Origin of the sequence: Actinomadura sp. 3N508, assembly GCF_044326375.1 — a bacterium.
Taxonomy (GTDB): Bacteria; Actinomycetota; Actinomycetes; order Streptosporangiales; family Streptosporangiaceae; genus Spirillospora.
Genome location: NZ_JBIRAX010000008.1, coordinates 1 through 57671, shown reverse-complemented (window position 1 = coordinate 57671; position 57671 = coordinate 1). Strand labels below are relative to the sequence as shown.

Here is a 57671-nt window from a genome sequence, read left to right as displayed (position 1 = left end):
GAGCAGCATCGTCACGACGACCTGGACCCATGGCATGCGGAACGGCCCGAGCGGTTCGCCGTCCACGGCCTCCAGGATCGGCAGGGCGGTCGCCGCCGCGAGGGTCCCGAGGACCGCCCCGCCCACCGCGGCGATCCCGCCGAGGAGCAGGCCGGACGCGAGGACGACGGCGCGCAGGTGCCGGTCCGACCCGCCCGACGCGGCGACGAGCGCGAGGTCGCGGCGCCGCCTGCGGGCGTCCACCACTAGCGCCGGGCCCGCGAGGAGGACGACCTGCAGCAGGATCATCGTGATCGCCATGGCGGTGATGGCGCTCTCGGCGGCGGACGGTCCCGTGACCTCCCCGGTGCCCTCCACGGAGGCCTGGCCCGTCCGCCACAGGACGGCGAGCGCGACGATCGCCGCGACCGGGAGCCCGATCATCGCGAGGATCAGCGCCGTGCGGCCCTTGGCGCGCAGCGCGTCCTGCCTGGCCATGCGCAACGCGAATCGGTAGCGGTTCACGGCGCCTCCTGGAGGAGGGTCTCGGGGCCGGTGCGTGCGGGCGTCGCGTCGACGACCCGGCCGTCGCGCAGGAACACGACCCGGTCCGCCCAGGCGGCGTGCCTGGACTCGTGCGTGACCATTAAGCAGGACGCGCCCGCGTCGCAGCGGCCGCGCAGGACGCGCATGACGTCCTCGCCGGTGTGGCTGTCGAGCGCGCCGGTCGGCTCGTCGGCGAGGACGAGCCGGCGGTCGCCGACCAGCGCGCGGGCGATGGCGACGCGCTGCTGCTGGCCGCCGGACATCTCGTCCGGGAACCGGTCGGCCAGCTCCTCGACGCCGACCTCCGCGAGCGCCTCCCGCGCCTGGAGCCGGGCCCGGCGGGCGCGGACGCCGTCGAGCTCGCGGGGCAGCATGACGTTCTCGGCGGCGGTCAGGCTCGGGATGAGGTTGAGGTCCTGGAACACGTATCCGACGCTGCGGCGGCGCAGCGCCGACCGTCCGGACGGGCCGAGCGCGCCGATGTCGGCGCCGTCCAGCACGACCTGCCCCGACGTGGGCGTGTCGAGGCCGCCGGCGAGGGTCAGCAGCGTGGACTTGCCGGACCCGGACGGCCCCATCACGGCCACGAACTCCCCCGCGGCGACGTCGAGCGTCACCTCGCGGAGTGCGTGGACGAGAGCGGGCCCGGTCCCGTGGTCGCGGGAGACGTCCCGCAGGGCGAGCAGGCTCATCGGCGTGCCTCCTCATCGGTCTCCACCGGGGCGTGCGCGGGCGGGGACGCCGGAGAAGGCGCCGGGGACGGTGCGCGGGCCACGTAGGTCTCGCAGTGGTCGAGCCAGCGCACCTCGGCCTCCGCCTGGAAGATCATGGATTCGAGGACGAGCCGCCACGCGCGGTCGCCCTGCTCGGCGGGGACGGCGGGCGCGTCGGCCTTCAGCCGGGTGAGGTCCTGCAGGGCGCGCAGGGTGGCGCCGCGCTGGGTCTGGACGACCTCGGCGACGTCCACGCCGGGCGTGGTGACGGCCATCGCCAGCTTGATCGCCAGCTCGTCGCGGGGCCGGTCGGCGCGGACGATCGGGGTGGCGAACCACCGCCGCACGTCCGCCTCGCCCGCCGGGGTGATCCGGTAGACGAAGCGGCCCTCGTCGTCGGCGCCGACGCGGGTGACGAGCTCGTCGCGTTCGAGGCGGGACAGCGTGGAGTAGACCTGGCCGATGTTGAGCGGCCAGGTGGCGCCGGTGGACGACTCGAACTCGGCGCGCAGTTGGTAGCCATAGCGGGGCCCCTGGGACAGGAGTGCCAGCAGCCCATGACGGATCGACATACCTACCAAGTATGCATACCGCGTATGCCCCCCGCAATACCGAGTATGTATCGGGGCGACACGCCAGGCGGATTTCACTGTGCGCAACCGTTCGGACCCTTAACGTGACCACTGATCCCCGGAAATCAGGAGAGACCGTGTCCTCGGACTGCACCATCAGCGTGTTGCGCGACGTCCTGCGCGTGTACGACCACCGCTACCTGAGCCTCGACCGCGTCCAGCGCGAGCGCCTCGTGGAGGGCACCCGCCGCGTCATCGGCGAGGAAGGGCTCAGCGACGCCGCCCGCGCCGCGCTGCCCGCGTCCGTCCGGCTCAGGGCGTTCTGCATCCAGCACGGCCTGAACGACGAGCTGGAACGGCTGATCAGCGACGAGATGGACGGCGTGCTGGCGGGCGCGGTCGTGGTCGGCGGGCGGATCTACGCCATGTACCCCTACCTGCGCGGCGTCCCCCGCCAGGACGCCGACATCACGACCGAGGTCGGCGTCGACCACCACCTGGACGCCGTCACCTGGCAGAACAGGAAGATCCGCATCCGCGGCTTCGCGGCGCTGCAGCGCGTCGAGACCGACCGGACCGCGGTGGACGTCATCCTGCGGGAACGGACGTCCGGGCGGGAGCACGGCTTCCTCGCCGAGCCGCGCCAGGAACGTCCCGGCGCGTTCGAGGCCGTCGCCGACCCCGCCGTCGTCGAGCCGGGACGCTGGGACGTGCACGTCACCGCGACGAGCCTCGGCGTGACGCGCGAGGCCCGCTTCGGGTCGGTCCGCGGCGAGGATCTGAAGACCGTCGAGCAGCGGCGCACCGCCGACGCCAAGGACGTCAGGGTCTACTTCACCAAGGGCGGCCACCTGGCGCTGGTCGTCGCCGAGACCGTCGGCCGGCCGCCGCTGCGCAGCAGGTTCCGCCGCTTCCGCCGCACCCGATGAACGCGGCGTGCCGCCCTGCACGGCTCGCGTGAGGACGGCACGCCGCGAGAGGGGCCGGCGGACGGACGGTTACTCGCTGAGCCAGCTCATCATCGGGCGGAGCTCGGCGCCCGTCTTCTCGATCGGGTGCTCGGCGAGCTCCTCGCGGTACTTGCCGAACTGCTTCTGGCCGCCCTCGAACTCGTCCACCAGCTCCTTGGCGTACTGGCCGGACTGGATCTCGCCGAGGATCTTCTTCATCGCGGCCTTGGTCTCCGGCGTGATCACGCGCGGGCCGCGGCTGTAGCCGCCGTACTCGGCGTTGTCGGACACCGACCAGTACATCTTCGACACGCCGCCCTCGTACATCAGGTCGACGATCAGCTTCATCTCGTGCAGGACCTCGAAGTAGGCGACCTCCGGCTGGTAGCCGGCCTCGGTCAGCACCTCGAAGCCCGTCTTGATCAGCTCGGAGACGCCGCCGCACAGCACGGTCTGCTCGCCGAACAGGTCGGTCTCGGTCTCCTCGGTGAACGTCGTCCTGATGCCGCCCGCGCGCAGGCCGCCGATCGCCTTGGCGTAGGACAGGGCAAGCGGCCAGGCGTTGCCGGACGGGTCCTTCTCCACGGCCACGATCACCGGCACGCCGCGCCCGGCGACGAACTGGCGGCGGACGAGGTGCCCCGGACCCTTCGGCGCGACCATCGCCACGTCCACCCCCTCCGGCGGCTGGACGAGGTCGTACCGGATGCTGAACCCGTGGCCGAAGAACAGCGCGTCGCCCTCGACCAGCGCCGGGCGGATGTCCTTCTCGAAGATCTCCCGGTGGTGGTGGTCCGGGGCCAGCAGCATGATCAGGTCGGCCTCCTCGGCCGCCTCCGCCGGGGTGACGACGCGCAGCCCCTCCGACTCCGCCTTCTCCCGGCTGGCCGACCCCTCGCGGAGCCCGACCCGCACGTCGACGCCGGAGTCGCGCAGGGAGAGCGCGTGCGCGTGCCCCTGGCTGCCGTAACCGATGATCGCCACGTGCCGGCCCTGGATCACGCTCAGGTCGGCGGCGTCGTCGTAGAACATCTCAGCCACAGTGCTGTTGCCTTTCGTTGATGTGTTTTCTTCGCGCGGTCAGCGCACGCGCAGGTCAGATGCCGGTCAGGCGCTGCGCTCGATGGCCCGCAGCGACCGGTCGGTGATCGATCGGGCGCCGCGGCCGATGGCCACCATGCCCGACTGCACCAGCTCCTTGATCCCGAACGGCTCCAGGACCTTGATGAACGCGTCCAGCTTGTCGCGGTTGCCGGTGGCCTCGATGGTGACGGCATCCGGTGCGACGTCGACCACCTTGGCGCGGAACAGCTGGACGGTCTCCAGCACCTGCGAGCGCGTCTCCGCGTCGGCGCGCACCTTGACCAGCACCAGCTCGCGCTGGACGGACGCCGAGGAGTCCAGTTCGACGATCTTGAGCACGTTGATCAGCTTGTTGAGCTGCTTGGTGACCTGCTCCAGGGGCAGGTCCTCGACGTTCACCACGATCGTCATCCGGGAGATCTCCGGGTGCTCGGTGGTGCCGACCGCGAGGGACTCGATGTTGAAGCCGCGCCGGGAGAACAGCGCCGCGACCCGGGCCAGGATGCCGGGCTTGTTCTCCACGAGCACCGACAGGGTGTGCAGGCTCATCGGGGTCAGTCTCCGTTCTCCCACTCGGGCGCCATGTCCCGCGCGATCTTGATGTCGTCGTTGGTGGTGCCGGCCGCGACCATCGGCCAGACCATGGCGTCCTTGTGCACCACGAAGTCGATCACGACGGGCGCGTCGTTGATCTCCATCGCCTTGGCGATGACCTCGTCCACGTCCTCGGCCTTCTCGCAGCGCAGGCCGACACAACCGTACGCCTCGGCGAGCTTCACGAAGTCGGGGATGCGCTTGGCGGCGAGCCCGGACTCCGACTGCAGGGTCGTGTTGGAGTAGCGGCCGTCGTAGAACAGCGTCTGCCACTGCCGGACCATGCCGAGGTTCCCGTTGTTGATCACCGCGATCTTGACGGGGATGCCCTCGATCGCGCAGGTCGCGAGCTCCTGGTTGGTCATCTGGAAGCAGCCGTCGCCGTCGATCGCCCACACCGTCGTGCCGGGCGCGCCGACCTTGGCGCCCATCGCGGCCGGGACGGCGTAGCCCATCGTCCCGGCGCCGCCGGAGTTCAGGAACGCGCCGGGCCGCTCGTACTTGATGAACTGCGCGGCCCACATCTGGTGCTGGCCGACGCCCGCGACGTAGTAGGAGTCCGGGCCGGCGATCTTGCCGATGCGCTCGATGACGTACTGCGGGGACAGCGATCCGTCGTCCGGCGTGTCGTAGCCGAGCGGGTACGTGGCCCGCCACGCTTCGAGCTGCCGCCACCAGTCGCCGTAGTCGCCCTTGCGGCCCGCCTCGTGCTCGTTCTGGACGGCGACGATCAGGTCGGCGATGACCTCGCGGGCGTCCCCGACGATCGGGACGTCCGCGTGCCGGTTCTTGGAGATCTCCGCCGGGTCGATGTCGGCGTGCACGATCTTGGCGCCGGGGGCGAACCCGTCCAGCTTGCCGGTGACCCGGTCGTCGAACCGGGCGCCGAGCGCGACCAGCAGGTCGGCGCGCTGCAGCGCGCCGACCGCGCCGACCGCGCCGTGCATGCCGGGCATGCCCATGTGCAGCGGGTGGCTGTCGGGCAGCGCGCCCTTGGCCATCAGCGTGGTGACGACGGGCGCGCCGGTCAGCTCGGCGAGCACCTTCAGCTCGGCGGACGCGCCGGCCTTCAGCACGCCGCCGCCGACGTACAGCACCGGCCGCTCCGCCTGGACGATCAGCCGCGCCGCCTCGCGGACCTGCTTGGAGTGCGGCCGCGTGACCGGCCGGTAGCCGGGAAGCTGCAGCGGGACCGGCCACTCGAAGCTCACCGTGGCCTGGAGCGCGTCCTTGGCGATGTCGACGAGGACCGGCCCGGGACGGCCGGTGCCCGCGATGTGGAACGCCTCCGCGATCGTCCGGGCGATGTCGCCGGCCTTGGTGACCAGGAAGTTGTGCTTGGTGATCGGCATCGTGATGCCGGCGATGTCGGCCTCCTGGAAGCCGTCCGTCCCGATCAGCGACGAGGCGACCTGGCCGGTGATCGCCACGATCGGCACCGAGTCCATGTAGGCGTCGGAGATCGCGGTCACGAGGTTGGTCGCGCCGGGCCCGCTGGTGGCCATGCACACGCCCACCTTGCCGGTGACCATCGCGTAGCCCTGCGCCGCGTGGCCGGCGCCCTGCTCGTGCCGGACGAGGATGTGGCGCAGCTTCGCGGAGTCGAACAGCGGGTCGTACGCCGGGAGGATCGCGCCGCCCGGAATGCCGAAGACGGTGTCGACGCCGACGTTCTCCAGTGCGCGGACCAGCGCCTGGGCTCCCGTCATCTGTTCGGTCGTCATGATTCTGCGTTCCTTGGGGAGTGATGATTTTTCATCCGGCCGGTCGCCAGAGACCGTGACTTGGTTCTGGTGACCGAGGATGAAAAATTTTCAGTTCGGTTCGGATCGGGCTCCGGGCAACAAAAAACCCTCGCCGCCGTGGGCGGTCGAGGGGAGGCGCGCAGGTCAGGGTGCTCGATCAGCCTGCGCGCCGACCAAGTACTACGAGAATGGCGAGGATGCTCTGCACGAGCCCCACTTTCGCCGATGACGGGCCAGCGGTCAAATCCTTGGACAGTTTGTCTCACATTCTGAGATATGAGGGCGGTTGCGGTCAGCCCGGAAGCGGGAGCGGCAGGTCGCCGGAAAGGGCCCGGCCTTCCAGGTTCGTCCGCACCAGCGACTCGACCCGCTCGGCCGCCATCGGGCGCGCCACGAGGAAGCCCTGCCCGCGCGGGCAGCCCATCTCGCGCAGCAGCTCCAGCTGCTCGGGACGCTCGATGCCCTCCGCCACCACGGTCAGGCCGAGGTCGCTGCCGAGCCGCACGATCGTCCGGGTGAGCAGCGTGAGGGTCTCGTCCGAGCCGAGGCCCGCCACGAACGACGGGTCGATCTTGATGATGTCGACGGGCAGCTGGCCGAGGTAGGCCAGCGAGGCGTATCCGGTGCCGAAGTCGTCGATCGCGAGCCGGACGCCGAGGTCGCGCAGCTCCACCAAGCGTTCCACATTCTGGCCCGCGTCCTCGACGAGGACCTCCTCGCGGACCTCCAGCGTCAGCGCGTGCGGCGGCAGGCCGGTCTCCTCCAGCGCCGCCGCGACCGACTCCACGAACCGCGGCGCGGCGATCTGCCGGGCGGTGAAGTTCACCGAAAGGCCCACGGCCCACGAGTCCCGGCGCCAGCGGGCGACCTCGCGGCACGCCTCCCGCAGCACCCAGCCGCCGAGCGGGACCATCAGGCCCGCCTCCTCGGCCGGTCCGATGAACTCCTCGGGCGGTACCGCCTCGCTCCCCCGCCTCCAGCGCAGCAGCGCCTCGACGCCCGTCACCCGGGACGTCGCGAGGTCCACCACCGGCTGGAACTCGACCGCGAACTGCTCCTCGGCCAGCGCCCGCTGCAGGTCGCTGCCCAGCTCGAGACGCCGGACGACGTCGGCGTGCATGTGCGGCGCGTACACTTCGACGCGCCCGCCGCCCGCCTCCTTCGCGCGGGCCATCGCCAGGTCGCCGTTGCGCATCAGGTCGGCGGCGGTGCGGCGGAGCCTGCGCCCGGCCGCCTCCGTGGCGCCGCCCGAAGGTCCTTCCTCGTCGCCCGCGAACGCGATCCCCACACTCGCCGTCAGCACGATCTGCTTGTCACCGACCTGATAAGGGTCGGCCGAAAGGACGCGGAGGAGGCGTCCGGCGAGTTCGACTGTGGCGCGCGTCTCACGGTCGTCCGGCGGGAGCTGGACGAGGACGGCGAACTCGTCGCCGCCCCAGCGCGCCACCGTGTCGTCGGCCTGGACGTTCGCGCGCAGCCGCCGCGCCGCCTGCGCCAGCACCTGGTCGCCCGCCGCGTGCCCGTCGGAGTCGTTGACCGCGGTGAAGCCGTCCAGGTCGACGAACACGACCGCGACCTCGCCGCCGGACGGCTGCCGCGACAGCACCTCCCTGACCCGCTCCTCGAAGTAGGACCGGTTCGGCAGGCCCGTCAGGCCGTCGTGGAAGGTCAGGTGCGCGACCTGGCGCTGCAGCGCCGCCTGCTCGCTGAGGTCGCGGGTCGTGACCAGCAGCCGCGCGGGCGCGCCGTCCGAGCCGCTGTAGCGGGAGATCGTGGACTCGGTGGGCAGCCAGGTGCCGTCGGCCGCGCGGACCCGGCACGAGACGCGCAGGGCGTCCTGGAAGCCGCCGTGGAACCCCTCCCCGGCCGCGGGGTCGTCGTCGAGGAACTCGGTGAACACCTCCTGGACGCGCGGCAGATCTTCGGGGTGGATGAGCTCGTTCAGCGGGCGTCCGAGCAGCTCGTCGGGCGTGTAGCGGTAGGTGCGCAGCGCTCCGGCGCTGGCGTACTGGACGGTGGCGTCCATGTCGCAGATGAGCACCGCGTCGTTGATGCTCTCCGACAGGGCACGGAAGTGTTCCTCGCCGGTCACCACGGCACGGCGCAGCGAGTCGTTCTCCCGGAGCAGGCTTGCGAGCCGCGCGAGCAGCACCAGCGCGGCCGAGCCCGCGACGATCGAGATGCCGGGTTCGAGGCCGTTCTCCCCGGTGACGGAGTGGCCCGCGATGAACAGCCCGGCCGCGGCGGCGACCGCGGCGGGCGCGAGCCCCGGGCCGATCATGCGGCCGCAGCGCTCCTCCCCGGGCACGGTCTCGCCCTCGGGGATGTCGTCGACCGGCAGCTCGGGCTCGGCGGCCGGGCCCGTCCACGGCACCAGCAGCAGGAGCAGCAGCCCGGCGAGCCGCAGGATGTCGGACGGGTCGCCCGCCTGGTCGCCGCCGTCCAGCCGGACGAACGTCGTCACGATGTCGGCGACCGCGATGGCCGTCAGCGCCCCGTACCCCATCCAGGCGAGCCGCCGGTGCCCGCGCGCCGCGCCGAGGACGAACGGCAGCGCGCCGCAGATGAACACGATGTCGATCAGCGGGTAGAGGAGCTCCAGCAGGAACTCCGGCGGCGACTCCCCCGACCGGTGGTAGAGCGTTCCGAAAACGGCGACCCAGCCGAGGACGAACAGCGCGCAGGCACAGACGTAGGTGTCTGCCGCGTACCGCAGCCAGACGCCCGCCTCGCGCGGCAGCCTGATCGGCGCGACGAGGCCGACGACCAGCGCCACCAGGGCGAACAGGTAGAAAAGATCGGGTACCGACAGCGAGAGGGCGCTGCGGACGTGCGCGTCCGACAGGGCGCTGCCGAGCGCCCCGAGGAACCAGGACGCGGCGGCGATGCCGTACCAGCGCCAGGAGGCGCGCCACAGCCCGCCGGGCCCGCCGTCCGCAGGGGCCCCGTCTGGGCGCCGGGATGACAGCAGCAGGGAGATGGCGGCGGCGCCCGCGGCGCCCACCTCCGCCCAGGCGATGAAGGCACGGCCGCCCCAGCCCGCCAGCGAGCCGGTGGCGTACAGCACGCCGACGACGGCGGCCATGGCGACCGGCAGCGCACGCGGCGGCACCCGCCTGGCGTAATCGCCGCTCATCGCGCCGTGTCCCTTCCTGCCCCCGGTGGAGCGTCCAGTCCCTGGGTGCGCTGAATCGCGCCAGGGGAATTGCCGGGTTCACGACCTTCACCGCACGGATAACGGCCGGAAGGTCCCGAATCGTGCCCCGCGTGGGATCGGCGCGGGGCGGTGGTGAACCGCGCCGCCTTCGCCCGCCGGGAGATCAGCGACATTGCTGCACTACGGGATCACCGTGTCGCTCAATGTACGTTCGGTAGGTCACGGAGCGATTGAGGCTGGGCGTCCTCCCGGCGACAAACACCCTTGTCGGATCACGGTTTGGGACACCCGAAAGGCGAACGTCCCTGATGTTCCGCCATGATCCGCATTACGCTGAGTGACCATATCCGGGACGGTCCCGGAGGCGTGCGGGAACGGCGGGTCGCTCGGATCCGTACTACCTACGGGAGGCGCTCATGCGACTGCACACGATCGTCCTGGCCACGGCCGCGGTGCTCCTGGCGGCCTGCTCGTCGGACTCCGAGCCGTCCGGGGAGGGCGGTGCGCGCACGCCGCCGCCGCTGACCACCACCGCGACGCCGGGAACGGGCGACCCGGGCCAGCCGCGGACGATCGCCACCGGGCTGAAGGTGCCGTGGGCGATCGCGTTCCTGCCCGGCGGCGACGCGCTGGTGACCGAACGCGACAGCGCGAACCTCGTGCGGGTCACCGCGTCCGGCGAGCGTGAGCAGGTCGGCAAGGTGCCCGGCGTGGAGCCGGGCGGCGAGGGCGGGCTGATGGGCGTCGCCGTCTCCCCCGCCTACGCCACCGACCACACGATCTACCTGTACTACACGTCGGCGTCCGACAACCGTGTCGTCCGCGCCACCTATGACGGGCGTCTCGGCACGCCGCAGCCGATCGTCACCGGTATCCCGAAGGGCTTCAACCACAACGGGGGCCGCCTGGAGTTCGGCCCCGACAAGATGCTCTACATCACCACCGGCGAGGTCGGCCGGGAAGCGCTCTCCCAGGACAAGGAATCGCTCGGCGGCAAGATCCTCCGCGTCGCCCCGGACGGGAAGGCCGCGCCGGGGAACCCGTTCGGCAACCGGGTCTGGACGTACGGGCACCGCAACGTCCAGGGCCTCGCGTGGGACGACAGGGGCCGCCTGTTCGCCACCGAGTTCGGCCAGAACCGCTTCGACGAGATCAACCTGATCGAGAAGGGCAAGAACTACGGCTGGCCCGACGTCGAAGGGGTCGGCGGCCGCGACGGGTTCACCGACCCCCTCCTCACCTGGTCGACGGGCGAGGCGTCCCCGTCCGGGCTCGCCTACGCCGGCGGGTCGCTGTGGGTCGCCGCGCTGCGCGGCGAGCGGGTCTGGCAGGTCCCGCTCGCCGGCGGCAGGACGGGGCGTCCGGCCGCTCGCCACAACTCCGAGTACGGCCGGATCCGCGCCGCCGTCCGGGCCCCGGACGGGTCGGTCTGGATCGCCACCAGCAACCACGACGGCCGCGGCGAGCCGAAGGACGGCGACGACAAGATCATCAGCATCCCGGGCCGCTGACCGGCAGGTCAGGACGCGCCGAGCTTCTCCAGGATCAGCTCACGGGCGCGCCCGGCGTCGGCCTGGCCCCGGGTCGCCTTCATGACGGCCCCGACCAGCGCCCCCGCCGCGGCGACCTTCCCCGCGCGGACCTTGTCGGCCACGCCGGCGTTGTCGGCGATCACCTGGTCGACCACGGACGCGAGCTCGCCCTCGTCGCTGACGACCTTGAGCCCGCGCGCGGCGACGACCTCGTCCGGCGTGCCCTCACCTGCGAGGACGCCCTCGAACACCTTGCGGGCCAGCTTGTCGTTCAGCTCCCCCGCGGTGATCATCGCCTGGACGCGGGCGACCTGCTCGGGCGTGACGGGCAGCTCGGCCAGCTCGACGCCCTGCTCGGTGGCGTGCCGGGACAGCTGGTTCATCCACCACTTCCGCGCGGACGTCGCGTCGCTGCCGTGCGCGATCGTCGCCTCGATCAGGTCGACGGCTCCGGCGTTGACGACGTCCCGCAGCTCCAGGTCGGACAGGCTCCACTCCTGCTGGATGCGGCGCCGGCGCGCGGCCGGAAGCTCGGGCAGCGACGCGCGAATCCCTTCCACCCAGTCGCGGGACGGCGCCATCGGCACCAGGTCGGGCTCGGGGAAGTAGCGGTAGTCCTGCGCCTCTTCCTTGCTGCGCCCGCTGGTGGTGCGGCCGGTGTCCTCGTGGAAGTGCCGGGTCTCCTGGACGATGCGCCCGCCGTCCGACAGCACCCCGCCCTGCCGCTCGATCTCCGACCGGACGGCCCGCTCCACCGAACGTAGCGAGTTCACGTTCTTGGTCTCGGTGCGCGTGCCCCATTCGGTCGCGCCGCGCGGCATGAGCGAGACGTTCACGTCGCAGCGCATGGAGCCCTGCTCCATACGGACGTCCGACACGCCCAGCGAGCGCACCAGCTCGCGCAGCTCCGTCGCGTAGGCGCGGGCCACGAGCGGTGCCTTGTCACCCGTCGCGACGATCGGCTTGGTCACGATCTCGACCAGCGGGATGCCCGCCCGGTTGTAGTCGACCAGCGAGTACTCCGCGCCGTGGATGCGCCCGGTCGAGCCGCCGACGTGCAGCGACTTGCCGGTGTCCTCCTCCATGTGGACGCGCTCGATCTCGATGCGGTAGGTGTCGCCGTCGACGTCCACGTCGAGGTGGCCGTCCACGCACAGCGGCTCGTCGTACTGCGAGATCTGGAAGTTCTTCGGCATGTCCGGATAGAAGTAGTTCTTCCGGGCGAACCGGCACCACTCCACGATGTCGCAGTTCAGCGCGAGACCGATCTTGATGATGCCCTCGATCGCGGCGTGGTTGGTGACGGGCAGCGCCCCGGGCAGCCCCAGGCACACCGGGCACACCTGCGTGTTCGGCTCGGCGCCGAACCCGGTCGGGCACCCGCAGAACATCTTCGACGCGGTCCCCAGCTCGATGTGCGTCTCGATGCCGAGCACCGGCTCGAACCGCGCGAGCGCCTCGTCGTAGGTCAGCAAGGTCGGGGCGCTCATCGGGCCTCCTCCAGTTCCGGGGCCTTGGCCAGGAGCGGGCCGCCCCAGCGGTCTTCGAGGGCGCGCTCGACGGCGGCGCCGACGCGGTAGACGCGGTCGTCGCCGAGCACGGGCGCCATGATCTGCAGGCCGACCGGAAGGCCGTCCGACAGCCCGCACGGGACGGAGATCGCCGCGTTGCCCGTGAGGTTGGCCGGGATCGTGCACAGGTCGGCCAGGTACATCGCGATCGGGTCGTCGGCGCGCTCGCCGATCGGGAACGCGGTGGTCGGCGTGGTCGGCGAGACGAGCACGTCCACCTGCTCGAACGCGGTCTCGAAGTCGCGCTTGATGAGCGTGCGGACCTGCTGCGCCTTGCCGTAGTAGGCGTCGTAGTAGCCCGACGACAGCGCGTACGTGCCGAGCATGATGCGGCGCTTCACCTCGGGCCCGAAGCCCTCCGCGCGGGTCAGCGCCATGACCTCCTCGGCGCTGCGGGTGCCGTCGTCGCCGACGCGCAGGCCGTAGCGCATCGCGTCGAAGCGGGCCAGGTTGGACGAGCACTCCGACGGCGCGATCAGGTAGTAGGCGGGCAGCGCGTAGGTGAAGTGCGGGCAGGACACCTCGACGACCTTCGCGCCCAGCGACTCCAGCAGCTCGACCGCCTCGGTGAAGCGGGCCGACACGCCCGGCTGGTAGCCGTCGCCCGCGAACTCCTTGACGACGCCGACGCGCAGCCCGTTCACGTCGCCGTGGCGGGCCGCCTCCACGACCGGCGGGACGGCCTCGGAGACCGACGTGGAGTCCATCCGGTCGTGGCCGCTGAACGCCTCGTGCAGCAGGGCCGCGTCGAGGACGTTGCGCGCGAACGGCCCCGGGGTGTCGAGCGACGACGCGAACGCGATCACGCCGTAGCGGGACGAGCCGCCGTAGGTGGGCTTCATGCCGACGATCCCGCTGACCGCGGCGGGCTGCCGGATCGAGCCGCCGGTGTCGGTGCCGGTCGACAGCGGCGCCTCGTACGCGGCGACCGCCGCGGACGACCCGCCGGACGACCCGCCCGGGACGCGCTCCAGATCCCACGGGTTGCGCGAGGTGAAGTAGGCGCTGTTCTCGGTGGACGAGCCCATCGCGAACTCGTCCATGTTCGTCTTGCCGAGGATGACCAGCCCGGCCTCGCGGAGCCGCGCCGTGACGGTGGCGTCGTACGGCGGCCGCCAGCCCTCAAGGATCTTGGATCCGGCGGTGGTCGGCATGTCCTTGGTGGTGAAGACGTCCTTGTGCGCGACGGGGACGCCGGCCAGCGGGCCGAGCTCCTCCCCGGCGGCGCGGCGCTCGTCCACCCGGCGGGCCTGCGCGAGCGTCGTCTCGCGGTCGACGTGCAGGAACGCGTTGACCTGGCCGTCCACGGCGGCGATGCGGTCCAGGTGGGCCTCGGCCACCTCGACGGCCGACACCTCACCGGCGGCGAGCAGCTCGCCGAGTTCGGCCGCGCTCTTCTTGACCAGCATCGTCACGCCTCCTCGTCCAGGATCCGCGGTACGCGGAAGCGCTGCCCCTCGGCGGCCGGCGCCCCGGCGAGGGCCTGCTCGGGCGGCAGGCACGGGCGGACCTCGTCCGTCCGGTAGACGTTGGTCAGCGGCAGCGCGTGCGAGGTGGGCGGGATGTCCTCCGCGGCGACCTCCTGCACCCGCGCGACCGCGGAGATGATCTGGTCGAGCTGGGCGGCGAGATGGTCGAGCTCGTCATCGCCGAGCGCCAGCCGGGACAGCCGGGCGAGATGCGACACCTCGTCACGGGTGATGGCGGACATGAGAGAAACCGTTCCTGCGAAGTAGTGGGTTCACCGGCCATCCTATGGGCCGCGCCCCCGTCCGCCCGACCGGTTTACGCGCCGCGCGCCGCCACCTGCGGCGGCCCGCGCTCAGTCCTGGCGGGGCTGCTGCGGCGCCTGCTGCTGGCCGTACTGCTGCTGCGGAGCGTGCTGCTGCGGAACCGCGGCCTGCTGCGGGTACGGCTGGCCTTGCTGCGGGTACTGCTGGGGGTACGGGTAGGCCGCCCTCGGCCGCGGCGGCGTCATCCCCACCAGCGCCGCGCCGGCGACGACCGCGCACGCGATCATGGCGAGCCCGAGGCCCAGCGCGTTGGCCAGGTCCTTGAGTTCGAACGTCTGCCCGGATGATCCGGCCTCCTCGATGGCGGTGAACATGATGAAGAACATCCCCACCATCCCCGCCAGGCCGCAGGCGAAGATCAATCCACGCGCGGTGTTGTTCATGGCGCCGGATCTTAGCGCCCGCCTTGGCCCGTCGTTAAGTGATCTGTAAAGCCCGGACTCGGCGCGCGCCGTTTCAGTTCCAAGGGGCGGGAACGATGGGAGGGACCACCCCGGACAACGAGAGGAGGGCGCCGTGACCATCGGCGGCAGCATCGCCCTGCTCATCATCGGCGCGATCCTGGCCTACGCGGTCAACTACGAGCTCAGCGGCGTCGACATCCGGCTGGTGGGAGTGATCCTGATGGTCGGCGGCCTGATCGGGCTCGTCATCGGCATCATCCGGATCGTCTCCGCCCGCCGCGCGGTCGAGCGCCGCCCCCCGCCGCACGTGCGCGAGGAGTACTACGACTACGACGAGACCCGCCGCCGCCCCTACTGAGTGAACTACGCCGCCGGTTCCGGGGCGCGTTGCATGTGGCGGCGGAGCCAGTCGGTGGCGGTCTCGGCGTCCATGGGGCGGCCGAAGTACCAGCCCTGGGCGGCGTCGCAGCCCATCTCGCGGAGCATCTGGGCGGTGACCGGGTCCTCGACGCCCTCGGCGACCGAGCGCAGGCCGAGGGTGCGGACGAGGTCGATGATCGAGCGGACGATGACGGCGTCCTCGGTGGACTCGGCGAGCCGCCCCACGAACGATGAGTCGATCTTGACCTCCTCGACCGGGAGGCGGTTGAGCCGGACGAGCGAGGAGTAGCCGGTGCCGAAGTCGTCCAGGCTGAGCGGGATGCCGAGCTCGGCGAGCGAGCCGACCGTGTCGGAGGCGTAGGCGGGCTCGTTCATCAGGATCCGCTCGGTGATCTCCAGCTGGAGGGCGGCGGCGGGCAGGCCGCGGGCGAGCAGGCCCTCCTCGATCGTCTCGGTGAGGCCGGTGTCGAACAGGTCGCGCCCGGAGGCGTTCACCGCGACCTGGACGGTGAGGTCCTCGCGCCACCAGGCGGCGGCCTGCGCGAGCGCGGCGCCGACGACATGGTGGGTGATCGAGCGCATCAGGTAGGTCTGCTCGGCGACCGACAGGAACGCCTCGGGTTCGAGGATGCCCTTGTCGGGGTGCCGCCAGCGCAGCAGCGCCTCCATGCCGACGAGATGGCCGTCCCGCAGTGACACCTTGGGCTGGTAGAACAGCTCCAGCTCGGCGCGGTCGACGGCGCGGCGCAGGTCGCCGAGCATGCCGAGCCGGGCCGGGGAGTTGCGGTCCTTGCGGGGCGAGTAGATCTCGACGCCGGAGCGGGCCTCCTTGGCGTTGTACATCGCGACGTCGGCGCGCTGCAGGAGCTGCTCGAAGTCGGTCGCGTGGTCGGGGAACAGCGCGATGCCGACGCTGCCCTCCAGGTCGAACGACATGCCGTCCAGCCGGACGGGCTGGCTGAGCGCGGTGCGCAGCCGGACGGCGACCTCGCGGGCGGCGGCCTCGTCCCGGACGGAGGGCAGCAGCACCGCGAACTCGTCGCCGCCGAGCCGGGCCACGAGGTCGCCCGGGCGGACGCTGTGCGTGAGGCGGTGCGCGACGAGCTGCAGGAGGCGGTCGCCGGTGGGGTGCCCGAGGGTGTCGTTGACCTCCTTGAACCGGTCGAGGTCGAGGAGGAACAGCCCGGCGCGGTGCTGCGGGTCGCCGGTCCTGCGCAGGCGCGGCGCGAAGGCGGGGCGGGGCGCGGGCTTCCCGGCGCGGTGCTCGCCGTGCTTCTTCGTGGCGCGCTTCTCCGCGTCGCGGTCCTCCGCGTCGCGTTTCTCGGCGCCGCGCTTTTCCGCGCCCCGCGCTTCGGCGAGGGCCTCCTCCGTCCGGACGATCAGGAGCTTGCGGTTCGGCAGGCCGGTCAGCCCGTCGTGCAGGGCCTGGTGCTCGCGCCGCACCGACACCGACGCGTTGAGGTACACGGCGATGAACGGCAGGACGATCAGCGGCACGAAGGCGGCGGACCGGTCCATGGCGACGACCATGAGCGGCGCCAGGCCGAGCAGTGCCAGGTGCACCAGGACCTGGTAGCCGAGGTCCCAGCGGAGCGCCTTGATCAGCGAGACCCGCTCGTGCAGCGCGACGGCGGAGCCGACGAGGGTGTCGTTGCAGATGAAGTAGAAGGTGCCGGCGAGGGCGATCGCGAGCAGGTCGGCGCCGTCGGGGACCCACAGGTCCGTGGGGGTGGCGAGGTTGCCGAAGAGGGCGAGGACGAGCTGCGCGGCGGCGAGGCTGAGGGTGTACTGGGCGACGTTGAAGGCGATGCGGTGCGGGCTGCGGCCGCGGAAGATCCCGCAGGTGATGACGGCGACGGCCTGCAGGGCGGCGGCGATCGGCAGCCCGGCGTACAGCAGCGCGGCGAAGGAGAAGGTGGTGGACGTCGTCGCGCCGTTGTTCTCGGTGGAGCCGGGCGTGATGATCGGCCGCAGCTCGCCGAAGATGATGAAGCAGCCGAGGATCCAGAACACGGGGGTGCTCGCGAGCGCGTCCAGGTCGTCGCCGGTCAGTCCGGAGAACGCGGCGCCGCCCGCGGCGACGCCGAGCAGGATGACGACGACGAAGTAGATCCACAACGGGGAGCCACGGCGCGGCGCCGTGTTCCGTGTGTTGTTCGGGTCCTTCATCACATCCTCGGGGGGAGGTCGGGGGGTCGGCCCCCCGCACCGGACGTCTCCGACCTCGGGGGACGTCCCCCCGGGTGTTTCGTCCGGAGATTCAGGTGTAGGTCGTGATGAGTGGGAGGGTACGGCCTTTGCTCAACTTCGCGAAACCATTTGGGTACGTTCCGTTATGCCCGACCCTGCCCCATCGCTCACCGTTGGGTAGTTGAAGTGTACCCCTGAGTAACGCAATCCTGGTGGCGAGGTTTTGACCACGCGGCGTTATGCTTCGGCGCTGACGGTTACGGCCTTGGCCGCATCCGGCCCCTCGGCGAGGAGAACACGGAACCCTTCTTCCCCCAAGACCGGTACGCCCAACTTGACCGCTTTGTCGTATTTCGACCCTGGACTGTCGCCTGCGACGACGAAGCCCGTCTTCTTGGAGACCGATCCGGACACCTTGCCGCCGAGCCGCTGCACCGCCTCGGTGGCCGTGTCGCGGCTGAACCCCTCCAGCGACCCGGTGATCACCACGGTCACGCCCGCCAGCGGGCGCGGCCCCGCCGCGCCCTCGTCCTCCATCCGGACGCCCGCGGCCCGCCACTTCTCGACGATCTCGCGGTGCCAGTCGACCTCGAACCACGCCTTGATGGACGCGGCGATCGTCGGGCCGACGCCGTCCACCGCGGCCAGCTCCTCCTCGGAGGCGTTCGCGATCGCGTCCATCGAGCGCATCTCGCGGGCGAGGTCCTGCGCCGCCGCCGGGCCGACGTGCCGGATCGACAGCGCCACCAGCACCCGCCACAGCGGCTGCTTCTTCGCCTTCTCCAGCTCCTCGAAGAGGATCTCGACCGTCTTCTTCGGCTCGCCCTCCATGTTCGCGAAGAACGACACGACCTTCGGCTCGCCGGTATCCGGGTCGATCTTGGACGTGCCCGTCTTCTGGTCGAGGACGAGGCTCCTGATCGGCAGCAGCTGCTCAACGGTCAGGTGGAACAGGTCGCCCTCGTCCTTGACCGGCGGCTCGGCGGGCTCCAGCGGCTGGGTCAGCGCCGTCGCCCCGACGTAGCCGAGCGCCTCGATGTCGAGCACCTTGCGGTTCGCCAGGAAGTAGATCCGCTCGCGCAGCTGCGCGGGGCAGTACCGGGTGTTCGGGCAGCGGATGTCGGCGTCGCCCTCCTTCTCGTACGCGAGCTCGGTGCCGCACTCGGGGCAGTGCGAGGGCATCTGGAACTCGCGCTCCGAGCCGTCGCGCAGCGCGGTCACCGGCGCGAGGATCTCGGGGATCACGTCGCCTGCCTTGCGCAGGACGATCGTGTCGCCGATCAGCACGCCCTTGCGCTTCACCTCGCTCGCGTTGTGCAGCGTGGCGCGCTCGACGGTCGACCCGGCGACCTTCACCGGCTCCATCACGCCGTACGGCGTGACGCGGCCCGTCCGGCCGACGCCGACCTTGATGTCGAGGAGCTTGGTGTTGACCTCCTCCGGCGGGTACTTCCACGCGATCGCCCAGCGCGGCGCGCGGCTCGTCGACCCGAGCCGCCGCTGGAGGGCGAACTGGTCGACCTTGACGACGACCCCGTCGATCTCGTAGGCGGTGCCGTGCCGGTTCTCGCCGTACCCGGCGATGTACTCGCGGACGGCGTCCAGCCCGCCGAGCACGCGGTACCTGTCGCTGACCGGCAGGCCCCAGCCGCGCATCAGCTCGTAGGCGCCGGACTGGCTCTCCGGCTGCGTGCCGCCCCGCCAGGCGCCGAACCCGTGGACGAGCATGCCGAGCGGCCGGTGCGCGGTGATCCGCGGGTCCTTCTGCCGCAGCGACCCCGCGGCGGCGTTGCGCGGGTTGGCGAACGGCTCCTTGCCGGCCTCGACCTGCGCGGCGTTGACCTGCTCGAACCCGTCGACGGGAAGGAAGACCTCGCCGCGGACCTCCAGGACGTCCGGCCAGCCCTCGCCCTCCAGCCGGGACGGGATGTCGGCGATGGTGCGGACGTTGTTGGTGACGTCCTCGCCGGTGCGCCCGTCGCCGCGGGTGACGCCGCGGACGAGCCGCCCCTTCTCGTAGGTCAGCGCGATGGCCAGCCCGTCGATCTTCAGCTCGCACAGGTAGCCGGCGACGGTGCCGACCTCCTTGACGACGCGCTCGTCCCACGCCTGGAGCTCGTCGTCGTTCATCGCGTTGTCGAGGCTCTGCATCCGCTCCAGATGCTCGACGGTCGCGAAGTCGGTGATGATCGGCGCGCCGACCCGCTGCGTCGGCGAATCCGGCGTGACCAGCTCCGGATACCGCTCCTCCAGGCCGCCGAGCTCGCGCATCCGGGCGTCGTACTCGGCGTCGGTGAGCGTCGGCTGATCGAGGACGTAGTAGCGGTAGTTGGCCTCGTCGATCTCCTGGCTCAGCTCAAGATGCCGCTGCCGCGCCTCGCTCGGAACCCCGTCGTCGCTCATGGTCATACCCCATATTGTCGCCTTCACCTCTGACAATACGGGGACGCCGCGCCCCAGGTCAGTCGGCGGCTTCGTAGATCATCCGGGCCGTGGCGCGGCAGCGTTTCAGGGCCTCGCGGACGTAGCGCGGCGACGCGCCCGCCATGCCGCACGCGGGGGTGATCACGACCTGCCGGGCCAGCCGCGCGGGCGGGAATCCGAGCCGCCGCCACAGCTGCCTGACCGGTTCGGCGGTCTCCTGGAGGGACGGCAGGACGCTGTCCGTGGCGCGTACCGCGCCGAGGAGGAGTCCCGTTCCCGCGTCGATCGTCTCGCCGACCGCGTCGTCGTCGCGCCTCGCGACCAGGCTCAGATCGACCGAGATCGCCTTCGCGCCCGCGCCCCGCAGCAGCGCGTACGGGACGTTCCGCGCGCAGCAGTGCACGATCGTGAACGCATCGACCGCGTCGATCACCGTGCGGAGCGTGTCCTCCGCGATGGGCTCCTCGACCGCGCGGAGCCGCGAGAAGCCGCTGGCGGTCGGGACCGTCCCGGCGAGGGCGGCGGGCAGCGCGGGCTCGTCCAGCTGGAGGACGATCTCCGCGGCGGGCAGGCGGCGCCGGACGTCCGCGACGTGCGCGGCGGCGCCCTCGGCGAGCGAGGCGGCCAGGTCGCGGACGGCGCCCGGATCCTTGAGCGCCCGGTCGCCGTGCTTGAGCTCGATCGTCGCGGCGAGCGTCCACGGCCCGCACACCTGGATCTTGAACGGGCCGTCGTGGCCGCCCGCGACCTCCTCCAGGACGTCCAGGTCACGGGCCATGTGGTCGCGGGATCTGGACGTGTCGCGCCCCGGACGGTCCGAGAACCGCCACCCGGACGGCTCCACATGGATCGCCATGTCGACCAGGAGCCCGGCCGTCCGTCCTGTCATGTCGGCGCCGGGACCGCGCGCGGGCAGCTCCGGCAGATGCGGCATCTCGGGCAGCTCACCGAGGACGACCCGCAGCGCCTCGGCCGGGTCGTCGCCCGGGTACGACCCGATCCCGGTCGCCGTCCCCGCCTGCCACGGATAGCTCGTCGTCACAGGTGAAACCCTATCGGCGCGGCGATCACGTCCGCGCGCCCGCGGCTAGGCCGGGACGCGGGCGGTGTCGGCGATCGTCGCGGACCCGAGCACCCGGTCGCCGTCGTACAGGACGGCGGCCTGCCCCGGCGCGACGCCACGGGCCGGGCCGGCCAGGCGGATGCGCAGGGCGTCGCCGTCCCGCTCGGCGGTGCAGGCGTGGACCTCGCCGTGCGCGCGGAGCTGGACATGGCAGCCGAACGGCCCGTCGGGCGCCTCGCTCAGCCACACCGGGCGCTCGGCGGTGATCTCGTCGACGTCCAGCGAGTCGCGCGGCCCCACGGTGACCGTGTTCGTCACCGGGGAGATGTCCAGGACGTAGCGCGGGCGCCCGTCGGCCGCGGGCGTGCCGATCCGCAGCCCCTTGCGCTGCCCGATCGTGTAGGCGTAGGCGCCGTCGTGCCGTCCGACCTCGTTGCCGTCGGTGTCGACGATCGGGCCGGGCGCCGCGCCGAGCCGCTCGGCCAGGAAGCCGCGGGTGTCGCCGTCGGCGATGAAGCAGATGTCGTGGCTGTCGGGCTTGTCGGCCACCTGGAGCCCGCGCCGCTCCGCCTCCACCCGGATGTCGGCCTTGGACGTGTCGCCCAGCGGGAACAGCGCGTGCGCGAGCTGCTCGGGCGTGCAGACGGCCAGGACGTACGACTGGTCCTTGCCCGCGTCGACGCCGCGGCGCAGGACGCCGTCGTCAAGCCGGGCGTAGTGGCCGGTGCAGACGGCGTCGAAGCCGAGCGCGATGGCGCGGTCCAGCAGCGCCGCGAACTTGATCTTCTCGTTGCAGCGCAGGCACGGGTTCGGGGTGCGCCCGGCCGCGTACTCGCTGACGAAGTCTTCGACCACGTCGCGGTGGAAGCGCTCGGCGAGGTCCCACACGTAGAAGGGGATGCCGATCACGTCGGCGGCGCGGCGCGCGTCCCTGGAATCTTCCAGGGTGCAGCAGCCGCGGGCGCCCGACCGGTACGACTGCGGGTTGCTGGACAGGGCCATGTGGACGCCGGTGACGTCGTGCCCGGCCTCGGCGGCGCGGGCGGCGGCCACGGCGGAGTCGACGCCGCCCGACATGGCGGCCAGTACGCGAAGAGCCATAACCCTTCGAGGGTACGCGCCACGGGCCCCTCCCCCGTCATCATTTCCGGACCGGCTGGGCGCCGACGGGAAGCACCGCGCCTCACGTAGGGTTTAGCGAGACGGGCATGGCCTCGCCGGATCCCCGGCAGAGCCCCGCGCCATCCCGGACGCATCCTCCAGCGACCTCATCGGCCCCGGTCATGAGGCGGTTCGGCCGCTTGACCACGACAAGGAAGAGACGACAGTTGGGAATCTTCCGTCGTCCGCGCGACACGTCCGCCGTGACGCCGCCCGCGATCAGCGAGTTCTGGGAGTGGTGGGCGCAGGCCCGCCCGACCATCGAGGCGTCCCTGGCCGCCGGGCCCGACCACCCGGAGGGCGAGACGCCCGGCGAGGGGCTGTCGGCGGACGCGATCGAGGAGCTGTCCCGGCGCGTCCACAAGATCCACCCGGGGCTGCTGTGGGAGATCGGCGGCGCGGAGGACCGCGCCCCGTCCCTCACCGTGACCGGCGGCGGGAACCCCGAGCTGCGCGGCATCACCGAGCGGTGGGCGCGCTCCGCGCCCACCGGGGCGGCGGCGGGCGGCTGGCGGTTCCACCCGGCGCGGCAGGCCGACCCCGAGATGCTCGGGCAGGACCTCGTCCTCGGCGACCACGAGTTCGACCTGGAGTACGTCCGCCTCGGCATGCGCGCCGACGCGGGCCGCGCCCGCGTGCACCTCACCGCCTACCACCCCGACTTCCTGTTCGTGGCCGAGGAGCAGCAGATCCAGGTCGCGATGAACGTCCTGCACTGGGCGCTCGGCGAGGACGACGTCGCCCGCTGGGTCGGCGAGGTCACGATCGCGACGGAGGCGCCGATCGACGCGCTGCCCCCGTCGATGCTGCCCTCGGTGATCGAGCAGGTCGCCGAGCCGTTCGGCGAGCCCACCTGGCTGACCGGCGAGGGCCGCACCCCGCGCGGCCACCCCGCCCGTCTCGGCGCCCGGTTCCCGCTGCACCGGCAGGACTACCCGCTCTGCGACCTGCACGTGGCGATCTCCGTCCCGTACGCCAACAGCAACCCCGACCGGCTGCCCGTCGAGCCGTCGTCCGGGGCGCTGCGCGCGTTCGAGAAGAAGCTCGCCAAGCTCGGCGACCGCGCCGTCCTGGCCGTCCGCGAGACCGGCGACGGCCTGCGCGTCTTCCACCTCTACGCCGACCCCGACTCCGGCGTCATCTCCGAACTCGACCAGCTCGCCGCCGCGTGGTCGGAGGGCAAGGCGAAGGTCGCCTCCACCAGCGACCCCGGCTGGAAGGCCCTGATGCCCTACCAGCCGTGACCCCCCGGGCGGGTCGGCTTCGTCGAGTCGACCTTGCGGTAGCGGGACTCGAAGAGGCTGTAGACGCCGAAGGTGAGGACGCCCAGCGCGACCGCGGCGAGGCCCCAGGCTCCGGCGGGGGTGGCGGCGAACTCGCGGAGCGCGCCGTCCAGGCCCCGGGCCTCGTCCGGCTGGAAGGTGATGGCCGCGTAGGCGAGGAAGGCGCCCACGGCGGCGCCGACCAGGCCGCGGGCGATATTGCCGACGATCCCGAACGGCTGGACGGCGCGGCGCGCTAGGCGGCCCATCCGCGCGTCGCTGAGCTCGTCCATGAACGTGCGGCGGGCCGCGTTGACGATCACGACGGCGGCCCACGCCACGAAGCAGGCGGCGATCGCCAGGACGAGCCAGCGTCCGCCGGGCTCCCCCATCAGCCGCGCGGTGATGGACTTCGACTGCTGGTCGCTGGACTGCCCCTGGTAGCCGAGCAGGAACGCGAGGGTCGCGGCGCAACCGGCCGTGTAGGCGATGCCGCGTCCGGCGGAGCCGAGGCGCGAGGTGGGTTTGTCGCCGTCCGGCATGGGACGTCCGAACAGGGCCTCCGCGAACTGCCAGAGCGCCAGGGCGGCGAAGCCGGCCGTCATCAGCCCGAGGACGGCCGGACCGCCGGGCTGGTCGGCGACGATCTGCAGCGCGCCCTTCCGGTCGGCCTCCCGCCCGCCCCCGCCGAAGGCGACCTGCAGGGCCAGCCATCCGACGAGGAGGTAGAGGACGCCGCGCGCGACCAGCCCCCCGCGGGACATGCCGTGAAACCAGGGGTGTCCCGCCGCCCGTTCGATTCCGTCGCTCACATCCGTCGCCACGGGCGGGCTCGTCCCCGTTAAAGGAACGGTCAAACTCCGGCGTATCAGCTGAGGCCTGCTTGGCGGGCGCGCTCCACTGCGGGGCCTATGGCGTCGGCCAGGGCCTTGACGTCCTCGTCGGTCGAGGTGTGTCCGAGGGTGAAGCGCAGGGAGCCGCGGGCGTGCTCAGGGGTGGAGCCCATCGCGGTCAGGACGTGGCTGGGCTGGGAGACCCCGGCCGAGCAGGCCGAACCGGTGGAGCAGGCGATGCCGCGCGCGTCCAGCAGCATGAGCAGCGCGTCGCCCTCGCAGCCGGGGAAGGAGAAGTGCGCGTTGCCGGGGAGGCGGCCCTCGGCGTCGCCGTTCAGGACGGCGTCCGGCACGACGGCGCGGACCGCGTCGATCAGCCGGTCGCGCAGCTCGGTGAGGCGGTGGACTTCGGCGTCCCGGCGCGCGGCCATGGTCTGGACGGCGGCGGCGAACCCGGCGATGGCGGGCGTGTCGAGCGTCCCGGAGCGGACGTCGCGCTCCTGGCCGCCGCCGTGCAGCAGCGGCACCGGGTCGAGGAGGACGGGCGGCTTCGGCTTGGCGAGCAGCAGCGCGCCGATGCCGATGGGCCCGCCGAGCTTGTGCCCGGTGAGCGTGAGCGCCTGCGCGCCGCTCGCCGCGAACGAGACGGGCAGCGTCCCGGCGGCCTGGACGGCGTCGGTGTGCAGCGGGACGCCGTGCTCCCGGGCGACGGCGGCCAGCTCGGCGATCGGCTGGACCGTGCCGACCTCGTTGTTGGCCCACATCACGCTCGCGAGCGCCACGTCACCGCCAGTGCCGAGCGCGTCGCGGAGGGCCTCGGGACGAACGCGTCCGTCGGCGTCCACGGGGATCCACTCGACGCGGGCGCCCTCGTGGTCGGCGAGCCATTGGACCGCGTCGAGGACGGCATGGTGCTCGACGGCGCTCGCCAGCACGCGGGTGCGAGACGGGTCGGCGGCGCGGCGGGCCCAGTAAAGGCCCTTGACCGCGAGGTTGTCGGCCTCGGTGCCGCCGGAGGTGAACACGACCTCGCTCGGGCGGGCGTCGAACGCCTCGGCGATGATCTCGCGGGACTCCTCCACGACCCGGCGGGCGCGCCGTCCCGCCGCGTGCAGCGAGGACGGGTTCCCGAGCTCGCGCAGCTCCGCGGTCATCGCCGCGATGGCCTCGGGCAGCATCGGGGTGGTCGCCGCATGGTCGAGGTAGGTCACCACGCGCACAACAGTATCCGCGGCGGGGTTGTTCCTCCCCGGGCGCCCTGCCGGCACGGGCGTCCCTAAATGGGAATACGGGCTGGGGCGGGCCGGTTGAGAGGCTGTACCGTCCAGCCGGTACAGTGAGATCACCATGATGAAGGAAGCCCTCCTCGACGCCGCCGAAGCCGTCCTCTCCGAGCAGGGGACGCAGGCGCTGACGCTCACCGCGGTCGCGGATCGCGCCGGCGTCAGCAAGGGCGGGCTGCTCTACCACTTCCCCACCAAGGAGGCGCTCGTCCGGGCGATGGTGGCGCGGGTCATCGACGAGTTCGACGACCTGATCGCCTCCTACCTCGGCTCCTACGGGGACGGCGTGCCGGGCGCCTACACCCGGGCCTACGTCGAGGCGACGTTCGAGATCCTGACCGGGGAGGCCCGCGCGTACCGGCGCTGGTCGGCGATCACCGCCGCCGCGGCGGACCCGGAGCAGGCCGAGCCGCTGAACGAGGCGATGCGGCGCTGGCACGGCCGCGCCCCCGCGGGCACCCCCGCCGACGACCCCGATCCCGGCATCGCGACGGTCGTCCGGCTGGCGGCCGAAGGGCTCTGGGAAGTGGTCAGCCACGATCCCGGCCTGTACGGCCCGGAGCAGCTCGAAGAGCTGCGGCAACGGCTCCTGGGCCTGCTGGAGCGATGACGCCGGACGGTATCGGCCGTCCATCCGCCTGAACGCGTAATGGAGCGTTCCACGACCGTCTGAAAGAGGTGACCCATGCTGTTCCGTGCCCGTTCGGGAACGTTCCTGACCTTCGCGCTGGCCGGCCTGCTGACCGGAGTGTGGGTGGCCCGCATGCCCGCCCTCGCCGCCAAGTTCGGGACGAACGAGGCCGAGATCGGCATCGTCGTCCTCGTCTGGGGGCTCGGCGCGATCGTCGCCATGCAGGCGCTGCGCGGCGTGATGGCCCGCGCCGGGAGCCGCGCCGCGCTGCGGGTCGCGCTGCCGCTGACGGCGCTGTCGTACGCGGCCGTCGCGCTCGCGCCCACCTACGGGGTGCTGCTCGCCGCCGTGGTGCTGTTCGGCATGACGTTCGGGATCACCGACATCGCGATGAACGCGCAGGGCAGCGTGGTCGAGCAGGCGCACCGGCGGTCGATCATGAGCGGCATGCACGCCGGGTGGTGCGTCGGCGCGATGAGCGGCGGCGTGTTCGGCGTCGTCAGCGCGGCGGCCGGGGTCGGGTTCACCGCGACCGTCCTCGCCACCGCGCTGCTGGCGCTGCCCGCCGGGCTCGCGCTCGGCCGCACCTACCTGCCCGACCCGCCCGCCCCGGCCGCGTCCGGGACGGGACGCAGGGCACGCCGCCTGCCGCCCACCGTCTACCTGATCGGCGTCCTGGCGTTCATCGCGTTCATGACCGAGGGCTCGATCGCCGACTGGAGCGGGCTGCTGCTGCACGACGAGATGGGCGCCACCGAGGCCGTCGCCGCGGCCGGATACCCGATGTTCGAGCTGGCGATGCTGCTCGGCCGGCTCGTCGGCGACCGCGTCCGGATGCGGCTCGGCACCCGCCGGCTGCTGGTCGGCGCCGGGCTCGGCACCGCGCTCGGCATGACGATCGTGGTGCTGGCGCCGGCACCGCCGGTCGCGATCGCCGGGTTCTTCGTGACGGGGCTGGTGGTCTGCACGGTCGTCCCGACGACGATCTCGCTGGCCGGGACGGCTGCGCCGGACCGTCCGGCGGCGGCCGTCGCGCAGGTCGGCGCGATGGGCTACGGCGGGCTGCTGCTCGGCCCGGTCGTGGTCGGGTTCCTGTCGGACGCGACGTCCCTGCGCGTGGGCGTCGGGACGGTGGTCGTGCTGGCGCTGCTCATCGCGGCCGGTGCCCGTTTCGTCCCGCTGCGCGCCGGGAGCGACTTCGCCGCGGCCGCGAGCGTCCCCGCGGGCACGGGCCGGGTGGGCGACGCGGAGCCGGAGCCCGTCGCGGCCTGACCCTTCTGGTCGGCCGCGTGATCCGATATAACCCCATCGGTGTTCTTTCCTGGTGATGGGGGCGGCGGATGGGCGAGTGGCGGGTCCCGGGCTACACGGAGCTGCGGGTGCTCGGCGAGGGCGGCCAGGGTCGCGTCGTGCTCGCGCGGCACGACGCGACCGGCCTGACGGCGGCGATCAAGTACCTGGCGGATCCGCTCGCCGGGGACGAGGGGTTCCGCACCCGGTTCCGCGCCGAGGCCGACCTGCTGCGGCGGCTGCGCAACCCGTTCGTCACCCAGCTGTTCGGGCTGGTCGAGGCACCGGACGGCGCCGCCATCGTCATGGAGGCGGTGGACGGCGCGCCCCTCAAGGCGGTGCTCGCCGAGCGCGGGCCCCTGGCGCCGGAGGCCGCGCTGACCGTGCTGAAGGGCTCGCTGCTGGGCCTGGCGGCGGCGCATGACGTCGGGATCGTCCACCGGGACTACAAGCCCGCGAACGTGATCGTCCGCGGCGACGGGCTGAGCAAGCTGATCGACTTCGGCATCGCCGTGGACGCGGGCGCGTCCGGGCGGTCGGGCACCCCCGTCTACATGGCGCCCGAGCAGTGGCGGGACGAGCCCGCCTCCCCCGCCACCGACGTGTACGCGGCGGCCTGCGTGTTCTTCGAATGCGTGACGGGGCGGCGGCCCTACACCGCCGAAGACCAGGCCGGGTTGATGGGCCGCCACCTGACGGCGCCCATTCCGGTGGAGGACGTCCCCGAGCCGCTCCGCCCGCTGATCGAGCGGGGGCTGGCGAAGAACCCGTGGGACCGCCCGCTCGGCGCGTCCGGGTTCGTCGCGGAGCTGGAGTCGGTCGCGTCGGGCGCGTACGGGCCCGGCTGGGAGGCGAAGGGCGTCCGGACGCTCGCGGGGGCCGCGGCGGCGCTGTCCATGCTGTTCCCGCTCACCGCGCTCGGCATCGGATCGGGCGGCGCGGCCTCGGGCGCGGCGGGAGCGGGGGCCGCCGGTGCGGGCGCCGCCGGATCGGGCGCGGGGGCGGCCGGGACCGCGGGCGCGGCGGGCAAGGGCGGGGTCATCAGCGCGCTCGGCGCGAAGGGGACGGCCGCCGTCGCGGGCGGGGCCGCCGCCGTGGCCGCGGGCGGCGGCGCGGCGGTCTACGTCACCGTCGCGGACGATGCGCCGAAGCCGAGGCCCATCGCGGCCCGGCTCGTCGCGCTCAGCGAGCCGCGCCAGGACATGGGCGGCGGGATGACGTTCCAGGCGCAGGGGCAGATCGTCCGGGTCACGGGCGGCGACGCCGCGCTCACCGGGAAGATCAACCAGGCGCTGCGGGCACCGCTCGAACGGCGCTGGACGAAGACCAGGAACGGCCTGAAGGACATCGGCCGCGGCGCCTACACCGACGTTGTGAGGCCGCAGATCCTGATGCGCAACGACCGGCTGCTGTCGGTCTGGTACACCGTCACTCTGCAGGGCGAGCGCGGGTCGGGCTGGGACACTCCGGCCGCCGCCGTCGTCGACCTGCGGACCGGGACGCTCTACCGGCCGCCCGGCCTGTTCCGCGCCGCGACCCCGCGGGCGCTCGCGCCGCTGGACGCGCGGATCGAGGCGAACATGCCCGGCGGCGGCTACTGCGGCGGCAACGCGGACCAGGCGGCTCCGCCGGGCGGGGCCGACACCCCGTCCAAGTTCGTCGACACCCCCGACGTCGCGATGGCGCTCACCCCGAAGGGCGTCCGGGTCGCGTTCCACGCCGGGCTGCTGGGCTACACCATGGCGTGCGGGACGCAGGACACGGTCGTCCCGTACGGCGAGGTGGACGCGCTGCTGAAGCCGGAGCTGCTGGCGGCCGCCCGCGCGCCGTCACCGTCGCCGGAACAGTCCTGAGACGCGGAACGCCCCGGCGGGCCGGCCGCCGGGGCGTTCACGCGCTGGGTCACTTGCGCTTGGTGATCTCCTCGGTGAGCTGCGGCGCGACCTGGAACAGGTCGCCCACGATCCCGAAGTCGACCAGCTCGAAGATCGGCGCCTCGGGGTCCTTGTTGATGGCGACGATGGTCTTCGAGGTCTGCATGCCGGCCCGGTGCTGGATGGCGCCGGAGATGCCGACCGCGATGTAGAGCTGCGGCGACACGGTCTTGCCGGTCTGGCCGACCTGGAACGAGTGCGGGTACCAGCCCGCGTCGGTCGCGGCCCGGGACGCGCCGACGGCGCCGCCGAGCGAGTCGGCCAGGCCCTCGATGATCGAGAAGTTCTCGGCGCCGCCGACACCGCGCCCGCCGGACACGACGATCGCGGCCTCGGTCAGGTCCGGGCGCTCGCCCTTCTCCTGGACGACCTTCTCCACGATCTTCGCGGCCTTGTCGGCGTCCGACAGCTCGACCGTGACCTGCTCCTCTGCCGGGGTGGCGGCATTGGCCTCGGGCGCGACCGAGTTCGGCCGGACGGCGATGATCGGCGTGCCGGTCTTCACCCGGGCGTGCGAGATGATGCCGCCGCCGAAGATGGAGTGCTCGGCGACGAAGCCGTCGGTGACGTCCACGACGTCGGTGAGCACGCCGGAGCCGGTCTTCACCGCGAGGCGGCCGGCGATCTCCTTGCCCTCGGCGGTCGCGGCGACGAGCACCGCGGCCGGGGACTTCTCGTTCACGAGCTGGGCCAGCAGCGCCGCCTTCGGCGCGACGACGTAGGAGGTCAGCTCCTCGTCGGCGGCAACGTACACCTTGCCCGCGCCGTACTCGCCGAGCCTGTCCTTCGCGCTCTCGTAGCCGGGGCCGACCCATACCGCGGCGGCCTCGCCGAGCCGGTTCGCCAGCGTCAGCAGTTCGAGCGTGACCTTCTTGACCTCACCGTCGACATGGTCGACGAGGACGAGAATCTCCGCCATTGTTCGCTAATCCCCTTCCCCGGTCAGACGAACTTCTTCGACGCGAGGAACTCGGCGATCTTCGCGCCGCCGTCGCCCTCGTCGGTGACGATCTGACCCTTCGCGCGCGGCGGCGCCTCGGCGAAGTCGACCACCTCGGTGGCCGCGTTCGCCAGGCCGACCTGGCCCGCGTCGATGCCGGCGTCGGCCAGGCCGAGCGTCTCCACCGGCTTCTTCTTGGCCGCCATGATCCCCTTGAAGGACGGGTAGCGCGGCTCGTTGATCTTCTCGACGACGCTGACGACGGCGGGCAGGGTGGCCTCGACCCGGTCGAAGCCGTAGTCGGTCTGCCGCTGCACCTTGATGGACGTCCCGTCGATCTCGACCTTGTTCGCGAGCGAGAGCTGCGGGACGCCGAGCCGCTCGGCGAGCATGGCGGCGAGCAGCCCGGTCCGCGCGTCGGTGGACTCCGACCCGAGGATTACCAGGTCGAACCCGGTGCGGCCGAGCGCCTGCTGGATCGCGTAGGACGTCTGCAGCGCGTCCGAGCCGGCGAGGCCGTCGTCGAGCAGGTGGACGGCCTTGTCGGCGCCCATCGCCAGCGACTTGCGGATGGACTCCGACGCCTTCTCGGGGCCCATGGACAGAACGGTCACCTCACCGTCGCCGGCGGCCTCCTTGATCCGCAGCGCCTCCTCGATCGCGTACTCGTCGAGTTCGTTGATGACGCCGTCCGCCGCGGCGCGGTCCAGCGTGCTGTCATCGGACTTCAGCTTGCGCGGGCTCTCCGTATCGGGAACCTGCTTCACCAGGACGACGATGTTCATGGCCGGTGGCCGACCTCCCTGCACTCACGTGGCCGCTGAGCTCAGCGGCGGATTCGATGTCACAGCCTGCCAAACACCCGAACGAGCTTCGGAACCGGGTCCCGGATTCGGCCATGCCCCCTCATGTTACTTGCGGGTAGCCAGTGGGCACAATTCGCTCAGAACCGGTTGACGGCGGTCTGCAACCGGTCCATCGTGCCCTCCAGCGAGCTCTGCAGCCCGTACATCGGCGAGAAGCTCGGCGTCAGCGACAGCGCGCCGAACACCGCCGCGAGCGCCAGCACACCGAGCACGATCACGGCGGCGGCGATGCGCCTCGGCCGCCGCGCGACGGACAGGAACATCCGCTCCAGCTGGCGGCGCGGGCCGCTGACGCCCGGCGCCGTCCACAGCACGGCCGCTCCCGTCCCGGCGCCGAACGCGCAGGCGCTGAGCGAGTCGATCTCCCCGCCGACCGCCGACACCGCGACGAGGCCGAGCGGCACGGCGACCGTGAACGCCGCCGCGTACGGGACGGTCAGCAGCGTCCGCCCGAAGGCCCAGGCCCAGCCGCGCGCCGTCGTCCCCGCGACCCGCAGCAGCGTGACCGCGCCCAGCGACAGGACCAGCCCCGCGATCGGCGCCATGATCACGACACCGACCGCGATCACCACGACCATGGCGGCGAGCAGCCGCGCCCAGCCCCGCGCCACGGCCAGCTCGTGCGCCTCCGCCGCCGTCGCGGAGGCGGCGGGCGCGGCCACGGGCGCTGCGGCCGGGGCCGGCGGAGGCACGGCCGCCTGCGGTTCGGGACGCCGCGGCGCGGGAGCCGTGGACATGGTCAGGCGGGAGGTCGCCGCGGCGAGTTCGGCCGCGGACGGGCGGGCACCGGGGTCGGGGTCCGATGCCGCCGCGACCAGCGGGCGCAGGCCGGTGGGCAGGTCGCCGGCGGGCGCCCCGGGGTCTCCGGTGGCGGCGAACGCCACGGTCGCGGCCCACGCCCGGATGTCCGCGCCTTCGCTCGCGCTCTCCGCCAGCGCGAAGTCGACGGCGACCGGCGCGCCGTCCACGACGAGGACCGTGTCGGGGCCCAGCGCGCCGTGCGCGAGCCCGGTCCGGTGGATGGCGGCGAGCGCCTTGGCCAGCCCGAACGCCATGCGGTGCAGCGCGTCGCCGGACATCGGGCCCTGCTCGGCGACCGTCTCCGCGAGCGGCCGTCCGGGGACGAACCTGGACACCACGTACGGGTGGGACGCGCCGGGGTCGCCGTCCAGGACGTCCACGACGTAGGGGCTCAGCACCTCGCGCATGCGGGCGATGTCGGGCCCGGCGCCCGGCGGGAGGAGCCTGATCGCCACGTCGCGGCCATCGGCCCCGGCCGCGCGGTGGACGGCACCGCCACCGGCGCCCGTTCCCGCGCCGCCGCCCAGCCGGGACAGCAGCCGGTACGGACCGATGTGCTCCTGGTGGCCGATCTCGCCGCTCATATGGGACGCCACCCTACCGACCGGAGGCGCCCCGCCATATTTGGTCCGGTCTCCTGTGGGGGACGACCCCCACACTCCCCGGAACGACCTTGTCACATGCCAGGCAGGCCGGCCACGAGCTCGCGGACGTCGGCGCGCAGGTCTTCCAGGCTTTGGCCCATGCCGTCCAGCGGGGTCGTGTCGGGCGGCTGCTCCTGGGCCAGCACGATCAGCACCACCGCGAGGATCCCGACGACCAGCGCACCGGCGAGCGCGGCCTCCGTGCGCGGGAACAGCGCGCCCCAGACCCGGGCCAGCTGCCGCCGTGGCGCGCCGCTGCCCGGCGCGAGGCAGAGCAATCCGATCACCGCCATGGCGGAGTAGGAGATGGCGTTCGAGGCGGTCATGTCGGACTTGGCGAAGATCAGCACGGCGAGCATGATCAGCCCGGCGATGACGCTGAGGGACGTCCACAGCACCGTGGACATCAGCGCGCCCGGCAGGTGCAGCGGCGTCCTGAACGCCGCGGCGACGGCGTCGCCGGAGCGCGGTCCGCGCCGCGTCTGCCGGCCCTCCATGCCCTTGGCGGCCTTGTCGGCCATCCGCAGGACGAGCACGCCGGCGATGGTCGCGCCGACGGCCAGCAGCGGCGCGATGTCGGCGAAGCCGAGCAGCGCCACCAGGACGAGCAGGCTGATGACCCGGTACCAGCCGTAGGGCTTGCGGCGGTCACGCTCGGCCCGGGCACGCTCCTCGACTCGGCGCTGCGCGTCCTGCGTCTGCGGGTCGTAGGGGCCGGGGCCGCGTTGCAGCGCGCCCGGCGGCGGCTGGTTCGGCGGCGGGTACTGCTGCGGCGGGTATCCGCCCTGGTCGTAGGGGCCGGGCGGGGCGTAGCCGCGCTGCTGGAACTGCTCGCCCGCCTTGAACGGAGCGGGCCCCGGCGGCGGGACGGGCGGCGGCGCGGCGGGCGGCAGCTGCCCGACGAAGTCGCGCGGCTGCGCCGGCGTGGGAGCCGGGGCCGGCGGGGGCCCGGGGGCCGGGATCGCGGTCGCGCCGGGCGTGGTGGGACGCGGCTGCTCCACCTCGTGCGGCGGCGGAGCGGGCACCGGCATGGAGAACTGCCGGGAGTGGTCGGCCGCGGTCTCGTCCACCGGCCGCGCGGCGGCGGGAGCCTGCGACGCGCTCGGCGACGGGTAGTGGCGGTCGACGCGGGTCTGGTCGGTGATCGTGGCTTCGAGGTGGATCCGCCGGGTGAGCTGCACCAGGTTCACCGCGGTGGGACGTTCGGCGGGATGCCGCGCCATGGCCGAGCGGAGCACGGGCAGCAGCGCGTCCGGCACGCCCTCCAGGTCGGGCGTGCCCTGCATGATCTTGTAGAAGATCGACTCGAAGGTGCCGGAGCCGAACGGCGGGCGGCCGGTCGCGGCGTAGGCGACCGTCCCGGCCCAGGCGTGCACGTCCGACGGCGGGCCCGCGTCCTCACCCTCGATGATCTCCGGCGCCAGGTAGCCGGGCGTGCCGATGACCATCCCGGTCGCGGTCAGCCGGGTCGCGTCGGCGCCCTGCGCGATACCGAAGTCGATCACGACGGGCTCGCTGTCGACGAGCATCACGTTGCCGGGCTTCATGTCCCGGTGGACGATCCCCGCGCCGTGGATCGCCGACAGCGCGGCCCCGAGCCCAACGGCGAGCCGCTGCAGCGCGGACCCGTAGATCGGCCCGGACTCCTCGACGATCTCTTCGAGCGTCCGCCCCGGCACGTACTGGGTGACGATGTAGGGCCGGTCGGCGGTCACGTCGGCGTCGAGGATCTCCGCGACGTGGGGGCTGTGCACCCGGCGCATCGAGTCGACCTCGCGGGCCAGCCGGCGACGCGCCGTGGCGTCCCCCGCGACCGCGGGCCGCAGCACCTTGATGGCCACGTTCCGGCCCTCGGGATCGGCGCCGAGATAGACGACGCCCATTCCCCCTTCCCCGAGGGTCTGGAGCACGTTGTAGTGGCCGATTCGGTCCCCGGACGTGACTGCTCCCTTCATCGTTTCCGAAACCCTACCCCCGTCGATCGTGCCCGAAGATGTCATCCGCGGCGGGCCGCGGGCACGCCGTGCCGCCTGTTCCCGGCCGCGGGACGTCCCGCCGCCGGGTCTCCGGCCGGACGTGCGGCGCCGCCGGCCGGTCGCGCGGCGCCGTCGACTTCGGCCAGGGCGCCGGCGAGCCATCGCGCCGTGGGGCGCTTGGCCGGGTCGCGCTGGAACGCCGCCCGCAGCAGCCCGGCCAGCGGCTCGGGCACGCCGTCGAGGTCGGCCCGGCCGCGCAGGATCCGGAAGCAGACGCCGTGCAGCGAGCCGCGCCCGAACGGCGGGCGCCCGGTCGTGGCGTACGCGACCGTCGACGCCCACGAGAACACGTCGGACGCGGCGGTGGCACGGTCCCCCTCGATGAGCTCCGGCGCCAGGTAGGCGGGCGTCCCCACGACCATGCCGCGCCGGGTGATCTGCTCGGCGCCCGACTCGTGCGCGATGCCGAAGTCGATCAGCGTCGGCCGGTCGCCCATCACGATCACGTTGCCGGGCGCGACGTCCCGGTGCAGGACGCCCGCGTCGTGGACGTCCCCGAGCGCGAGCGCCAGCCGCCGCGCGAACCGGGCGAGCCGGTCGCGGCGCAGCGGCCCGTACGCCGAGACCAGGTCGTTCAGCGGGCAGCCCGGCACGTACTGCATGACCACGTACGGCCGCTCCGCCGTGATCTCCCCGTCCAGCAGCCGCGCGACGTACTCGCTGCGCACGCGCCCCTGCGCGGACATCTCGCGGGCCAGCCGGCTGATCGCCTCCGGCTCCCCCGCCAGCCCCGCGCTCAGCTCCTTCACCGCGACCTCGCGGCCGCGGGGGTCCATGGCCAGGTGGACCACCGCGGTGCTCCCCCGGCCGATCTCGTCCAGCAACCGATAGCCGCCCAGCCGTCGATGCTTCCCCATGTCCCTTTTGACGCCGGGAACTGCCCCGACGTTCCGGACAAATCGGACCAAGCGATCTAGCCGGCGTTCGAAGGGCCGAGCGAAGCTCGTCGATTGAATGGTGGTGGGTGGGGGCTGGAGGACGGTCAGGCGCGGCGGGCGGCCTGGCGGGCTCGGCGCTCCTCGCGGCGGGTCTCGAACTTCGTCGCGGCCGCGTCCAGCCCGGCCAGGAACTCGGACAGCTCCTCGCGGGCCTTCTCGCCCTCGCCGGACAGGTCGGTGCGGTCGAAGATGTTCCACTTGCGCAGCACCGGAATGAGCACGTCGTCGTGGTGGAGCCGCATGTCGTAGATGCCCGCGTTGGCGATCACGACCGACTTGCGGAGGAACCCGTCGATGCTGTGGCCGGGCATCTGGAACCCCTTGACGACGTCGGTGATCGCCTTCATCGTCTCGTTCGGCGCCGCCTCCAGCGCGGCGGCCATCAGGTTCCGGTAGAAGATCATGTGGAGGTTCTCGTCCGCGGCGACGCGGGCCAGCATCTGCTCGCACAGCGGGTCGCCGGACGCCATGCCCGTGTTGCGGTGCGAGACGCGGGTGGCCAGTTCCTGGAACGACACGTACGCCGCGCCGTGCAGGAACGAGTCGCCGTGGTCGGCGTCGTAGCCGGCCTCCATGTGGCGCATGCGGGCGCGTTCCAGCGCGATCGGGTCGACCGCGCGGGTGGCGGTCAGGTAGTCGCGGATGACGATGCCGTGCCGGTTCTCCTCGGCCGTCCACCGGTTGACCCAGGTGCCCCAGGCGCCGTCGCGGCCGAACGCGGTGGAGATGGCGTTGTGGTAGCCGGGCAGGTTGTCCTCGGTGAGCAGGTTCACGATGAGCGACTCGCGCGCCTCGGCGCTCAGCTTCGACTGCTCCAGCGACCACGGCTCGCCGCCCAGCGGCCCGTCGAAGTCGCTGCCTTCGCTCCACGGTACGTACTGGTGCGGGAACCATTCCTTGGCCATCGAGAGGTGCCGGTTCAGTTCCCTCTCGGCCACCGGCTCAAGGTCGACCATCAGGTTGAGCTGGAACTTCTCTTCGGGGGTCACGGACATGCGGTTCCTTCGCTGACGAGGGCGGTCTGCCGGACGGGCACCGCCGTGCGCGCGGCGCCGAGAGGGCTCCTAGCAGGCCGGACTTCATAACCTACTAAAGCGTAGGTTCGATCGTCGCCACTGAGCGTGATCCCCGTCAAGTAAGCCCCGCCACAACCAACCGGCGGCGAGTTTTGTAGGTCCGAGCAATAAGGGGGTGGGAGGCGCGCGTCACCGCGTGTCGGCGGCCTGCTGCCACATGCGGTTCACCGCGGCCCTGAGCAGCGGCCTCGGGACGAGCCGCAGCGCCGGGAACGCGGCCTTGTACTGCATGCCCGGAATGCACAGCGCGCGTCCGGTCTCCACCGCTTCCAGCCCCGCCCGCGCGACGTCGTCGCGCCGCAGCCACAGCAGGTTGGACGGGACCTCGTCGTCGGTCCGCGTGAACCCCGGGCACAGCGCCGTCACGTGCACGCCCTTCCCCGCGAGCTCGGAGTGCAGGCTCTCGGAGAAGGACGCCACGTACGCCTTCGTCGCACCGTAGGTCGCGCTGCCCGGCGACGGCGCGAACCCCGACATCGACGCCACGTTCAGGACACCGCCCCGCGCCCGCTCGACCATCCCCGGCAGGACCGCGTGCGTGAGCCGGACCAGCGCGGTCACGTTCAGCTCGACCTGCGCGAGCTGGGTGTCGAGCGGCGCGTCCGCGAACGCTCCAAAAGCGCCGTACCCCGCGTTGTTCACCAGAAGTTCCACCGGGTCGGCGATCAGCCGTCCCTCGACCTCGGCGCGCTGCGGCGGGTCGGTCAGGTCGGCCGCCAGCACCTCCACCGCGACGCGGTACCGCTCCACCAGCTCGCGGGCCAGGACGTCCAGCCGATCGGCCCGGCGCGCCACGATCACCAGATCGGTCCCGCGGCCCGCCAGCAGGCGGGCGAAGCTCTCACCGATCCCGCTGGACGCACCCGTCACGAGCGCGGTGCGGTACGCGTGTCGCATGGCGCGAGATGCTATCGGCGGATCTTGACGGCGCCGGGCGGCTCGCCCAAGAAACTGTGGAGATTCACTGAGATGTGAGTTGCGGTGCGCCCCCGGAGTATTCGGGCGGCGGAATCATCGCGGCCGGGTCCTCGCCCGCGAACCACAGCCCCACCATGAACGCCGTGGCCGCCTCCAGCAGCCCGGCCCGCGCGAGCCCGCCACCGTCCATCGGCACGCACCCCAGGTCGGCCACCAGTTCCCGGACCACCGCCAGCGCCTCCGCGTCGTCACCGCACAGCGGGACGCCGAGCGGCCGTCCGCCGAACGCGGGCGGCGTCATCCGCCACACGCTCTCGTGGCACAGGTTGAACGCCTTGACCACCCGCGCGCCGCCGCTCGCATCGGCGATGCGCAGCGCCGCCGAGGGGCCGCCGTCCGTCTTCAGGGTCTCGAACGGCGGCTCCATCGGGTTGGTGCAGTCGATGAGCACGCGTCCGCCGAGCGGGCCCGCTTCGCGCAGGACGTCCTGGACGCCGTCGTACCAGACGGCGAGGAGCACCACGTCTCCGAACTCCGCCGCCTCGCGAAGCGTGCCGCCGGCCGCTCCGTGGCCGGTCCGCTCCGCGAGCGCGACCGCCTTCGCGGGCGTCCGCGCCCCGAACCGGACCTCGTGACCCTTGCGCGCCCATTGCGTGGCCAGCGCGTCCGCCATGTTCCCCGCACCCAGTACACCGATCCGCATGTTCGACCTCCCCCTCGATTACCGTCGGACGGGACGCTAGGCGGACCGTTAGGCACCATCCGGTGCGTATCGGGCAGGGCAGAATCGCGGGGTGCTCATGGACGAGATCCAGCTCGACGAGATCCGGTATGCGGCCGACTGCCGGACGCGGCTCGGCCTCGACCTGCTGTCCGGCACCTGGACCGGCGTCGTCCTGTGGACGCTGCGCAACGGCCCGCTCCGGCCACGCGAACTCCAGGACCGGATCGGCGGCATCAGCCACAAGGTCCTGACCGAGACCCTGCGCCGCCTGGAACAGAACGGCCTGGTCACCCGACGCCGCTACGCCGAAGCGCCGCCGCGCGTCGAGTACGACCTGACCGGCCCGGGGCGCGGCATGCTCGAACCCCTCTTCGCCCTGAGCCGATGGACGGAGCAGTACGCCGACGAGGTCCTCGACGCCCAGGAGCGCGCCGTCAGCGGCCTGTGAACTTGGCCTTGCCGGGGCCTTCCTCCATGAAGCTCCGCATGCCGGCGGCCTGGTCCTCGGTGGCGAACAGGGCGGCGAACTGGGTCCGCTCGATCTCCAGCCCGGTCTCCAGATCGACCTCCATGCCCGCGTCGATGGCCTGCTTGGCGGCGCGGAGCGCGATCGCGGGCCCGCCGACGAACGTCGCCGCCCATTCCTTCGCGGCCGTGTAGACGTCCGCGTCCGGGACGACCCGGTCGACCAGCCCGATCGCGAGGGCCTCGTCCGCCGCGACGTGCCGGCCGGAGAAGATCAGGTCCTTGGCCTTGGTCGGCCCGATCAGCCGGGACAGCCGCTGCGTCCCGCCCGCGCCGGGGATGATGCCGAGCTGGATCTCCGGCTGCCCCACCTTCGCGCTCTCGCCCGCCACGCGGAAGTCGGCGGTCAGCGCGGTCTCCAGCCCGCCGCCGAGCGCGTACCCGGTGATCGCGGCGATCACCGGCTTGGGGATCCCGGCGAGCGCCCGCGCGAAGTCCTGCAGCAGCCGCGAGTGACCGGCCGACATCTGCGCGTACGACATCGGCGCCATCTCCTTGATGTCCGCACCGGCCGCGAACACCTTCTCGCCGCCGTACAGGACGACCGCGCCGACGGCGTCGTCCTGCGTGACCTGCCTGGCCGCGTCGATCAGCTCGCGCTGCATCTGGGCGTTCAGGGCGTTCATCTTCGGACGGTCCAGCCTGATCGTCGCGATCCCGTCCTCGACCTCGACCCGTACGAACTCGCCCACGGCGACCCTCCTGCGTGATATCGGCGGCAACGTCCCGAGCCTAACGCGGCGGTTCGGGCCCGCAGTGACGGCAGTCAGCCGGGCGACGCCGGTCATGGGCAGGGACGTCGGAGGCTGCTGATAGCTTCGGTGACCATGCTCGTCGCCCACGCCACCTGGCATGGCGGTGCGCTTTGCCTGTGGGCCGAACGCACCGGTCCCTACGGGCTTTCCTCGGACGTCCACCCTTTCGCGACCTGCGACTTCGCGGGGACGTCCTACGAGCCGCTCGTCCGTACCGCGTTCCGCGTCGAGCTGACGATGTCGCTTCCCACGGCCGGTGACCATCCGCTGCCGTCCGCCGAACTGGGTCCCGAACCGGTGCCGGCCGAGCCCGGCCTGCGCCCGTGGCGGGTGCCCGCGCTCGTCCTGGAGCCGTTCCCCGCGATGGCGCTGCTCCAGGCCGCCGAGCACAGCGCCGACGTCGTCCCCGGCACCGACCTGCGCTTCCTCTGCATGATCGCGGACGAGGCCGTCCATCTGGCCGGGCGCGGCCAGGTGCTGCCCGCGCTGCTGCGCGAGGACGGCGACCTCGTGGCCCGCTGGCGCCCGGTGATCGACGACCCGGCGCGGTTCCGGGCGCTGGCCCGCGCGATGCCCGCCGCGTGCCGCGCCGCGGACGGCGGCCGTCCCGCCGCCGAGGTGCTGCGCGAGGCGCTGTCCGGGCTGGTCGACACGGCGGTCCGCGGGGTGGTGCCGCATCCGCTGCTGGTGTCCCGGCGCAAGGAGCCCGACCGGCTGCCGCTCGCCGAGCGGTGGGTGGCGGCGCTGACCGGCCCGTCCCCGGCGGTGGCCCGCGAGCCCCGCGACGACCCCGACGACCTGATCGCCGAGCTGGACGCGTGGGCGGCGGGCGCGCGCCGCCCGGACGGCCCGCTCCGCACGTGCTTCCGCCTCGCCGAACCGTCCGCGGACGCGGACCCAGAGGACGATTCCGATGCCTGGCGCATCGAGTTCGCGCTCCAGGGCACCGACGATCCGAGCCTCTACGTCCCGGCCGCGCTCGTCTGGGCGGGCGAGGCGACGTCGATCCCGAGTGCCGAGGAGACGCTGCTCACCGGCCTCGGCCGCGCGCTGCGCCTGTTCCCCGACCTGGCCCGCGCGCTCGACGGCCCCGAACCCTCCGAACTGGCCCTCGACACCGCGGGCGCGTTCCGCTTTCTCCGCCAGGCGGCCCCGATGCTCGCCGCCGCGGGCTTCGGCGTCCTGCTCCCGCAGTGGGCGGGAAAGGCGAAGCTCGGCATGAAGCTGACGGCGCGCACCGACGACCCCGAGGCGTCGTCCGGTTCGGCGATGGCCTCGGGCTTCGACATGAAGGCCATGGTCGACTTCCGCTGGGACCTCGCCATCGGCGACGACAGCATCGACGAGGCCGAACTGGAGGAGCTCGCCCGCCTGAAGACGCCTCTGGTCCGCCTCCGCGGCCAGTGGGTCGAGCTGGACGAGCAGCAGCTGGAGGCCGCCCTCGACTTCCTCCGCCACCCCCGCCGCGGCCGCATGACCGCCGCCGAGGCGATCCGCGCGGTGATCCACGCCGGCGACGACACCCTCCCGCTCACCGGCGTCGACACCGACGGCGCCCTGGGCGACCTCCTCTCCGGCGAAGCCGACCGCCGCCTGACCCCCATGCGAACCCCCGACGAGCTGGACGCCGACCTGCGCCCCTACCAGGAACGCGGGCTCGCCTGGCTGACCTTCATGGACGATTTGGGGCTGGGCGCCCTACTCGCCGACGACATGGGGCTAGGTAAGACGATTTCGGTTTTGTCGCTTCTGGTGCACGAGCGGGAGAACGGCGCCCGTCCCGACCCGACGCTGGCGATCCTGCCGATGTCGCTGGTGGGGAACTGGCAGCGGGAGGCGGCCCGGTTCACCCCGAAGCTGCGCGTCTACGTCCACCACGGGACGGGGCGGCATCGCGGCGAGGAACTGATCGAGGCCGTGGCCGGGGCAGATCTGGTGCTGACCACCTACGGCACGGCGACGCGCGACGCGGAGATGCTCGCGCGGATCGAGTGGGGGCGCGTCGTCTGCGACGAGGCGCAGGCGCTCAAGAACAGCGGGACGCGCCAGGCCAGGGCGGTGCGGAGCATCCCGGCACGGAACCGGATCGCGCTCACCGGCACGCCGGTGGAGAACCATCTCACCGAGCTGTGGTCGATCATGGAGTTCGCGAATCCCGGGCTGCTCGGGCCGCGCGCCGATTTCCGGCGGCGGTTCGCGATCCCGATCGAGCGGGACGGCGACGAGCAGGCGGCGCTGGCGCTGAAGCGGGCGACGCAGCCGTTCGTGCTGCGCCGCCTCAAGACCGACAAGTCGATCATTTCGGATCTGCCGGAGAAGCAGGAGATCAAGGTCTACTGCAACCTGACCACCGAGCAGGCGTCGCTCTACCAGGCCACCGTGGACGACATGCTCGCCCAGATCGCCGAGGCGGAAGAGGCACAGCGGCGCGGCCTCGTCCTCGCGACGATGGCGAAGCTGAAGCAGGTCTGCAACCATCCGGCGCAGCTGCTCAAGGACGGGTCGCGCCTCCCCGGGCGCTCCGGGAAGCTGGAGCGGCTTGAGGAGATCTGCGCCGAGGTGCTGGAGCAGGGCGAGAAGGCTCTCGTGTTCACCCAGTACGCGGAGTTCGGGTCGATGCTTCAGCCCTACCTGGCGGGGCGGCTTGAGCGGCCGGTGCTGTGGCTGCATGGCGGGACGTCCAAGCAGGCGCGCGACGATCTCGTCGAGCGGTTCCAGGACGACGCCGAACCGTCGATCTTCCTGCTCTCGCTGAAGGCCGCCGGGACGGGCCTGACCCTCACGGCCGCCAACCACGTCGTGCACGTCGACCGCTGGTGGAACCCCGCCGTCGAGGACCAGGCCACCGACCGCGCGTTCCGCATCGGGCAGACCCGCAACGTCCAGGTCCGCAAGTTCATCTGCGTCGGGACGATGGAGGAGCGCGTCGACGAGATGATCGAACGCAAGAAGGCCCTCGCCGACTCCATCGTCGGCACCGGCGAGGAGTGGCTCACCGAGCTCTCCGTGGCCGAGCTGCGCGACGTCCTCCGGCTGTCGCCCGAGGCGGTGAGCGCCTGATGAGCGAAGATTTCGAGGGCGCCGAGGGCTTCGAGGGCATCAAGGCGCGGACGAAGCGCGGCTCGATCGGCTCGCAGTGGTGGTCGCGGCGTTTCATCGACCTGGTCGAGTCGTTCGCCGACAAGGGGCGTCTCCAGCGCGGCCGGACCTACGCGCGCAAGGGCAACGTGTTCGACCTGAAGGTCGCCCCCTACGAGGTGACGGCGAAGGTGCACGGCACGGCGCCCGAACCGTACGAGGTGGCGCTGGGCATCGAGGCGATCGACGCCGACGGGTGGCGGGCCGTCGAGGCGGAGCTGGCGTCCCGAGCGGTGTTCCGGGCGCGGCTGCTCGCCGGGGAGATGCCGCCGGAGATCGAGTGGGTGTTCGCCGAGCTGGGGCTCGCGCTGTTCCCCGGCGCGGCCGAAGACCTGCACCTGATGTGCGACTGCCCCGACTGGGGCGACCCGTGCAAGCACGCGGCGGCCGTCCTGTACCTGCTGGCGGAGGCGTTCGACGCCGACCCGTTCCTCATCCTCCAGTGGAACGGCCGGGGCAGGCGGCAGCTGCTGGCGGCGCTGCGGCGCGGCGCGGAGACCGAGCCCGACCCGTTCGAGATGGACGGCGAGCCGCTCACCGCCGCCGGTTTCTGGACGCCGCCGTCCGGGCTGGGCCGCCTCCGCGACCGTCCGGCCATGCCGCCCGTGCCGCCGGGCTTCGTCCTTCAGGTGGCCACTCCCCCGCCGATCAGAATTCGCCGCCGACCGCTGACCGACGTGCTCGCACCCGTCTACGAGGCCCTCGCCGCCGACCCTGATATTTGACCGGCGCCGCCGACGCCGCCTGCCTAGGCTCGGCCCTGTGGACGATCAGATACAGAAGATCGTGACCGATCTGCCCGGCCTGAAGAACGTGACCGGGGTCTGGAAGCTGGCCGCCGACCGTCTCGCGCAGGGCGACGCCGCCTTCGTCGGTGACCTGGGCATCGCCCTCGCGGAGAGGCACGCCTCTGGCGGCGGGCAAATCTGGCAGTACCGGAGCGTCCTCGATCAGCTGCTGCGCCTGCTCGCCACCACCGAGGGCCCCGGGAACGCGGCCCAGGCCGTCCGGCTGGCCTCCTCGCCCGGATTCGGCGGCCCGAAGACGGACCGCCAGCTGGCGTCGATGCTGGCGTCCGGCCAGCGGGTGCGGGATCTGGCGTCGGCGGTGTTCACCGGGCCGGACGCGTCGGACGAGCTCCGCGCCTGCCTGGTCCAGGAAATGGTGCTCCGGGACGTCCCCGTCACCGACACACCCGAAATCGCGACCTGGACGGCGTCACCGCGATGGCGCGGCCACCCGCTGGGCCGGCTCCCGCTCACGCTGTCGGACGTTGAAGAGCATCCGGACCTGCCGCAGTACGGGCGCAGCGGCCTCAGCCATGGGATCCCGTACGGGCCGTCCACGGGCCGCGCCATGGCGGCGTCCGGCAGCGCCCGCCTTCCGGAGCCGGAGGAGACGACCACGGCGGCCGCGGCCGCGCTCATCGCCAGGGCCGTGGCGAACTGGGCCGAGGAGTCCAACGGCCGCATCGAGGCCCGGGTCTTCGCCCTCGCCGAGCCACTGGACGCCGAGTCGGTTCCGATCGCGCTCCTGACGGCCGGGCTGGAATGCATGAGCGAACCGGACGCCGAACTCTCGCTCAACGCCTGCCCACCGTCGCGGGCCTGGCGCCTGCTCTTCGCCGCCGCGTCCACCGGAGGCGCGTACAACCCGGGTTCTTTCGGCGCCTATGGACGCCTGGCGGCCTGGCAATCCCTGGCAGGCCTTTCCGGGACTCCGGACGACGCCACCATCGACGAGGTCGCAGCGCATGTCAGGAACTGCGCCTGGTACGACTTCGATGCCGCGACAGGCTGGTTCGATCGGGTGGCCTGGGACATCGGCCTGGCCGCGCTGACCCCGGACCGCCGCCGCCTCGCCGTCCTGGCGGCAACCGACACCGACTGAGGTCCGACGTGAGCTACGACATCGAGGTCTACGGCGCGAGCCACATCCGCAAAGAGCGGCGGGTGTTCGTCATCGACGGCCCGCACGGCATCGAACGCGAAGATCTGCCCAGTGAAGTGGCCGCGGCCGCCGTCGGCATTCGGCTGATGTACGAATTCACCGTGGAGGACACCGCTCGCCCCTCACTCGCCTTCGCCACGAAAGTGGCGCGCGCTCTCGCGACGGCGACGGACGGTCTCGTCCACGATCGCCAGAACGACGCCCGCCCGCTCTGGTCACCGACCCCGCTGCGCCGGTTCGAGCCCCCGGCCGCCGAGCACGTCGACCTGCTCGACCTCGGCTGGTACGTCCGGCGGGAAGACCTCCCGCACGACCTGCCGACACGCCTTCTCGAAGCCCTCCGAACCTGGCTTCCGGAAGCGATGTCCCGCAGACGACGCGACCCACGTCCCCTGGTCAACGGCACCCCCCGCCCCCGAGGGCCTCTGACCGGGGGGTCAACGGCCACGAAGGGCACGCGGCGTCACCGGCCGGTCTGGGGGTCGGCGACGAGCATCTGGAGGCGCCGCCGATGCGGTGTTCTTCCGCAGAGTCCATCGTTGGGCGGCGGTGCCGTTGCATTTCCAGATCTGGAGGGGCGTGTTGATTTCGGTGGTCCCCTTGGGGACGTCCAGGCACTTACCGGTCTTGGGGTTCCGCAGGGCGCCGTCCGGCCGGCGTTCCCACGTCTGGTTCGGGTGGTTCGGGTAGCAGGTCCATACCTGTACGGGGGTGCCGTCGGCGGGGTTGCCGTTGCTGACGTCCAGGCACAGATTGGTCCTTGTGGTCTGGACGGTGCCGTCGCGGAGGTGGAAGGTCCAGCCCACCCACTTGTCGATCTGGCATACGAACAGCACGGCCGGGTCTCCGTTCGTGCTCGCGGCACTGTCGACGCAGCGGTCGGACCGGACACCCGAGACGAGCTCCCCGGTCGGGTTGTCGGCGGTGTCCCAGAGCTTGGTGGTGCCGTCGTAGATCGCGGCGTGACCGGGCTCGCACACCAGCCTCGCGGAGGGGTGCCCGCCCGTACCCGTGGTCCAGAGGAGCTTGCCGGTGCCGTTCTCCCGAATCGTCAGGGCGCCGTCGCGCTCGAAGCCGCCGACGGCGTCGCGGGGCGGCGTGATCGACTGCCATCCGTCCGAGCTGTGGAAGGTGGTGCCCAAGAAGAACACGCTGGTCCTGGGGCCGGCAGAAGTGCACATCGACCTCCCGTACACGTGCCAGCCCGGCAGTCGCGTGCCGGTCGCCGCGTACATGACGGGTCCGGTGCCCGACTGCCACAGCCGGGTTCCGTCGGAATCGAAGATCGTTAATCCGCCGTCCTCGCCGCACTCCAGCCGGGCACCGGGATGCCCTGCCGTGCCCGACGACCATACGGCCTTGCCGCCGTCCCAGATGACCAGGTTGCCGTCGGTGTGGAAGTGGAAGGTGTCGCCCGTTTCCAAGGCGAGCAGGTCGTCAATCTGATCCTTTTTCCAGATCTGAAGTCTGTTCTCGTTCCAGCGGAGGCGGGTGCGGCCGCTTCGGGAATAGCAGAGCGGGACAGGGGTGCGCGACCAGCGGTCGTCGCGCGCGTAGATGCTGGTGCGGTCGGTAGTGGCGTCGATCCAGCCGGAGAGTCCATCGACACGAATATCGGTGGCGGTGCTGGTCGCGGTATCCGGGGCGTCGAGGCACCCTTTCTGCCCGGAGACATCATGGACGGCGACCAGTTCGGCCCTGCCGCCGATTTCGCGGAAGGTGGGCCCGCCCGCATCGCCTTTGCAGATGGCCGCACCGGGACCGGCACTGGTGATGGGCAGGGCTGTGGTGGTCGGCCGGCCCGCGGTGACGGTCGCGATGTGGGCGGCGTGGGGCGCCCACTCCGTGGCGGTACGGCCATAGCCGGTGGCGCGCAACTTCTCGCCGGGTTCGGGAGGTGCGGTGGCGATCGGAATCGGAGTGAATTCGGTGTCCCAGGCGTCGACCTCGGCGAGGACGAGGTCACGGTCGGGGTGGGGAACGAGGTAGACGACCGAAGCCTTCCATCCGCCTATGGTCCGGACCCAGAAGCGCGCGGTCGCGGTGGTCGGCAATGGGGGCGGCGAACCCGCCGGTGACATTCGTCCGGTGGACGTCTTCGCACCGGCGGGCGCGAAACAGGACTTGGCGGTGAGCACCCAGCTCGGCTTGACCAGTGCCCCGCTGCAGGTTCGTTCAGAGCCGATCTGGAGCCGGACCGTGAACTTGTTCGAGCCGTACGGAAGGGGCTCCCCTCCGTTGACGGCCATCACGGGGCCGGTGACGACGGCCGTGGCGGCGAGGACGAGGGCGAGCAGTACCGCATGGCGGCGGAACGCACGTCTCCCGTCCGTGCCAGGGCTCAGGTTGCCGTTCATCATTTCGCCCTCAGCTCGATGAGGGTTTCGGGACCGTTGTCCGGGTCGGCGCCCTCGCCGACGGGGGTCCATTCGTCACGGGCGATCGGGTAGGTCTTGGTTTCCCCCTTGCCGGTGGTGAGGTCCGCCGTGACCTGGTGATCGTCACCTTTGATGTAGTAGACCTCGGGAATTTTGACCGTGATGACGCCCTCGTAATCCGGCCACAATTCCACGTCGAAGCAGACCAGCCCCTTGGTGTTGCTGCGAACCTGGATGAGCGAGTCCGCGCCGCATTCGGCGAGAGTGATCAGGCCGTTGCCGCTGATGACCGTGATGCCCCGCTCGGTTTGGATCCGGTCGGCGTCCGGATAGGCGCCGTCCTCCACGGCGGACGTCTCACCCTCGCCACGCGACGCCGTTTCCGATGCCGCCGTGGCGGGTGCGGCCCTGGTCGGCGCGGCATTGCCCACCAAGGCGGCGCCGAGTAAAGCAGCAAGCGCGAGGGCCATCGAACATAAGCCGATATGACCGGTGTCCACTCGAATCCGCACGGCGTTCACCTTCCAGCGAGACGTCCTCGATCAGCGTTTTCGCAGTGATCTTCAACATCTTTTGCCTGAAGAGTCAATATTCGCGCCGCTGGCCACATATGGCCACCTGACACGACGGTCACAATATCGCTTTTGACAATGCTGGTCAGCGCATAGTTGATCAACAGTCAGTGATCAGAACAATTCACCGCACTCGTGTGCGGTCCCTCTTGCCGGGGTGATCGACTCGGGTTTCACTCAAGGACGTCGAGCACTCCCGCACCGCCCGGAAGGGCGTGGTGCCCGGCCTCGTGCCCGCGTCCCCCCGCCCGGAGTTGAGTGCCGTGACCTTCCATCGAAGCCGCTTACTCACCCACCCGACGGCCACTCGCCTGGCCCGGGCCGTAGCGCTCCTCGTGGCGTTGACGATGACCGTCGGCCTCCTGCCCGGCAACGCGGCCACCGCGCACACCCACCGCACCCACCGCGCCGATCCGCCGATCGCCGAACAGCGGCGCGCGGCCGTCGAGCTGCTCAAGACCGGCGGGCCGGAGACCGTCCGGCAGGCCGAGGTCGCGCTGCTCGGCGCCGACGGCGACGTGGTCGAGTTCGTCGAGCACGGCGCCAAGGCCTCCGCCGAAACCGATATGCGCGCCGCCGTCGAGCAGGTCCTGGCGGCCGGTGGCCGCAACGTGCGCCGCGCCGCGCAAGCCGCGCTGGACGGTGGCCCCGACCAGATCAAGGCCTTCCTGGACGGCGGCTGGAAGGGGCCGTGGGAGGAGGACGTCCGTCTCAGGATCGCCCAGATCCATGCCGCGGCGACCGGACGCAACGTCCAGGAGGCCGCCACCAAGGCGATGGACGGCACCGCCGAGGACCAGGAGAAGTTCCTGGATTCCGGCTACCAGGAGGCCCAGGACAAGGACGACCGCCTGCAGGTGGCGCGGCTCTCCGCCACGGGCGGCCCTGCGGTCAAGGCGGCCGCCGCCCGCGCGATGGACGGCACCATCGAGGACGTCCGCGAGTTCCTGCGCCAGGGGTACGAGGTCGCCGCCGCCCGTGACGCCGAGACCGACGCCGTCGCGCAGCTGGCGACCCTCGCCGACGACGCCGGCAAGCGCGCGGCGCTGCACACCCAGGCCGCCCAGGAGGCATCGGACCGCGCGGTGCACGCCGCGAACCTCGCGAAGCAGGCCACCGACCGGGCCGCGCAGGACACCAAGAACGCGCAGGGCTCGGCGGTCAAGGCCGCCGCGGCGTCCAAGCGCGCCGCGACCGCGGCCAAGCGGGCCGCGGCCGCCGCGAAGGTCGCCCTGGACGCCGCCGCGGACGCCAACCGCGCCGCCCGCGTCGCGGCGTCCGCCGCATCCCGCGCCGCGACGGCCGCCTCCCTGGCCGGGCAGGCCGCCGCCAGGGCCAACCAGTCCGCCCAGGCCGCCCATGCCGACGCCGGGCGCGCGGCCGAGGCCCGGCGGGCCGCGGAGAACGCCCGCGATGTCGCGGCCGGGGCCCGCAGGGCCGCGCAGGCCGCGGGCGCGGCCGCCGCCGCGGCCCGCGCCGCCGGCGTCGCCGCGCAGGCCGCCGCCTCGGCCGGCAACCACGCCAACCAGGCCGCCGGATTCTCCAACCAGGCGGGCGAGTGGGCCGGCAAGGCGGGCGCCGAAGCGCGGGACGCCCACAACGCCGCCAAGTACGCCGAACGCCGCGCGAGCGCGGCGATCAAGGCCGCCAACCGGGTGGTGGCACTCGCCAGGGAGGCCGAGACCCAGGCCAACCTCGCCAGGGACCACGCCAACGACTCGGCCCAGTACGCCGAGCAGGCGGCGAAGGCGGCCGACGACGCGGCCGACCACGCCGGCGAGGCCAAGAACAACGCCCAGGTCGCCACCAAGCACGCCGGCGAGGCCACCAAGGCGGCGGAGCAGGCGGCCAAGGCGACCGCCCAGGCGGTCAAGACCCACGAACTCGCCAAGCAGGCCGACGCCGCCCGCCTCGCCGCCTGGGAGGACCAGAACGTCGCCACGGCCGAGGACGCGCTGGACGCCGAGAACGAGCGCAAGGCGAAGGAGAGGTGGGAGGCCGGAGAGGCGGAGAAGTTCCAGGCCGAGACCGACCGGCTGCTGGCCGAGGCCCGCGCCGCGGGCGCCCCGCGTGCCACCGTCGTCCTCAACGGGCGCAAGGCCGCGATCCGGCTGATCGGAACCGGCGGCCCGCACGTGCAGGCCGCCGCCGAGGACGCGCTGGCCAACACCGACGACGACGTGATCGAGTTCGTCCGCACCGGCCTGGACGCGGCGATCGAGGGCGACGACCGCGCCAGCCTCCGCCACGTCATCGAGACCACCGGCGACGCCAAGCTCAAGGCCGCCGCGACCGAGGCCGAGAAGGGCGACCGGACCGAGGCCCGGAGGTTCCTCACCACGGAACAGCACGTGGTGCGGATGGACGAGTACCGCATCGAGATCGGCCGCATCAGCGCCGAGGGCGGGCCGAAGGTGAAGAAGGCCGCCAGCGAGGCGCTCGACGCCGACACCCCCGAAGCGCTGCAGGCCTTCCTGCGATCCGGGTTCGCGGTGGCGCAGGAGAACGACGACCGGATCGCGATCGGCCAGATGCAGGCCGACGCCGGGCCGGAGCTGAAGGCCGCGGCCCAGGCGGCGCTCTCCGGCCCCGCCTCCCACGTCCGGGCGTTCGTGGAGGTCGAGCAGCACAAGGCACGGCAACGCGACGCCGACACCGCCGCCCACGACGCCGAGATCGGCGCCTACATCGCCAACGCGCAACGCACCACCGCCACCGCCCAGCAGAACGCCGCGCTCGCCCAGGAGGTCGCCGCCCGTGCCAGGGGCGCCGCCGCCGAGGCCGACGCGGCCGCCAAGCAGGCCAAGGCCTACGCCGCGCAGGCCGCCGGCCACGCCGCCGACGCCCGCGCCTCCGCCGCCAGGGCCGGTGAGTCCGCGGCCCGCGCCGCCCAGTCGGCGAAGACCGCGTCCGCCGCGGCCGAGCGCGCCGCGGCCGCCGCGCGGTCGGCCGCCAAGTCCGCCGCTCGCGCGGCGACCTCCGCCGACCAGGCCCGCGCCTACGCCGACGAGGCGTACCGCGCGGCGATGCGCGCCCGCGCCGACGCCATCCAGGCCGGCAAGGACGCCGCGGCGGCAGCGGCGGCAGCGGCCGAGGCGGCACGGATCGCCGAAGAGAAGCGCAGGGCGGAGGAGAAGCAAAAGTCGGACGGGTTCGAACACGGCTTCCCGCAGGGCGAAGGCGAAGACCCGGACATCGACTACGGCGACATCCGCACCGAGGAGGACGTCCTCGACGCCGAGGATCCCGCACTCGTCGGGCCGTTCCGCACCGCCAAGGCCGACGCGTCCCGCAGCGTCCTCGACGTCGTGACGTCCGCGGGCGGCGGGCTCCTCCTCGACCTCATCGGATGGACCGACGCCAAGAACTGCTTCACCAAGGGCGACATCGTCGGCTGCCTGTTCACCGCGCTCAACGCGCTCGGCCCCCTCAAGCTGCTGGCCCTCGGCGGCAAGATCCCCAGGATCGGCAAGTCGATCTGGCGGATCGCCGAGGGCATCCATGGTTTCCGGGCCACGGTCCGCGCCGCGCAGGGGGTCCTGCAGAGCTCTCGGAGGATCATCAACGAGGTCGTCGGCTACCTGCGCTATCCCTGCGCGCCCGTCGTCCCCGCCCTTTACTCCGGCGGCGCCCTTTACTCCGGCGGCGCCAAGTACTGCAGAATGGGACAGGCGGGAGAGGCCGCCGTGAGCCGCCAGACGGGCGGCCTCCCGAAGAACACCAAGAAATTCCTGATCAACGGCAACAACCGAATCCCGGACTTCGTGGGCGCGGTATTCATCGGTGAAGCGAAGAACGTCGCCTGGCTGGGCGGCAAGCGAGTGGTGGAGCAAATGAAGGATTACTTGGCTCTGGCAAAGAGCCAAGGGAAGGAGCTCCACATCTATGTACGCACGCCAGGGAACACCAAGATAAGCAAGAAGATGAGGAATTTCATCAACCAGAACCTGGCCGACATCAAGATAGTTGAGATCATCCCTTGATGAACCGCGCCTCGCACGATGATCCCGACCGGGAGGGCCGTTTCGTGGCACGTCGAGAGGACAATCCGCGGCGAGAAGACATGCCGCGGATCGACTCCGCAGGCCTTACGCACCGGCAACTGGTCGAGAAGATCGTCAACGATCCGGGGGTTCAACGCCTCGCGGAACGCGCGGTGGCCGATAACCCCCGGGTCGTCGAGGCGCAGCGGCTCTACGCGGAGGCCGCCCGGGGCGTGCTCGCCGACATCGCGCCGCTGGTGCCCGACCTCCAGGAAATCGGCCACCGGATGGTGCGCGTCGGAGACCTCTACCAGGTGGCCGTCTTCTCCCTGGACGCGGAAGGAAACGAACTTTCGCGCCGCCCCATCGACTACCGGGCGGCGGTTCCGGCCATGCTCGAATGGCTGCCGAAAATCACCTACTATCCGCTCGCGGACGACATCGTCCGGGCGCTGTCGGAGGGCTTCGCCAAGAAGCAGGCTCGCCCGGTTCTGCTGCGGCTGTTCCGCGATCCGCCGCCCGTCGGCGACCCGCAGTTCCCAGAGGCCGACGCGCAGCGGCGGGAAGACCTCCGGGTGACGATCGGCCAGGGCCTGGCGAAATTCGCCGACCCTTCCGTGGCCGACGAATACATCGAGCTCGCGACGAACAGATCTTACGGCCGCGCGCGCTGCCTGATCGTCGACCCGGGGCTCGCCAAGACCAAGGACGAGCGCGTCCCCGGGATTCTGCTCGACCTGCTCGACGACCCCGAGGTCGCCGCCGACGCCGTGAAGGCACTCGGCAAGCTCCGCCACGTCCCGGCGCGCGCCCGGATCTCGCAGGCGCTGGCGAGCCCGGACGAGAACGTCCGGGACCAGGCGAAGAAGGCGCTCGAACGCATCGGCGACCGATGACCGCCCGCGGCGAGGCGCGGAACGCCGAAGTCAGGCGGGGAGGCGGGCGTGGACGGTGAAGCCGCCGCCGGGACCGGCACCGGCCTCGAATTCGCCGCCCAGGGCCTCGGCACGGTCGCGCATCCCGCGGATCCCGCTGCCGTCCTCAGAAGGACCGGTGGCAGGGAGCCCGTCGTCATGAACCTGGACGGTGACGTCCTCGTCCCCATAGCGGATGCGGACGACGGCCGCAGACGCGCTGGAATGCCGCGTCACGTTCGTGAGGGCCTCCTGGACGATCCGGTACGCCGCCAGGTCCGCCTCGGCGGGCAGTGACCGGGGCTCGCCCTCGACCTCGGTCCGGACGGTGAGCCCGGCGGTGGCGAGACCGCCGGTCAGCTCGTCCAGCCGGGCGAGGCCGGGCGCGGGGCTGACCGGCGCGGCCTCGTCGACCCGGCGCAGGACGCCGAGGGTCGCGCGCATCTCGCGGAGGGTGTCCTTGCTGGCCTGCTTGATCGCCGTCAGGGCGTCCTCGGCACGCTCGGGCTCGCGGCGCAGGCCGTGCAGCGCGGCCGTGGCCTGCACGTTGATGAGCGAGATGTTGTGCCCGAGGACGTCGTGCAGCTCGCGGGCGATCCGCAGCCGCTCCTCGATGGCGCGGCGGCGGGCCTCCGCCTCGCGTCCACGCTCGGCGGCCCGCGCGCGCTCCTCGGCCTCCCGCAGGTAGGCGCGCCGGTTCCGGACGACGCCGCCGACCGCCATGACCGCGACGAACCATCCGGCGAGCAGGAACCCGGCCGCGTCCGCGAGGTGGTTGGCGTCACCGCGGTAGTCCCCGTACAGGGTCGCGCCCATCGACAGCGCCACGAGGACGCCCGCGACCACCAGATGCCCGGCGGCGGCCACGGTATAGAGCGCGATCACGAACGTGAGGACGACGGGACCGTCCGGCTCGGTCACGGGGTAGTAGACGGCGCAGCAGACGAACGTGACGATCGCGACCGCGACGGGATGGCGTCGCCGGAAGTAGAGCGCGCCGCACGTCACCGCGAGCAGGATCCAGCCGAGCCAGGGCATGGGGCCACGGCCGTCCTTCTCGATCACCGTCAGGACGGCCCCGACCGTCACGACCGTGCATCCCAGGGTCAGGAGCAGGTCGGCGGACCGCCCGCGCGGCGGCCACCACTCCGGAGCTCGCACGGAATCCATCCTGCCAGCCTCCCGCCGGTTGCGTCACTGCAATGAGATGTAGTACTTCTACTATCAACGATCACAGTGATCCAACGGGTGATCAAAGTTTCCATACGGGAGTGTTCATGGACACGCAGCCGGAACGACCGGCCCCCCAGGGCGCGCTCTGATGCCCGGCGACAAGGAGCACGTCTACAACCGGATCACCATGCTGCGGGCCGAACGCGGCGTCTCGCGCCGCGACCTGGCCACCGCGCTGGGCGTCCACTACCAGACGGTCGGCTACCTGGAGCGGGGCGAGTACAGCCCCAGCCTGCACCTGGCCCTGCGCATCGCGGACTACTTCGAGGTGCCCGTCGAGGTCGTCTTCTCCCTGAAACCGTTCCCGAGAATCGGAGGCACTCCATGACGAACAAGACGGCGCAGTGGATGGAGCGCTCCCGCCGCAAGCGCGCGGACCGCCTGACCGCGCTTGAGGACAAGCTGGACCACCGCATGCCCGACCGCTACGCCCGCCGCCGTCCCCGCCGGGTGCTGGCCGGTGCGGGCGCGGTCACGCTGGGCCTTCTCTGGGTGGACGCCGCCGTCTCCTGGGTCCTCGCCCCCAGCGACACCGCGATGATCGTCAACATGGTGGTCCTGGGCGTGCTGCTGCTGATCGGCATCCCCCTCGCGACGCAGCTGGTCGCGCTGACCCGCGGCCTGACCGCCAAACGAGAGCGCGAGCTCGACGAGCGCCAGCTCACCGCCCGGCTCCGCGCGTTCGCGACCGCGCACCGCGCGTCCACCATCGTGATCGCCGCCGTCCTGCTGGTGACGATGGCCGCCGACCGCGACGGCCGCGACTCCCAGATCCCCGGCGCCGCCCTGTTCCTGATCCTCTTCGCCCTGCTGGTGACGCACATCTTCCTGCCGCTGATCGTCGCCGCCTGGCAACTGACCGACCCCCCGCCCGCCGACGACGACGACCCGCAGGCTTAGCCGGACGGACCCGGTCGCCGCCGGGGCAGGCGGCGACCGGGTCTGGAGAAGGGGCGGCACGCCTCACCCCGAGATGTCGACGGCCTCGGCCCGGGTGGTGCGGCGGCGACACGACGGCGCCCGCGCCGCACTGCGGCTCCGGGAGTCCACGCCGGACCTGCCGATGATCCTGCTGTCCCAGCACGTGAAGGCCCGGCACTCGGTGTCACTGGTAGCCTCCGGCGGCTCCGCCTGTGCCTCGGCGAACGAACCGTCGAGACCCACATGCGCGCCATCTTCCAGAAACTGGCCATCCCAGACGACGGCGACCGCCACCGCCGAGTCCTGGCCGTCCTCGCCTACATCTCCGCTGGCACCCGCACGCAGCTAGCGCAGGTCGCCGTTGGTCATGCCCGGGGGTGTCGGCGGCAGGGCTACCAGGCCCATTTCCGCGCGGCCCGACAGCATCGGGTGGGTCGGCACGACTCGGACGTTGTAGCCGAACGCTCCGCTGCGTCCTAGCGGGACCTCGCCTGTGTAGCGGACGCGATCCTTCTCGGCCGGTTCGCCGTCGTGGAGTTGCAGGTAGGACGGGTCGATCAGTGTGTCGGAGTCGTCCACCCGGCCGTAGACGACCTCGACCGCGACATCGGAAGAGTCCAGGCCGCCGAGGTCGACGACGACTCGAACCGACAGGTGTGCTCCGACCTGCGGGCTTTCCGATCCGTTCGACTCGACGTGCTCGACTGCCACGGCCGGCCACGCCTTTCGGACGCGCCGCTTCCATGCGGCCAGCTCGCGGGCGCCCTCGAAGTCGTCGGCGGACATGGCGCGGGCGGACGCGGCGGCCGGGGCGTACAGGTCCTCGACGTAGTCGCGCAGCATCCGGGACGCGAGGACCTTCGGGCCGAGCGTGGCGATGGTGTGCTTGACCATTTCGAGCCAGCGGCGCGGCAGCCCGTCCGCGTCCCGGTCGTAGAACGTGACGGACACGTGGTCCTCGATCAGCTCGTACAGCGCGGCGGCCTCCAGCTCGTCGCGCCGGTCAGGGCCGGAGAGGCCGTCGGCGGACGGGATCGCCCAGCCGTTCTGGCCGTCGTACCACTCGTCCCACCAGCCGTCGAGGATGGAGAGGTTCAGCGCCCCGTTCAGCGCAGCCTTCATCCCGGACGTGCCGCACGCCTCCAGCGGGCGCAGCGGGTTGTTCATCCACACGTCGCAGCCCTGCACCATGAGCCGGCCGAGCGCCATGTCGTAGTCGGGCAGGAACACGATGCGGTGCCGGACGTCCTCTGATTCGGTGAACCGCACGATGTCCTGGATGAGGCGTTTGCCGCCCTCGTCGGCGGGATGCGCCTTCCCGGCGATGACGATCTGCACCGGGCGGTCGGGGTGCAGGAGGATGTCGCGGAGGCGGTCCGGGTCGCTGGTCATGAGGGTGAGCCGCTTGTAGGACGGGACGCGTCGCGCGAAACCGATCGTCAGGACGTCCGGGTCGAGAGCATCGTCGATCCAGGAGATCTCCGCCTCGCTCGCGCCGCGTCCTCGCCACGACTCGCGAAGACGGCGCCGCGCCTCCAGGACGAGCCGGCGCCGCAGCGCCCCGCGTATCCGCCACAGCTCGGTGCCGGGACGGGCCCGGATCTCCTCCCAGCCACGTCCCGACTCGACGATGGACGGCAGCTCCCGGGCGGCGAGTTCCAGGATCTCGCGCGCCACCCACGTGCCCGCGTGGACGCCGTTCGTGATCGACCCGACCGGGACCTCGGCGACGTCGAAGCCGCCCCACAGCCCGCCGAACATCTCCCGGCTGACGCGTCCGTGCAGCTCGCTGACGCCGTTGACGCGCTGCGCCAGCCGCATCCCCATCACGGCCATGTTGAACACGGTGCGGTCGCCGCCGGGGTAGTCCTCGGCGCCGAGCGCGAGGATCCGCTCGACGGGGACCTCCTCCTCCGCGTTGGCGCCGCCGAAGTACCGGGCTATCAGGTCGCGGGGGAAGCGGTCGATCCCGGCCGGGACGGGGGTGTGCGTGGTGAACACCGTGCCCGCGCGGACGGCCTCCAGCGCCTCGTCGAACGTCAGGCCGTCCTCGGCCGCCAGCTCGCGGATGCGTTCCAGGCCGAGGAACCCGGCGTGGCCCTCGTTGGTGTGGAACACCTCCGGCGCCGGATGCCCGGTGATGCGGCAGTACGCGCGGATCGCCCGGACGCCGCCGATGCCGAGCAGCATCTCCTGCAGCAGCCGGTGGTCGCCGCCGCCCCCGTAGAGCCGGTCGGTGACGTCCCGCGCGGACTGGTCGTTCTCCTCGACGTCGGAGTCGAGGAGCAGTTGCGGGACGCGTCCGACCTGCGCGATCCAGACCTGCGCGTGCAGGCCCGGCCCCTTCGGGAGCCCGATGACGACGCGGACGGGTGAGCCGTCGCGTTCGCGGAGCAGGGTCAGCGGGAGGCCGTTCGGGTCGATCGGCGGATAGCGCTCCAGCTGCCAGCCGTCCGGCGACAGCGACTGCGAGAAGTAACCGTGCCGGTAGAGCAGCCCGACACCGATGATCGGGACGCCCAGGTCGCTCGCGGTCTTCAGATGGTCGCCCGCGAGGATGCCGAGCCCGCCGGAGTACTGCGGCAGCGCGGCGGTGATCCCGTACTCGGGCGAGAAGTAGGCGATGGCGTCCGGAGTGTCCGGCCTCGACTGGTACCAGCGCGGGGCTGTCAGGTATTCGCGCAGGTCCTCGGTGGTGTCCTGGAGGCGGCGCAGGAACCGCCGGTCGTCGGCCAGCCGTTCCAGCCGTTCCGGCGCGACCTCGCCGAGCAGCCTGACCGGGTCGTGGTGGACGGCCCGCCACAGCGCCGGGTCCACCGCGCGGAACAGGTCGAGCGTCTCGTGATGCCAGGACCAGCGCAGGTTGAGGACCAGCTCCTCAAGCTGCCGGAGCGGTTCCGGGAGGACGGTGCGGACCGTGAAACGTCGTATTGCCTTCACGCAACGTCACGCTATGCGGTGCGGTCCGAGGGTGCGACAAGCGGGGTTGCGTGTACGGGTCGTCGCGCAAAGTCACCGCAACGACTCGGCAGGTCCCGCTCCTTCCCGGGCATAGGGACGTTTTGGAGATTTCGCACGGGTAGGGGTTGCGGCATGCACGTCGAGTCATGGACGTCCAGCGAGACCGGCATTCCACGGCTTGGCCGCATTCCGATCCTTGAGGTGGCGCCGGTGGTGGGGTGCGGGCGGTGGCCGGCCAAGGCGGTGGTGGGTGAGACGGTCGAGGTGTCGGCGACGGTGTTCCGTGAGGGGCATGAGCGGCTGGGTG

Annotated in this window: 47 protein-coding genes (1 of these 47 running past the window's edge); 16 read left to right on the top strand and 31 right to left on the bottom strand. The window is 72.2% G+C overall.

The features are described 5' to 3' along the window. The 3 genes in view from ACH34S_RS26680 to ACH34S_RS26670 are tightly spaced (each overlapping or abutting the next) and all read right to left on the bottom strand, a layout consistent with a single transcriptional unit that may run on beyond the window. Positions 1–504, bottom strand: partial view of an FtsX-like permease family protein gene (locus ACH34S_RS26680; RefSeq protein WP_395955549.1) — the 5' end (the start) only. Its footprint begins 1473 nt before the window's first position; only the first 504 of its 1977 coding nucleotides appear in the window; the start codon lies at positions 502–504; its stop codon lies beyond the left edge, outside the window. Further along, complete coding sequence (locus ACH34S_RS26675; protein ID WP_395955548.1) at positions 501–1217, bottom strand: ABC transporter ATP-binding protein; 717 nt, start codon at positions 1215–1217, stop codon at positions 501–503. Before ACH34S_RS26675 ends, ACH34S_RS26680 begins: the two co-directional genes overlap by 4 nt. Then, the gene (locus ACH34S_RS26670; protein ID WP_395955547.1) at positions 1214–1810 is read right to left on the bottom strand and encodes a PadR family transcriptional regulator; all 597 of its coding nucleotides are present in this window, start codon (positions 1808–1810) and stop codon (positions 1214–1216) included. The genes ACH34S_RS26675 and ACH34S_RS26670 overlap by 4 nt, the downstream gene beginning before the upstream one ends. Positions 1811–1947: 137 nt before the next feature. On the opposite strand from ACH34S_RS26670, the gene ACH34S_RS26665 reads away from it, so the two are divergent. After that, positions 1948–2739 (top strand): hypothetical protein, encoded by a 792-nt coding sequence (locus ACH34S_RS26665; RefSeq protein ID WP_395955546.1) that lies wholly within the window; start codon positions 1948–1950, stop codon positions 2737–2739. Positions 2740–2808: 69 nt separating this feature from the next. On the opposite strand, the gene ilvC is transcribed toward ACH34S_RS26665, so the two are convergent. The 4 genes from ilvC to ACH34S_RS26645 all read right to left on the bottom strand — a co-directional run bounded on the left by ilvC (position 2809) and on the right by ACH34S_RS26645 (position 9318). Next, positions 2809–3792 (bottom strand): ketol-acid reductoisomerase, encoded by a 984-nt coding sequence (ilvC, locus tag ACH34S_RS26660; RefSeq protein WP_395955545.1) that lies wholly within the window; start codon positions 3790–3792, stop codon positions 2809–2811. 75 nt (positions 3793–3867) lie between these two features. Continuing rightward, positions 3868–4392 (bottom strand): acetolactate synthase small subunit, encoded by a 525-nt coding sequence (gene ilvN / locus ACH34S_RS26655; RefSeq protein ID WP_328353170.1) that lies wholly within the window; start codon positions 4390–4392, stop codon positions 3868–3870. A gap of 5 nt (positions 4393–4397) precedes the next feature. Beyond that, a complete protein-coding gene (locus ACH34S_RS26650; RefSeq protein ID WP_395955871.1) occupies positions 4398–6242 on the bottom strand; it encodes an acetolactate synthase large subunit in 1845 nt (614 codons plus the stop codon). Between the two features lie 232 nt (positions 6243–6474). After that, positions 6475–9318 (bottom strand): putative bifunctional diguanylate cyclase/phosphodiesterase, encoded by a 2844-nt coding sequence (locus ACH34S_RS26645; protein WP_395955544.1) that lies wholly within the window; start codon positions 9316–9318, stop codon positions 6475–6477. Positions 9319–9755: 437 nt separating this feature from the next. Here ACH34S_RS26645 and ACH34S_RS26640 point away from each other — a divergent pair, with 437 nt between their 5' ends. Next, a complete protein-coding gene (locus ACH34S_RS26640) occupies positions 9756–10850 on the top strand; it encodes a PQQ-dependent sugar dehydrogenase (protein ID WP_395955543.1) in 1095 nt (364 codons plus the stop codon). Between the two features lie 8 nt (positions 10851–10858). On the opposite strand, the gene gatB is transcribed toward ACH34S_RS26640, so the two are convergent. From gatB to ACH34S_RS26620, 4 genes are all read right to left on the bottom strand, one after another. Further along, entirely contained in the window at positions 10859–12361 is a 1503-nt protein-coding gene (gene gatB / locus ACH34S_RS26635) for an Asp-tRNA(Asn)/Glu-tRNA(Gln) amidotransferase subunit GatB (protein ID WP_395955542.1), read from the bottom strand. Then, positions 12358–13851, bottom strand: coding sequence for an Asp-tRNA(Asn)/Glu-tRNA(Gln) amidotransferase subunit GatA (gene gatA, locus ACH34S_RS26630; protein ID WP_395955870.1), 1494 nt, complete (start codon positions 13849–13851; stop codon positions 12358–12360). Before gatA ends, gatB begins: the two co-directional genes overlap by 4 nt. A gap of 2 nt (positions 13852–13853) precedes the next feature. Further along, positions 13854–14153: an Asp-tRNA(Asn)/Glu-tRNA(Gln) amidotransferase subunit GatC gene (gene gatC, locus ACH34S_RS26625; RefSeq protein WP_395955541.1), complete on the bottom strand. Its 300-nt coding sequence runs from the start codon at positions 14151–14153 to the stop codon at positions 13854–13856. Positions 14154–14264: 111 nt separating this feature from the next. Further along, complete coding sequence (locus ACH34S_RS26620) at positions 14265–14618, bottom strand: hypothetical protein (protein WP_395955540.1); 354 nt, start codon at positions 14616–14618, stop codon at positions 14265–14267. Positions 14619–14751: 133 nt separating this feature from the next. Here ACH34S_RS26620 and ACH34S_RS26615 point away from each other — a divergent pair, with 133 nt between their 5' ends. Next, the gene (locus tag ACH34S_RS26615; RefSeq protein ID WP_395955539.1) at positions 14752–14997 is read left to right on the top strand and encodes a DUF6458 family protein; all 246 of its coding nucleotides are present in this window, start codon (positions 14752–14754) and stop codon (positions 14995–14997) included. A gap of 5 nt (positions 14998–15002) precedes the next feature. Here ACH34S_RS26615 and ACH34S_RS26610 read toward each other — a convergent pair whose 3' ends face one another. From ACH34S_RS26610 to mnmA, 4 genes are all read right to left on the bottom strand, one after another. Continuing rightward, positions 15003–17189: a putative bifunctional diguanylate cyclase/phosphodiesterase gene (locus ACH34S_RS26610; RefSeq protein WP_395955538.1), complete on the bottom strand. Its 2187-nt coding sequence runs from the start codon at positions 17187–17189 to the stop codon at positions 15003–15005. Positions 17190–17447: 258 nt separating this feature from the next. After that, positions 17448–19619: an NAD-dependent DNA ligase LigA gene (gene ligA / locus ACH34S_RS26605; protein ID WP_395955537.1), complete on the bottom strand. Its 2172-nt coding sequence runs from the start codon at positions 19617–19619 to the stop codon at positions 17448–17450. 52 nt (positions 19620–19671) lie between these two features. Next, positions 19672–20676: a methionine synthase gene (locus tag ACH34S_RS26600; RefSeq protein WP_395955536.1), complete on the bottom strand. Its 1005-nt coding sequence runs from the start codon at positions 20674–20676 to the stop codon at positions 19672–19674. A gap of 45 nt (positions 20677–20721) precedes the next feature. After that, positions 20722–21798, bottom strand: a complete 1077-nt coding sequence (gene mnmA, locus ACH34S_RS26595; protein WP_395955535.1) for a tRNA 2-thiouridine(34) synthase MnmA — start codon at positions 21796–21798, stop codon at positions 20722–20724. A gap of 227 nt (positions 21799–22025) precedes the next feature. Between mnmA and ACH34S_RS26590 the strand changes: the two genes are divergently transcribed. Then, complete coding sequence (locus tag ACH34S_RS26590; protein ID WP_395955534.1) at positions 22026–23102, top strand: DUF695 domain-containing protein; 1077 nt, start codon at positions 22026–22028, stop codon at positions 23100–23102. On the opposite strand, the gene ACH34S_RS26585 is transcribed toward ACH34S_RS26590, so the two are convergent. Further along, positions 23090–23884 carry a DUF1206 domain-containing protein gene (locus ACH34S_RS26585; RefSeq protein WP_395955533.1) on the bottom strand — a complete coding sequence of 265 codons (795 nt, stop codon included), beginning with the start codon at positions 23882–23884 and terminating at the stop codon, positions 23090–23092. The two genes, ACH34S_RS26590 and ACH34S_RS26585, sit on opposite strands and share 13 nt — an antisense overlap. 104 nt (positions 23885–23988) lie before the next feature. Next, positions 23989–25164, bottom strand: coding sequence for a cysteine desulfurase family protein (locus ACH34S_RS26580; RefSeq protein WP_395955869.1), 1176 nt, complete (start codon positions 25162–25164; stop codon positions 23989–23991). A gap of 136 nt (positions 25165–25300) precedes the next feature. Here ACH34S_RS26580 and ACH34S_RS26575 point away from each other — a divergent pair, with 136 nt between their 5' ends. The 3 genes from ACH34S_RS26575 (at position 25301) to ACH34S_RS26565 (ending at position 29010) form a co-directional block, all read left to right on the top strand. Further along, complete coding sequence (locus ACH34S_RS26575) at positions 25301–25846, top strand: TetR/AcrR family transcriptional regulator (RefSeq protein WP_395955532.1); 546 nt, start codon at positions 25301–25303, stop codon at positions 25844–25846. 75 nt (positions 25847–25921) lie between these two features. Next, complete coding sequence (locus tag ACH34S_RS26570) at positions 25922–27139, top strand: MFS transporter (RefSeq protein WP_395955531.1); 1218 nt, start codon at positions 25922–25924, stop codon at positions 27137–27139. 68 nt (positions 27140–27207) lie between these two features. Beyond that, positions 27208–29010, top strand: coding sequence for a serine/threonine-protein kinase (locus ACH34S_RS26565; RefSeq protein WP_395955530.1), 1803 nt, complete (start codon positions 27208–27210; stop codon positions 29008–29010). A gap of 49 nt (positions 29011–29059) precedes the next feature. Here the strand turns inward: ACH34S_RS26565 and ACH34S_RS26560 are convergent, their stop codons facing one another. The 8 genes from ACH34S_RS26560 to ACH34S_RS26525 all read right to left on the bottom strand — a co-directional run bounded on the left by ACH34S_RS26560 (position 29060) and on the right by ACH34S_RS26525 (position 38013). Next, positions 29060–30010 carry an electron transfer flavoprotein subunit alpha/FixB family protein gene (locus ACH34S_RS26560; RefSeq protein WP_395955529.1) on the bottom strand — a complete coding sequence of 317 codons (951 nt, stop codon included), beginning with the start codon at positions 30008–30010 and terminating at the stop codon, positions 29060–29062. A 23-nt stretch (positions 30011–30033) separates the two neighbouring features. Further along, the gene (locus ACH34S_RS26555; RefSeq protein WP_395955528.1) at positions 30034–30816 is read right to left on the bottom strand and encodes an electron transfer flavoprotein subunit beta/FixA family protein; all 783 of its coding nucleotides are present in this window, start codon (positions 30814–30816) and stop codon (positions 30034–30036) included. A gap of 158 nt (positions 30817–30974) precedes the next feature. Then, positions 30975–32282 (bottom strand): hypothetical protein, encoded by a 1308-nt coding sequence (locus ACH34S_RS26550; RefSeq protein ID WP_395955527.1) that lies wholly within the window; start codon positions 32280–32282, stop codon positions 30975–30977. A gap of 92 nt (positions 32283–32374) precedes the next feature. Further along, positions 32375–34297, bottom strand: coding sequence for a serine/threonine-protein kinase (locus tag ACH34S_RS26545; RefSeq protein ID WP_395955526.1), 1923 nt, complete (start codon positions 34295–34297; stop codon positions 32375–32377). A gap of 41 nt (positions 34298–34338) precedes the next feature. Continuing rightward, a complete protein-coding gene (locus tag ACH34S_RS26540) occupies positions 34339–35235 on the bottom strand; it encodes a serine/threonine-protein kinase (RefSeq protein ID WP_395955525.1) in 897 nt (298 codons plus the stop codon). A 125-nt stretch (positions 35236–35360) separates the two neighbouring features. Next, positions 35361–36311, bottom strand: coding sequence for an acyl-ACP desaturase (locus tag ACH34S_RS26535; RefSeq protein WP_395955524.1), 951 nt, complete (start codon positions 36309–36311; stop codon positions 35361–35363). A gap of 210 nt (positions 36312–36521) precedes the next feature. Beyond that, entirely contained in the window at positions 36522–37289 is a 768-nt protein-coding gene (locus tag ACH34S_RS26530) for an SDR family NAD(P)-dependent oxidoreductase (protein WP_395955523.1), read from the bottom strand. A 64-nt stretch (positions 37290–37353) separates the two neighbouring features. Next, positions 37354–38013, bottom strand: coding sequence for an NADPH-dependent F420 reductase (locus tag ACH34S_RS26525; protein ID WP_395955522.1), 660 nt, complete (start codon positions 38011–38013; stop codon positions 37354–37356). Positions 38014–38110: 97 nt separating this feature from the next. Here ACH34S_RS26525 and ACH34S_RS26520 point away from each other — a divergent pair, with 97 nt between their 5' ends. After that, entirely contained in the window at positions 38111–38482 is a 372-nt protein-coding gene (locus tag ACH34S_RS26520; protein ID WP_395955868.1) for a winged helix-turn-helix transcriptional regulator, read from the top strand. On the opposite strand, the gene ACH34S_RS26515 is transcribed toward ACH34S_RS26520, so the two are convergent. Further along, entirely contained in the window at positions 38469–39251 is a 783-nt protein-coding gene (locus ACH34S_RS26515; RefSeq protein ID WP_395955521.1) for an enoyl-CoA hydratase/isomerase family protein, read from the bottom strand. The genes ACH34S_RS26520 and ACH34S_RS26515 overlap by 14 nt on opposite strands. 135 nt (positions 39252–39386) lie before the next feature. Between ACH34S_RS26515 and ACH34S_RS26510 the strand changes: the two genes are divergently transcribed. The 3 genes from ACH34S_RS26510 to ACH34S_RS26500 are packed head-to-tail and all read left to right on the top strand — an operon-like array spanning position 39387 to position 44342. Beyond that, positions 39387–42374, top strand: a complete 2988-nt coding sequence (locus ACH34S_RS26510) for a DEAD/DEAH box helicase (RefSeq protein WP_395955867.1) — start codon at positions 39387–39389, stop codon at positions 42372–42374. Then, positions 42374–43177: an SWIM zinc finger family protein gene (locus ACH34S_RS26505; RefSeq protein WP_395955520.1), complete on the top strand. Its 804-nt coding sequence runs from the start codon at positions 42374–42376 to the stop codon at positions 43175–43177. Before ACH34S_RS26510 ends, ACH34S_RS26505 begins: the two co-directional genes overlap by 1 nt. 37 nt (positions 43178–43214) lie before the next feature. After that, positions 43215–44342: a DUF6183 family protein gene (locus tag ACH34S_RS26500; RefSeq protein ID WP_395955519.1), complete on the top strand. Its 1128-nt coding sequence runs from the start codon at positions 43215–43217 to the stop codon at positions 44340–44342. Positions 44343–44839: 497 nt separating this feature from the next. Here ACH34S_RS26500 and ACH34S_RS26495 read toward each other — a convergent pair whose 3' ends face one another. Together ACH34S_RS26495 and ACH34S_RS26490 are read right to left on the bottom strand one after the other, a co-directional pair. Continuing rightward, entirely contained in the window at positions 44840–46759 is a 1920-nt protein-coding gene (locus ACH34S_RS26495; protein WP_395955518.1) for a ricin-type beta-trefoil lectin domain protein, read from the bottom strand. After that, positions 46759–47292: a hypothetical protein gene (locus tag ACH34S_RS26490; RefSeq protein ID WP_395955517.1), complete on the bottom strand. Its 534-nt coding sequence runs from the start codon at positions 47290–47292 to the stop codon at positions 46759–46761. Before ACH34S_RS26490 ends, ACH34S_RS26495 begins: the two co-directional genes overlap by 1 nt. Before the next feature lie 407 nt (positions 47293–47699). Here ACH34S_RS26490 and ACH34S_RS26485 point away from each other — a divergent pair, with 407 nt between their 5' ends. Together ACH34S_RS26485 and ACH34S_RS26480 are read left to right on the top strand one after the other, a co-directional pair. Continuing rightward, entirely contained in the window at positions 47700–51335 is a 3636-nt protein-coding gene (locus ACH34S_RS26485; protein WP_395955516.1) for a putative toxin, read from the top strand. Between the two features lie 80 nt (positions 51336–51415). Beyond that, positions 51416–52231 (top strand): HEAT repeat domain-containing protein, encoded by an 816-nt coding sequence (locus tag ACH34S_RS26480; protein WP_395955515.1) that lies wholly within the window; start codon positions 51416–51418, stop codon positions 52229–52231. Between the two features lie 30 nt (positions 52232–52261). Here ACH34S_RS26480 and ACH34S_RS26475 read toward each other — a convergent pair whose 3' ends face one another. Next, entirely contained in the window at positions 52262–53410 is a 1149-nt protein-coding gene (locus ACH34S_RS26475; RefSeq protein WP_395955514.1) for a sensor histidine kinase, read from the bottom strand. A gap of 160 nt (positions 53411–53570) precedes the next feature. Here ACH34S_RS26475 and ACH34S_RS26470 point away from each other — a divergent pair, with 160 nt between their 5' ends. Both ACH34S_RS26470 and ACH34S_RS26465 read left to right on the top strand, forming a co-directional pair. Continuing rightward, positions 53571–53810, top strand: a complete 240-nt coding sequence (locus ACH34S_RS26470; RefSeq protein WP_132178554.1) for a helix-turn-helix transcriptional regulator — start codon at positions 53571–53573, stop codon at positions 53808–53810. Then, on the top strand, positions 53807–54382 hold the full coding sequence (locus ACH34S_RS26465) for a hypothetical protein (RefSeq protein ID WP_395955513.1): 576 nt from the start codon (positions 53807–53809) through the stop codon (positions 54380–54382). The genes ACH34S_RS26470 and ACH34S_RS26465 overlap by 4 nt, the downstream gene beginning before the upstream one ends. A gap of 63 nt (positions 54383–54445) precedes the next feature. Here the strand turns inward: ACH34S_RS26465 and ACH34S_RS26460 are convergent, their stop codons facing one another. Together ACH34S_RS26460 and glgP are read right to left on the bottom strand one after the other, a co-directional pair. After that, on the bottom strand, positions 54446–54697 hold the full coding sequence (locus ACH34S_RS26460; protein WP_395955512.1) for a hypothetical protein: 252 nt from the start codon (positions 54695–54697) through the stop codon (positions 54446–54448). Positions 54698–54748: 51 nt separating this feature from the next. Further along, positions 54749–57343 (bottom strand): alpha-glucan family phosphorylase, encoded by a 2595-nt coding sequence (gene glgP, locus ACH34S_RS26455; protein WP_395955511.1) that lies wholly within the window; start codon positions 57341–57343, stop codon positions 54749–54751. Here glgP and ACH34S_RS26450 point away from each other — a divergent pair. Then, the coding region (locus ACH34S_RS26450; protein ID WP_395955510.1) for a maltotransferase domain-containing protein at positions 57248–57671 on the top strand (424 nt) is incomplete at its 3' end. The two genes, glgP and ACH34S_RS26450, sit on opposite strands and share 96 nt — an antisense overlap.

What these genes read in the sequence shown, in the direction of transcription:
- ACH34S_RS26465 (WP_395955513.1), top strand. Translation starts at nt 53,807, where the DNA reads ATGACGAACAAGACGGCGCAGTGGATGGAGCGCTCCCGCCGCAAGCGC.
- mnmA (WP_395955535.1), bottom strand. Translation starts at nt 21,798, where the DNA reads ATGGCTCTTCGCGTACTGGCCGCCATGTCGGGCGGCGTCGACTCCGCC.
- ACH34S_RS26520 (WP_395955868.1), top strand. Translation starts at nt 38,111, where the DNA reads ATGGACGAGATCCAGCTCGACGAGATCCGGTATGCGGCCGACTGCCGG.
- ilvN (WP_328353170.1), bottom strand. Translation starts at nt 4,392, where the DNA reads ATGAGCCTGCACACCCTGTCGGTGCTCGTGGAGAACAAGCCCGGCATC.
- ACH34S_RS26550 (WP_395955527.1), bottom strand. Translation starts at nt 32,282, where the DNA reads ATGAGCGGCGAGATCGGCCACCAGGAGCACATCGGTCCGTACCGGCTG.
- ACH34S_RS26670 (WP_395955547.1), bottom strand. Translation starts at nt 1,810, where the DNA reads ATGTCGATCCGTCATGGGCTGCTGGCACTCCTGTCCCAGGGGCCCCGC.
- ACH34S_RS26545 (WP_395955526.1), bottom strand. Translation starts at nt 34,297, where the DNA reads ATGAAGGGAGCAGTCACGTCCGGGGACCGAATCGGCCACTACAACGTG.
- ACH34S_RS26555 (WP_395955528.1), bottom strand. Translation starts at nt 30,816, where the DNA reads ATGAACATCGTCGTCCTGGTGAAGCAGGTTCCCGATACGGAGAGCCCG.
- ACH34S_RS26560 (WP_395955529.1), bottom strand. Translation starts at nt 30,010, where the DNA reads ATGGCGGAGATTCTCGTCCTCGTCGACCATGTCGACGGTGAGGTCAAG.
- gatB (WP_395955542.1), bottom strand. Translation starts at nt 12,361, where the DNA reads ATGAGCGCCCCGACCTTGCTGACCTACGACGAGGCGCTCGCGCGGTTC.
- gatA (WP_395955870.1), bottom strand. Translation starts at nt 13,851, where the DNA reads ATGCTGGTCAAGAAGAGCGCGGCCGAACTCGGCGAGCTGCTCGCCGCC.
- ligA (WP_395955537.1), bottom strand. Translation starts at nt 19,619, where the DNA reads ATGACCATGAGCGACGACGGGGTTCCGAGCGAGGCGCGGCAGCGGCAT.
- ACH34S_RS26505 (WP_395955520.1), top strand. Translation starts at nt 42,374, where the DNA reads ATGAGCGAAGATTTCGAGGGCGCCGAGGGCTTCGAGGGCATCAAGGCG.
- ACH34S_RS26495 (WP_395955518.1), bottom strand. Translation starts at nt 46,759, where the DNA reads ATGAACGGCAACCTGAGCCCTGGCACGGACGGGAGACGTGCGTTCCGC.
- ACH34S_RS26485 (WP_395955516.1), top strand. Translation starts at nt 47,700, where the DNA reads ATGACCGTCGGCCTCCTGCCCGGCAACGCGGCCACCGCGCACACCCAC.
- ACH34S_RS26570 (WP_395955531.1), top strand. Translation starts at nt 25,922, where the DNA reads ATGCTGTTCCGTGCCCGTTCGGGAACGTTCCTGACCTTCGCGCTGGCC.
- ACH34S_RS26535 (WP_395955524.1), bottom strand. Translation starts at nt 36,311, where the DNA reads ATGTCCGTGACCCCCGAAGAGAAGTTCCAGCTCAACCTGATGGTCGAC.
- ACH34S_RS26645 (WP_395955544.1), bottom strand. Translation starts at nt 9,318, where the DNA reads ATGAGCGGCGATTACGCCAGGCGGGTGCCGCCGCGTGCGCTGCCGGTC.
- ACH34S_RS26525 (WP_395955522.1), bottom strand. Translation starts at nt 38,013, where the DNA reads ATGCGGATCGGTGTACTGGGTGCGGGGAACATGGCGGACGCGCTGGCC.
- ACH34S_RS26675 (WP_395955548.1), bottom strand. Translation starts at nt 1,217, where the DNA reads ATGAGCCTGCTCGCCCTGCGGGACGTCTCCCGCGACCACGGGACCGGG.
- ACH34S_RS26585 (WP_395955533.1), bottom strand. Translation starts at nt 23,884, where the DNA reads ATGTCCCGCGGGGGGCTGGTCGCGCGCGGCGTCCTCTACCTCCTCGTC.
- ACH34S_RS26470 (WP_132178554.1), top strand. Translation starts at nt 53,571, where the DNA reads ATGCCCGGCGACAAGGAGCACGTCTACAACCGGATCACCATGCTGCGG.
- ACH34S_RS26565 (WP_395955530.1), top strand. Translation starts at nt 27,208, where the DNA reads ATGGGCGAGTGGCGGGTCCCGGGCTACACGGAGCTGCGGGTGCTCGGC.
- ACH34S_RS26480 (WP_395955515.1), top strand. Translation starts at nt 51,416, where the DNA reads ATGCCGCGGATCGACTCCGCAGGCCTTACGCACCGGCAACTGGTCGAG.
- ACH34S_RS26575 (WP_395955532.1), top strand. Translation starts at nt 25,301, where the DNA reads ATGATGAAGGAAGCCCTCCTCGACGCCGCCGAAGCCGTCCTCTCCGAG.
- gatC (WP_395955541.1), bottom strand. Translation starts at nt 14,153, where the DNA reads ATGTCCGCCATCACCCGTGACGAGGTGTCGCATCTCGCCCGGCTGTCC.
- ACH34S_RS26640 (WP_395955543.1), top strand. Translation starts at nt 9,756, where the DNA reads ATGCGACTGCACACGATCGTCCTGGCCACGGCCGCGGTGCTCCTGGCG.
- ACH34S_RS26510 (WP_395955867.1), top strand. Translation starts at nt 39,387, where the DNA reads ATGCTCGTCGCCCACGCCACCTGGCATGGCGGTGCGCTTTGCCTGTGG.
- ACH34S_RS26540 (WP_395955525.1), bottom strand. Translation starts at nt 35,235, where the DNA reads ATGGGGAAGCATCGACGGCTGGGCGGCTATCGGTTGCTGGACGAGATC.
- ilvC (WP_395955545.1), bottom strand. Translation starts at nt 3,792, where the DNA reads ATGTTCTACGACGACGCCGCCGACCTGAGCGTGATCCAGGGCCGGCAC.
- ACH34S_RS26530 (WP_395955523.1), bottom strand. Translation starts at nt 37,289, where the DNA reads ATGCGACACGCGTACCGCACCGCGCTCGTGACGGGTGCGTCCAGCGGG.
- ACH34S_RS26610 (WP_395955538.1), bottom strand. Translation starts at nt 17,189, where the DNA reads ATGAAGGACCCGAACAACACACGGAACACGGCGCCGCGCCGTGGCTCC.
- ACH34S_RS26620 (WP_395955540.1), bottom strand. Translation starts at nt 14,618, where the DNA reads ATGAACAACACCGCGCGTGGATTGATCTTCGCCTGCGGCCTGGCGGGG.